The sequence below is a fragment of the Thermomicrobiales bacterium genome (assembly GCA_041390825.1).
GTDB lineage: Bacteria > Chloroflexota > Chloroflexia > Thermomicrobiales > UBA6265 > JAMLHN01.
Genome location: JAWKPF010000036.1, coordinates 1 through 42,615, shown reverse-complemented (window position 1 = coordinate 42,615; position 42,615 = coordinate 1). Strand labels below are relative to the sequence as shown.

General features: G+C 63.5%; 40 protein-coding genes. 20 read left to right on the top strand and 20 right to left on the bottom strand.

Annotated elements, in window-relative coordinates; genetic code table 11:
- Positions 1 to 32 precede the first annotated feature (32 nt).
- The gene (locus R2855_16785) at positions 33 to 563 is read right to left on the bottom strand and encodes a hypothetical protein (protein ID MEZ4532652.1); all 531 of its coding nucleotides are present in this window, start codon (positions 561 to 563) and stop codon (positions 33 to 35) included.
- Positions 564 to 743: 180 nt separating this feature from the next.
- Here R2855_16785 and R2855_16780 point away from each other — a divergent pair, with 180 nt between their 5' ends.
- Genes R2855_16780 through R2855_16770 form a run of 3 tightly spaced genes read left to right on the top strand, consistent with a single transcriptional unit; the run spans position 744 to position 2,025 of the window.
- Positions 744 to 1,205, top strand: a complete 462-nt coding sequence (locus tag R2855_16780) for an SRPBCC family protein (protein ID MEZ4532651.1) — start codon at positions 744 to 746, stop codon at positions 1,203 to 1,205.
- Positions 1,205 to 1,555, top strand: a complete 351-nt coding sequence (locus R2855_16775) for a metalloregulator ArsR/SmtB family transcription factor (GenBank protein MEZ4532650.1) — start codon at positions 1,205 to 1,207, stop codon at positions 1,553 to 1,555. Before R2855_16780 ends, R2855_16775 begins: the two co-directional genes overlap by 1 nt.
- An 11-nt stretch (positions 1,556 to 1,566) precedes the next feature.
- A complete protein-coding gene (locus R2855_16770) occupies positions 1,567 to 2,025 on the top strand; it encodes an SRPBCC domain-containing protein (protein ID MEZ4532649.1) in 459 nt (152 codons plus the stop codon).
- 81 nt (positions 2,026 to 2,106) lie between these two features.
- Here the strand turns inward: R2855_16770 and R2855_16765 are convergent, their stop codons facing one another.
- A complete protein-coding gene (locus tag R2855_16765; protein ID MEZ4532648.1) occupies positions 2,107 to 2,781 on the bottom strand; it encodes a C40 family peptidase in 675 nt (224 codons plus the stop codon).
- Between the two features lie 437 nt (positions 2,782 to 3,218).
- Here R2855_16765 and R2855_16760 point away from each other — a divergent pair, with 437 nt between their 5' ends.
- The 10 genes from R2855_16760 (at position 3,219) to R2855_16715 (ending at position 15,283) form a co-directional block, all read left to right on the top strand.
- Positions 3,219 to 4,157, top strand: a complete 939-nt coding sequence (locus R2855_16760; protein MEZ4532647.1) for a VOC family protein — start codon at positions 3,219 to 3,221, stop codon at positions 4,155 to 4,157.
- The gene (locus tag R2855_16755; GenBank protein MEZ4532646.1) at positions 4,147 to 4,572 is read left to right on the top strand and encodes a hypothetical protein; all 426 of its coding nucleotides are present in this window, start codon (positions 4,147 to 4,149) and stop codon (positions 4,570 to 4,572) included. Before R2855_16760 ends, R2855_16755 begins: the two co-directional genes overlap by 11 nt.
- 582 nt (positions 4,573 to 5,154) lie before the next feature.
- Positions 5,155 to 7,014 carry an AAA family ATPase gene (locus R2855_16750; GenBank protein ID MEZ4532645.1) on the top strand — a complete coding sequence of 620 codons (1,860 nt, stop codon included), beginning with the start codon at positions 5,155 to 5,157 and terminating at the stop codon, positions 7,012 to 7,014.
- Positions 7,007 to 8,248, top strand: coding sequence for an acetate/propionate family kinase (locus tag R2855_16745; protein MEZ4532644.1), 1,242 nt, complete (start codon positions 7,007 to 7,009; stop codon positions 8,246 to 8,248). The genes R2855_16750 and R2855_16745 overlap by 8 nt, the downstream gene beginning before the upstream one ends.
- A complete protein-coding gene (locus R2855_16740; protein MEZ4532643.1) occupies positions 8,245 to 10,677 on the top strand; it encodes a phosphoketolase family protein in 2,433 nt (810 codons plus the stop codon). Before R2855_16745 ends, R2855_16740 begins: the two co-directional genes overlap by 4 nt.
- A gap of 264 nt (positions 10,678 to 10,941) precedes the next feature.
- Positions 10,942 to 11,466, top strand: coding sequence for a hypothetical protein (locus R2855_16735; GenBank protein ID MEZ4532642.1), 525 nt, complete (start codon positions 10,942 to 10,944; stop codon positions 11,464 to 11,466).
- Positions 11,463 to 12,146: a putative N-acetylmannosamine-6-phosphate 2-epimerase gene (locus R2855_16730; GenBank protein ID MEZ4532641.1), complete on the top strand. Its 684-nt coding sequence runs from the start codon at positions 11,463 to 11,465 to the stop codon at positions 12,144 to 12,146. The genes R2855_16735 and R2855_16730 overlap by 4 nt, the downstream gene beginning before the upstream one ends.
- Before the next feature lie 125 nt (positions 12,147 to 12,271).
- Positions 12,272 to 13,012, top strand: a complete 741-nt coding sequence (locus R2855_16725; protein ID MEZ4532640.1) for an SIS domain-containing protein — start codon at positions 12,272 to 12,274, stop codon at positions 13,010 to 13,012.
- Between the two features lie 4 nt (positions 13,013 to 13,016).
- Positions 13,017 to 14,018: a BadF/BadG/BcrA/BcrD ATPase family protein gene (locus tag R2855_16720; GenBank protein ID MEZ4532639.1), complete on the top strand. Its 1,002-nt coding sequence runs from the start codon at positions 13,017 to 13,019 to the stop codon at positions 14,016 to 14,018.
- A complete protein-coding gene (locus R2855_16715; protein ID MEZ4532638.1) occupies positions 14,015 to 15,283 on the top strand; it encodes a neutral/alkaline non-lysosomal ceramidase N-terminal domain-containing protein in 1,269 nt (422 codons plus the stop codon). The genes R2855_16720 and R2855_16715 overlap by 4 nt, the downstream gene beginning before the upstream one ends.
- A gap of 23 nt (positions 15,284 to 15,306) precedes the next feature.
- On the opposite strand, the gene R2855_16710 is transcribed toward R2855_16715, so the two are convergent.
- The 10 genes from R2855_16710 to R2855_16665 all read right to left on the bottom strand — a co-directional run bounded on the left by R2855_16710 (position 15,307) and on the right by R2855_16665 (position 24,816).
- The gene (locus tag R2855_16710) at positions 15,307 to 16,638 is read right to left on the bottom strand and encodes a DUF4397 domain-containing protein (GenBank protein ID MEZ4532637.1); all 1,332 of its coding nucleotides are present in this window, start codon (positions 16,636 to 16,638) and stop codon (positions 15,307 to 15,309) included.
- A 49-nt stretch (positions 16,639 to 16,687) separates the two neighbouring features.
- The gene (locus R2855_16705) at positions 16,688 to 17,002 is read right to left on the bottom strand and encodes a LapA family protein (protein MEZ4532636.1); all 315 of its coding nucleotides are present in this window, start codon (positions 17,000 to 17,002) and stop codon (positions 16,688 to 16,690) included.
- Positions 16,999 to 17,502: a monovalent cation/H(+) antiporter subunit G gene (gene mnhG / locus R2855_16700; GenBank protein ID MEZ4532635.1), complete on the bottom strand. Its 504-nt coding sequence runs from the start codon at positions 17,500 to 17,502 to the stop codon at positions 16,999 to 17,001. The genes R2855_16705 and mnhG overlap by 4 nt, the downstream gene beginning before the upstream one ends.
- Positions 17,502 to 17,768 carry a monovalent cation/H+ antiporter complex subunit F gene (locus R2855_16695; protein ID MEZ4532634.1) on the bottom strand — a complete coding sequence of 89 codons (267 nt, stop codon included), beginning with the start codon at positions 17,766 to 17,768 and terminating at the stop codon, positions 17,502 to 17,504. The genes mnhG and R2855_16695 overlap by 1 nt, the downstream gene beginning before the upstream one ends.
- Before the next feature lie 93 nt (positions 17,769 to 17,861).
- Positions 17,862 to 18,365 carry a Na+/H+ antiporter subunit E gene (locus tag R2855_16690; GenBank protein ID MEZ4532633.1) on the bottom strand — a complete coding sequence of 168 codons (504 nt, stop codon included), beginning with the start codon at positions 18,363 to 18,365 and terminating at the stop codon, positions 17,862 to 17,864.
- Positions 18,362 to 19,744, bottom strand: coding sequence for a proton-conducting transporter membrane subunit (locus R2855_16685; GenBank protein ID MEZ4532632.1), 1,383 nt, complete (start codon positions 19,742 to 19,744; stop codon positions 18,362 to 18,364). Before R2855_16685 ends, R2855_16690 begins: the two co-directional genes overlap by 4 nt.
- Positions 19,745 to 19,820: 76 nt before the next feature.
- Positions 19,821 to 20,282, bottom strand: coding sequence for a sodium:proton antiporter (locus R2855_16680; GenBank protein ID MEZ4532631.1), 462 nt, complete (start codon positions 20,280 to 20,282; stop codon positions 19,821 to 19,823).
- Positions 20,279 to 20,719, bottom strand: coding sequence for an MnhB domain-containing protein (locus R2855_16675; protein ID MEZ4532630.1), 441 nt, complete (start codon positions 20,717 to 20,719; stop codon positions 20,279 to 20,281). Before R2855_16675 ends, R2855_16680 begins: the two co-directional genes overlap by 4 nt.
- Positions 20,716 to 23,037, bottom strand: a complete 2,322-nt coding sequence (gene mbhE / locus R2855_16670; GenBank protein ID MEZ4532629.1) for a hydrogen gas-evolving membrane-bound hydrogenase subunit E — start codon at positions 23,035 to 23,037, stop codon at positions 20,716 to 20,718. Before mbhE ends, R2855_16675 begins: the two co-directional genes overlap by 4 nt.
- 339 nt (positions 23,038 to 23,376) lie before the next feature.
- Complete coding sequence (locus tag R2855_16665; protein MEZ4532628.1) at positions 23,377 to 24,816, bottom strand: PQQ-dependent sugar dehydrogenase; 1,440 nt, start codon at positions 24,814 to 24,816, stop codon at positions 23,377 to 23,379.
- A gap of 558 nt (positions 24,817 to 25,374) precedes the next feature.
- Here R2855_16665 and R2855_16660 point away from each other — a divergent pair.
- From R2855_16660 to R2855_16650, 3 genes are read left to right on the top strand one after another with little or no spacing between them, the layout of a single operon-like run.
- Positions 25,375 to 26,868, top strand: a complete 1,494-nt coding sequence (locus tag R2855_16660) for a glycosyltransferase family 39 protein (GenBank protein MEZ4532627.1) — start codon at positions 25,375 to 25,377, stop codon at positions 26,866 to 26,868.
- The gene (locus R2855_16655; protein ID MEZ4532626.1) at positions 26,865 to 28,436 is read left to right on the top strand and encodes a glycosyltransferase; all 1,572 of its coding nucleotides are present in this window, start codon (positions 26,865 to 26,867) and stop codon (positions 28,434 to 28,436) included. Before R2855_16660 ends, R2855_16655 begins: the two co-directional genes overlap by 4 nt.
- 11 nt (positions 28,437 to 28,447) lie before the next feature.
- Positions 28,448 to 30,466 carry a glycosyltransferase family 39 protein gene (locus R2855_16650; protein ID MEZ4532625.1) on the top strand — a complete coding sequence of 673 codons (2,019 nt, stop codon included), beginning with the start codon at positions 28,448 to 28,450 and terminating at the stop codon, positions 30,464 to 30,466.
- Between the two features lie 204 nt (positions 30,467 to 30,670).
- On the opposite strand, the gene R2855_16645 is transcribed toward R2855_16650, so the two are convergent.
- Complete coding sequence (locus R2855_16645) at positions 30,671 to 31,717, bottom strand: glycosyl hydrolase (protein ID MEZ4532624.1); 1,047 nt, start codon at positions 31,715 to 31,717, stop codon at positions 30,671 to 30,673.
- Between the two features lie 214 nt (positions 31,718 to 31,931).
- On the opposite strand from R2855_16645, the gene R2855_16640 reads away from it, so the two are divergent.
- Entirely contained in the window at positions 31,932 to 32,261 is a 330-nt protein-coding gene (locus tag R2855_16640) for a metal-sensitive transcriptional regulator (protein ID MEZ4532623.1), read from the top strand.
- A gap of 193 nt (positions 32,262 to 32,454) precedes the next feature.
- A complete protein-coding gene (locus R2855_16635; protein MEZ4532622.1) occupies positions 32,455 to 33,090 on the top strand; it encodes a hypothetical protein in 636 nt (211 codons plus the stop codon).
- Between the two features lie 23 nt (positions 33,091 to 33,113).
- Here the strand turns inward: R2855_16635 and R2855_16630 are convergent, their stop codons facing one another.
- On the bottom strand, positions 33,114 to 35,843 hold the full coding sequence (locus tag R2855_16630; protein MEZ4532621.1) for an adenylate/guanylate cyclase domain-containing protein: 2,730 nt from the start codon (positions 35,841 to 35,843) through the stop codon (positions 33,114 to 33,116).
- A gap of 136 nt (positions 35,844 to 35,979) precedes the next feature.
- Here R2855_16630 and R2855_16625 point away from each other — a divergent pair, with 136 nt between their 5' ends.
- Positions 35,980 to 37,554 carry a hypothetical protein gene (locus R2855_16625; GenBank protein ID MEZ4532620.1) on the top strand — a complete coding sequence of 525 codons (1,575 nt, stop codon included), beginning with the start codon at positions 35,980 to 35,982 and terminating at the stop codon, positions 37,552 to 37,554.
- Positions 37,555 to 37,574: 20 nt separating this feature from the next.
- On the top strand, positions 37,575 to 38,696 hold the full coding sequence (locus R2855_16620; protein MEZ4532619.1) for an aminotransferase class V-fold PLP-dependent enzyme: 1,122 nt from the start codon (positions 37,575 to 37,577) through the stop codon (positions 38,694 to 38,696).
- Here the strand turns inward: R2855_16620 and R2855_16615 are convergent.
- The 6 genes from R2855_16615 to R2855_16590 all read right to left on the bottom strand — a co-directional run.
- Entirely contained in the window at positions 38,693 to 39,088 is a 396-nt protein-coding gene (locus R2855_16615; GenBank protein ID MEZ4532618.1) for a type II toxin-antitoxin system death-on-curing family toxin, read from the bottom strand. The two genes, R2855_16620 and R2855_16615, sit on opposite strands and share 4 nt — an antisense overlap.
- A gap of 2 nt (positions 39,089 to 39,090) precedes the next feature.
- Positions 39,091 to 39,321 carry a hypothetical protein gene (locus R2855_16610; protein ID MEZ4532617.1) on the bottom strand — a complete coding sequence of 77 codons (231 nt, stop codon included), beginning with the start codon at positions 39,319 to 39,321 and terminating at the stop codon, positions 39,091 to 39,093.
- Between the two features lie 109 nt (positions 39,322 to 39,430).
- The gene (locus tag R2855_16605) at positions 39,431 to 40,213 is read right to left on the bottom strand and encodes a nucleoside phosphorylase (protein MEZ4532616.1); all 783 of its coding nucleotides are present in this window, start codon (positions 40,211 to 40,213) and stop codon (positions 39,431 to 39,433) included.
- Between the two features lie 42 nt (positions 40,214 to 40,255).
- Complete coding sequence (locus R2855_16600) at positions 40,256 to 40,720, bottom strand: hypothetical protein (protein MEZ4532615.1); 465 nt, start codon at positions 40,718 to 40,720, stop codon at positions 40,256 to 40,258.
- A 294-nt stretch (positions 40,721 to 41,014) separates the two neighbouring features.
- Positions 41,015 to 42,079: a membrane dipeptidase gene (locus R2855_16595; protein ID MEZ4532614.1), complete on the bottom strand. Its 1,065-nt coding sequence runs from the start codon at positions 42,077 to 42,079 to the stop codon at positions 41,015 to 41,017.
- 123 nt (positions 42,080 to 42,202) lie between these two features.
- On the bottom strand, positions 42,203 to 42,615 hold a 413-nt coding region (locus R2855_16590; GenBank protein ID MEZ4532613.1), incomplete at its 5' end, for a hypothetical protein.

Genomic DNA, 42,615 nt, shown 5'->3' with positions numbered 1-42,615 from the left:
AATGAGGATGTTGACGTCCAGGAGGTAGACAGTCAATCCAGGAAATCCTCGAGATCGAGCTCTTCCTGGAGTTGCTTAACGAACTCAAACGTGACCGGCTCAGAATGTGTCGGTGGAATTTGCGGGATACCGTGCCAAGACGGCCATTCTTTTCGGTACAGCAGTGATTGCTGCAGCAATCGCGCTGTGAGCAACCCGATGGGTATGTCGTGCTCACGCGCATACGCGATGATCTCTGCGCGAGTTGGTTCGTCGATCGCGAGCGGAGAGCCCAGGTTGTCATCGGCCTCGACAGCGTTCAGAAGTCCGGTAAGCGTTTCGAGCGTGACCTCAGTGCCAGACTCGAGATAGACCTGGGGCAATCCACTCGGAAGCCGTGCAGGACCCAGATCACCATGATTACGGTGGGAGTCATTTGAGTGAGCACTGGAAGCGGCCGAGGGTTTTCCGAGCCCCTCGCGAACGAACGCGGCAGCCAATTCATTTGTGGACGTTCCGACATCGCGCGCTCGCTCGATGAGCTCACGCATGAGATCTTCGTCAAAATGGATGATCGTTTGCATTCATACACTGTCCTGGCGCCGTTCATGGATACGCTGAACCGATCATACGCCGAGTGTCCACAGCATCTCTACACTCCGGAAGCGCAACCTAAAAGTTGCATATCTGAGAGGTCGCTGGTACGATGATACGCAACTCATGAGTTGCGTATTGTTCGTCGTTCACCACAAGGACCAGACACCATGACCGTGACCATTCAGGATGCTGTCGAGCGCCAGCTCGTCATACCCGTCGCGCGCCAGCGCGTCTGGGATGCGATTACCAATCCCGATCAGATCGCGCAATGGTTCTGCCAGGACGCCGCGCTGACGCTCGAACCGGGAGCGCCGATTCTGTTCACCTGGGAGCAGTATGGATCTACCCGCGGCAGGGTCGAGGTCGTCGAGCCCCCGGCGCGGTTCGCGTTTCGCTGGGTGCCCATCGCGGATCCCGATCCCTCGATTCCATTCGATCAGACGCCGAGCACGCTGGTCGAGTTCTTCCTGGAGGAGACACCAGAGGGTACGCGCCTGACCGTGCGTGAATCGGGCTTCTCCAACCTGCCGGAAGCCGACCGTGAGCGCGCGCTGCGTGACAACACCGAGGGGTGGATCGAAGAGACCACCCACCTGCTCGACTTTCTCGTGGCGGAGGAGGCTCGCTGATGATCGCGCCGGTTTCCGCACCGACCCGGGATCCGAGCCAGGTTTTTCTTGCGCTCGCCGATCCAACCCGCCGGAAGATGATCGAGCAGCTCTCTGTGCTGGGACCGGTCACGATCACCCAGCTCACCGAGGTCTTCCCGATCACGCGTCAGGCGGTGACCAAGCATCTCGACACCCTGCACGACGCGGGGCTGGTGGAAACCGAGCGTCGTGGCCGGGAGCGGATCGTGACCTTCCGCCCCGAGCCGCTGCGCGAGGCGACCGATTGGGTCGCCGCGGTCGAAGCCCGTTGGGATCGCCGGCTGGCTGCGTTGGCGCAGTTCCTGGCGTCCGAATCCGAAGCTTTATAAGGAGAAGCCACATGACTGTATCTGTTCAGGACACCATCGAGCGCAGCATCGTACTGCCGAATCCCCGCGCCCGCGTTTGGGAAGCGTTGACCACGCCGGAGCAGGTTTCGGCCTGGTTCCAGGGGATTTGGGAGTTCGAGCTGAAACCGGGCGCGCCGATCCACTTCGATTTTGGTCCCCCGTACGGCGTTCATCGTGGGCGGGTGGAAGTCGTGGAACCAATGGACCGGGTGGTCTATCTCTGGACCCATGAGGGGCGGGATTGGGACGGGGCGATCCCGATCGACGATGTGCCGACCACGTTGATCGAATTCACACTGGCCGACGAGGGTGATGGCACCCGGTTGACCGTGATCGAATCCGGTTTCGCCGCGCTCCCGCCGGAGATTCGCGAACGTTCCCTGCTCGACAACACCGAAGGATGGGAAGAGCAGATGGGCAATATCGAGCGATACCTGAAATCGGAATAGACCAACCCACCGGAATCTCAGGATGCAAGCAAGACGTCCGTGCTCCCGGGCTGGAGAGCACGGACGTCTCGTGTGGGCGAGCTACCCGATCCGGACGGCGCCCCAGTAGCGGGGGGCGTAGTAGGAGGAGTAGATGCTGTCGATCGTCACGCCGGATTCGTAGTTCTCGGCGTGGATGATCATGCCGTCGCCGATGTAGATCGCGGCGTGCGAGATGCCGGCGCGATACGTGTTCTGGAAGAAGATGATGTCGCCCGGCTGCCACGCGCCATAGTCGACGAAGTATCCCGCCGAATAGGGTTGCGCCTCGACCGCGTGCGAGATCCAGATGCCGGTCGCCAAACCGACGACGTACTGCGTGAATCCTGAGCAGTCGAACCCGCCCGGACCGGCGCCGGCTGCGACATAGGGATAGCCGAGATACGACATCGCGATGCTCACGATGGTGGGTCCGACGGCCGGAGCGGCCAGGATTTCACCATACGGAAGCGCGTCTGGGTCGACCGCGGCCGGGGCAAAACCAATGACGGTTCCGCCGTCTGCTCCTCCGACGGGAATCATGCGCGTGGGGACCAGATAGGACGGAGACTTGGTGGAGGCGTCCGAGGATGGACTTGGGGCGGTAATGACGGGGAGTTCACGGGCGAGCGCTGGAAGCGCGGAGGAGAGCAGCAGGGTCGATCCTGCTGCAACGGCAACGATTGCACGACGTGCATGCTGCAACATGCGACGCCGCGCCTCGGCGCGGTGAGCCATCTATTCGGTTCCTTCCCTCTTCGTAGGACAACGGGCCGGACGAAAATGCGGATCGTCCGGATGACCCCCGCGGGGCCCTACGACGGTCGACGCTGACTGCAATCGCCCCCCGGCAATTGCCAGCCTGTCAGCGTTTGTCGATACGTCTCATCATCGAAATCGCTGCGTAGATACGCCGAATGGACGACTGCAACGTCAATTCGCTACGTTCGACCCGACATGATGAGGTAAGCATCGTAGCATGCGACAACATCGGCGAACAAGGGCGATATCCAGATTCGTGAAATTCCTCACAGAATCGCCTCAGGTTTCTCCCGATGTTGCCGAATGACGAATCCGAGCCATTGGGATGGGTACGGTACAATCGGTGCCTGGCAGACAGCCGTGATGTGGCCGCTGATTTGGCGGTCTGGCAGTTACGAGGGAGACGAGTTCGGATGGCGTACCGGTTTACGCTGGAAACTCCGCTGGCATACTCATCCGAAGCGGAAATCGCCATCACCAAGGCTCCGGCCACGCAGATCGTGACCAACCGCACCTCCTTTGCCGGTGGGTGGGACGAGCCTCGCACTGCGCTCACCGTCTCTGCCCCCGATCTTCGGGTCATCGGCACGCTGTTCGACTGGCTGAATACCGTCGAGCCCAAGCCGGATCTGCGCTTCGTCTTCTATAGCGGCCGCCGGGTTCACCTGGCCGACTATGACGAGGGGTCGCTCATTGCCGCGATTCGGCACGATCAGCCGTGGGTCGATCATTCGATTCCCAAGATCGGCGATCACATTGCCCAGCCATGGATTGGCCCGGAAGCAAGCCGTGGCCAAGCAATCGTCAACGCCGCCATCGCGGGAGATAGGGAAGCATTCATGGAAGAGTCGATCGTCGTCGTCGAAGAACCACGCGTCGTCATCGAGTCGGTCAATTACATGGCCATCAATGTGACCGACCTCCCGAAAGCCGAGAAGTTTTACAACGACCTGCTGGGGCTCGAGGTCGTGGCGCGCACCAAGTCGGACGAGATGGGCGCCTACCGCTTGCTGCCGGCCGATTACGATCCGGTGACCGCGGTGATGAACGACGAAATGGCAGACGATGCCTTTCTGCGCAATGGCGCGTTGCTGATCGCGTTGCACCGGGTGGGTCGCGGGGCGCGGGTCGAGCGCACGCTGGTGGACCGGGTTTCGATCCGCGTCGACGGCGAGACGTTCAACCGGTTGCGCGGCCAGGCGCTGATGCGGAACTACGAGAGCCTGGGTGGCGGGCAGACCTATTTTGCCTTCCGCGATCCCTATGGTGTGCCCTGGGAGGTCACCATGGCCGGCGCGCTGCCGGAGGTGATCTACACCTCGCTCAGCGAAGTGCTCTCCGATGCTCGATGACTATCAGGATCTGATCGACGAGCTGCTGGGCACGCCGGCGCTGGTCCGCACCCTCTTCCTCAATACCGAGAGCGGGCCGTCTGAAAAGGCGGTGATCGCCGTGTCGGCGTTGCACGAGCGGGACAAGACCGTGCTCGAACGGTTGCAGCGGTTGCAGCGCGAATCGTCGCCTCCCTGGTTCAAGACCCTGCCGGGCCTGGACGACGCGCTGAAGAGCGCCCCGGTTCCTGACGATCTGGATGCCTTTCTGAATGAGTTCGACACCGCCCGCGGCGATCTGGTCTCCCTCCTGATGAACCTCACCCTCAAGGACTGGGAACGCATTGCGACCGACGACGTCGAGGGCGAAATCTCCCTGGCCGAAGAGGTCGAGCGGCACGTCGAGTTCGACGAAGCGATCCGGGCGCGGATATAGGGGCTGGAGGCCGAAGGCCGGAGTCCGGAGTCCGGAGCCCGGAGTCCAGGGTCCAGAGCCCTGAGACGATTGGGGAATCGTTGCGGTTGCGCTCCTGCGCGGTGGTCGGCTGTGCCTTGCGTCCGCTTTGCCGTCGAGTTCGGATCGGTTCCTGCTATTTCCATGAATGCCCAGCTGCGGGAGTGGCTGACACGAAATTGACACACCGTGCGCGCACTCCGTGATTCGAATGCGATGGCATGCGGCGCACACTCGAGTCGAACATCCTTGGGGGAGCGGAGGCATTGGCCTGGATGCAGCCGTTCCTCATTTCGACAGCGGGCATTCAGGCGGCGTGGACTGTCTGGTTGTTCCGGCATTCAAGTGGGGCGTGCATGACCGGGTTTACCCGGGCACGAGGCGGTCGGAACGGCGGTGGGCGCGATGCGCTCGCCGCCGTTCCACTATTGCCATGTTTTCGCAACTCCGCGCTTCTCGGTGCGACGGTCTGTGCAGTCCGAATCGCTAGACTAGAAGCGACGGCGCGGTCGGCAGCGCGGCTTTTTCTCGAGCTGACGAATGGAAGGACGACATCCGGCGGCTATGACGGCTTCTCAGTTCGATCCAAAGATGCTGCTCGATCCCGGTATGTATCCGTGGCCGGTGGATGAGGCGCGCCTGATCGAGACGCATATCTCCTGGGTCTATCTGGCCGGGGAGCGAGTGGTCAAACTGAAGCGGCCGGTCGAGCTTGGGTTCGTCGATTTTCGCGATCCGGCCAAACGCAAGCAGGCGTGCGAGGACGAGGTTCGGCTCAATCGCCGTCTCACGACCGATGTCTATCTGGGTGTCGTGCCGGTGACGGAGGCCGGGGTCGATGCGCCGGGCGAGCCGATCGAGTGGGCGGTGGTGATGCGGCGCCTGGACGCCGAGCGGATGTTGGACGCTCTCTTGCGGGAGGGGAAGGCGCCGGACGATCTGGCCGATCGGTTGGCGGATCGGTTGATTCCGTTTCATGCCTCACTCTCGTCATCCCGAGGGGTGCCCTGCCCTGAAGGACAGGGCTACAAGAAGCCAAGGCTCTCCGAGCCTGAGCCGAATGCCTCAAGCGACCATCCTGCGTGTCCCCAGGATTCCCAAACCTATCTGGCCGTCCTGACCGATAACCTCGATCAGGTGGCCAGCGTCGCATCTGACATTTTGGGAGCTGCCCAACTCGGACTGGTCGAACGGTCGATGCGCGGGTTCATGACCGAGCAACGGGAGTTGTTGCATGCGCGCTTCGACACCTGGCTGTGCGAGGGCCACGGCGATCTGCGATGCGAGCATATTTGCCTCGAACCAGACGCCATGCAGATCTACGACTGTGTCGAATTCGAGATTGCCATTCGGTGCGCCGATGTGGCCAGCGATCTTGCGTTTCTGGTCATGGATCTGCGGCGGCTGAGTGCGGGCGAGGTGGGCGACGACCTGTTGGCGCGCTATCAGGAGGCCGGAGTCGAGCTGCCGGGGCCGGTGGTCGATCTCTATGCGGCGCACCGTGCGCTGGTTCGGGCGAAAGTCGCGGCGCTGGAGCGCTCGGGACGCGATGCGGACACCGACCGCGCACGTGCCTTCGAAGCGGCGAGCTATCTCGATATCGCTACCTCGTTCGCCTGTCCTATCCAGCCGATGCTGGTGCTCGTCTCGGGCTTGAGCGGCAGCGGAAAATCGACCGTGGCGGCGGCGATCGCGCGGGCGACCAACGGCATCGTGCTCAGTTCGGATGAAGCGCGCAAGGAGTTGGCCGGGTTGCAGCTGACCGATTCGGCCACGAGCGAGTGGCATCAGGGAATCTACACGCGTGAATGGACCGCGCGGACGTACGACCGATTGCTGGAACGCGCGGTCGAGACGATCGAACGTGGGCGGACAGCGGTTGTGGATGCGACCTTTCTGGACAATGCGCAACGGGAGCGGTTTGCCGAGGCGGTTTCGGTTCGGGGGACGGGTGTTCGGGGAGCACTCGCTGCGGCGAGGAGATCCCTCGGCTTCGCTCGGGATGACGATGCGGGACTCGCTGCGGCGAGGAGATCCCTCGACGTCGCTCGGGATGACGAGGGGGGGCTCGCTGCGGCGAGGGGATCCCTCGACGTCGCTCGGGATGACGAAGGGGGGAGAGATGACGGACGTGGGGGATGTCCCGTCGTCGTCGTCGTCTGGACCGAATTGGATGACGCCACTGCCCGAACGCGCATCGAGCGGCGGGCGCGCGAGCGGCAGACAGCCTCCGATGCGACGTTCGAGATTCGTGAACGACAGATCGCCGAACTTGCCGAACGTCCGGTGCGGGTTCCCGACGGCGCAATTGGGGTAACGATCGACACGGGCGGGGACGGGCCACCGTCGCTCGATCCGTTCTTTGCGGCCTTGGAGACCGCGGGGCTGATCGGGATGTTGCCCGGGGAGATGCGCCATGCCTGAGCGTACGGTGCTGACGGTCAATACCGGTTCGTCCAGCCTGAAAGCCGCGGTTTTCGACGCGGACGAGCTGGCCGACCGGCACATGACGGCGCTGGTGGAGCACATCGGGCACGCATCCGCATTGCGTGTGACCAGCGGAGCGGGGGATACGCTGGCGAACGAACCGGTGACAGCCAGGGATCATGGCGAGGCGCTCGCCGCGTTGCTCGATTGGATGAGGCGCAACGGCGAGATCGATCCGCTGGTCGCCATTGGGCATCGCCTGGTGCATGGCGGTCCCAACTATTCCGCGCCGCAGTTGATCGATGACGCAATGGTGGCCGCCATCGAGCAGTTGATCCCGTTCGCGCCGAATCATCTCCCGCAAGCGCTCGCGGCCATCGCCACCACCCGGAACACCTTCCCCGATCTGCCGCAGGCGGCCTGTTTCGACACCGCCTTTCACCGCACCATGCCGCCCGTCGCGCAGCGCTATCCCTTGCCGCCCGAGTTCGAGCGGGATGGCGTCATCCGCTACGGGTTTCATGGCTTGAGTTACGCCTCGATCGTGGAGCAGCTTGGCGACGACCTGCCGCCGCGTGCCATCGTGGCGCATCTGGGCAATGGCGCCAGCATGGCCGCGCTGCGGAAGGGGAAGAGCGTCGACACCACCATGGGATTCACCCCGCTCGGCGGTTTGATGATGGGTACGCGCGCGGGCGATCTCGACCCTGGGCTGATGCTCTATCTTCTGCAACAAACCGGCCGGAGCATTGACGAGGTGGCCGATCTGGTGACCAATCAGGCCGGGTTGCGCGGAGTGTCGCAACGCTCCGCCGACATGAAAACCCTGCTCGATCACGAAGCCGACGATGCCCAGACCGCCATTGCGCTCGAACTCTATGTCTACCTGGCGCGCAAGCAGCTGGGAGCGTTGCTGGCGGTGCTGGGGGGAATCGATCTGCTGGTCTTTACCGGCGGCATCGGCGAGCACGCGGCCGAGATTCGGGAGCGGATCTGCCGCGATTTCGCCTATGCCGGGATCACAATCGATCCGGAGAAGAACAAATCGAACTCGGAACGGTCAAGAGATCCCTCGGCGTCGCTCGGGATGACGAGCTTTACTGTGAGGAAAATAGGTACGGAAATTTCGTATGACGATGCTCCTGTGCGCGTCATGGTGCTCCCGTCCGACGAGGAGCGCATGATCGCGCGGGATACGATAACGCTCATTCAACGGGAGGGAACAGCATGAACTACGTCTTCGATCCCGATCTTTCCTCGGTCGTCGCCACCGAGGAAGCGCCGCCACCCGCTCCCGAAGCGGACGGTCCGCTGTCGCCCGAGCTGCTGGACAAGATGCTGCGCTACTGGCAGGCGTCCAACTATCTGACCGTGGGGCAGATCTATCTGCAAGCGAACCCGTTGCTGCGCGAGCCGCTGGCAATCGAGCAGATCAAACCGCGCCTGCTGGGCCACTGGGGCACCTCGCCGGGGTTGAATCTTGTCTACGTGCAGCTCAACCGTCTGATCAAGGAACGCGATGTCGACGCCATCTACCTGGCTGGTCCCGGACACGGGGGTCCGGCCATTGTGGCGCAGGTCTACCTGGAAGGGACCTATTCCGAGATCTATCCCGCGGTCTCCGAAGACGAGGCCGGGATGCGCCAGCTCTTCCGCCAGTTCTCGACACCGGGTGGAATTCCCAGTCATGTCAGCGTGCCAACCCCCGGATCGATTCATGAGGGCGGCGAGCTCGGCTATGTGCTGAGTCACGCCTTCGGGGCGGCGTTCGACAATCCCGATCTGCTGGTGGCGGCGGTGATCGGCGATGGCGAGGCGGAAACCGCTCCGCTGACCGGTGGATGGCAAGGCGTCTCTTTCCTGAACCCGGCGCGCGACGGCGCGGTGCTCCCGATCCTCCATCTCAACGGGTACAAGATCGCCAATCCCACCGTCATGAGCCGCATGGCCGACGAAGACATCCGCGCTCTGATCGGCGGGCATGGCTACGAGGTGCGGTTCGTTTGCGGTGACGATCCTGCCGCGGTTTTCCAACAGTTCGCGGCCACGCTCGATTGGGCGCACGACACGATTCGCGCGATCCAGACGGAAGCGCGCACGCACGGCTTCCAGGGGCAACCCCGCTGGCCGGCCATCGTCTTGCGCACACCCAAAGGGTGGACCGGTCCCGATGTGGTCGATGGCATCCCCGTTTCGGGCACCTTCCGCTCGCATCAGGTGCCGCTTTCGGGCGTGAAGCAGGATCCGGCGCATTTGCAGATTCTGGAAAAGTGGCTCCGCAGCTACAACCCGGACGAGCTCTTCGATCGCGCTGGCAAACTCGTGCCGGAGCTGGCCGAGCTGGCTCCCACGGGTGACCGGCGCATGGGCGCGAATCCCCATGCCAACGGCGGCAAGCTGCTGGTCGATCTGAAGCTGCCCGATCCGCACCTGTTCGAGCTGCCGATCGCAGCTCCCGGTGGAAGCTGGCACGAAAACACGCGCCCCTTCGGGACATTCCTGCGCGATGTCTTCACGCTGAACGCGGACGAGAAGAACTTCCGCATCTTCTCACCGGATGAGCTGACCTCGAACCGCCTGGGCGATGTGCTCCAGGTGGAGAATCGCTGCTGGGTGGGCGAGCGGATCGATATCGACGATCACCTCAGCCCCGACGGCCGTGTGATGGAAATCCTGAGCGAGCACAACTGCGAAGGGTGGCTGGAGGCCTACACCCTCACCGGGCGGCATGGGCTCTTCCCCACCTACGAATCGTTCGCGATGGTGGCGGCGTCGATGATCGTGCAGCATTCGAAATGGCTGCAGGAAGCCGCCGAGCTTCCCTGGCGCGAGCCGATCTCCTCGCTCAACATCTTGCTCACCTCGACCGCCTGGCGCAACGACCACAACGGCTTTAGTCACCAGGGACCGGGGTTGATCGATGTCATGCTCTCCAAGAAGGGCGCGGTGTCACGCATCTACCTGCCGCCCGACGCCAACACGCTCCTCTCGGTCGGCGAGCATTGCCTGCAATCGCGCAACTACGTGAATCTGATCGTGATCGACAAGCAGCCGCACCTGCAGTACCTGACATTGGACGAAGCGGAGCAGCATTGCATCGATGGCGCGTCGATCTGGCATTGGGCCGGCAACGAAGGGGATCTCGAGCCCGATGTGGTGCTGGCAGCGGCGGGCGACGTGCCAACCCAGGAGATTCTGGCGGCCGCGGAATGGTTGCGGCACAAGGTTCCGGAACTCACGGTGCGCGTGGTCAATGTGGTCGACCTGATGTGTCTCTTCATTCCGCAGAGCCATCCGCATGGCATGGACCAGACGCGTTTCGTCGATCTGTTCACCGCCGATAAACCGGTGGTCTTCGCGTTCCATGGGTATCAGCGCGCCATCCACGAGATCGTTCATGGCCGGGTGAACCCGCAGCGGTTCCATGTGCGCGGGTTCAACGAGGAAGGCACCACCACCACCCCATTCGACATGGTGGTGCTGAACTCCATGAGCCGGTACCACCTGGCCGCGCTCGCTCTGAAACGGGTGCCGCGCTTCCGCCAGCGGGCCGACGCGCTCATTGCCGAACTCGAGCATGAGATCAAGAAAGCCGTGGCGTATTCGCGCGAGCATTTCGAGGATCCGCCGGAAATCGCGAACTGGACATGGACCGGGTAGCGGCGGGGCCCCTACCCCCGCGGTCGTCGTTGCAGGCCTTGTATCCGTCTCCGTAGTGGCGGGACCCGTGCCCGCCAGCGGCCGCAGGCCGCCATTGCGTTGCAAATCGACAACGTTTCGGACCGGCAAATCGGTTGTTTGGCGACCCCGTTATCGCGCTGGGGCGCGATTGGCGGCCACGGGCGCCGCCACTTCGACTCCTCGACCAAGTACTCTCATCACGACACGACCGGTCGCGATCATACCGAACGAGGAGCGCATGACATGGCATTCAATGTGAAAAAGCGGGGCAAGCTGACCTACTACTACGACGGCGATCGTCCGGTGCTCTCGGCGCTGGTCACCGAGGAGCAACCGGACGGCGACCTGAAGCTCTATTTCGCCGGACTCACGGGCGGCTATTCGGCCAAGAACGTGCTCGGTCTCGACGAACTGGTCACCATGGATCCGCACAAGGAGATCCCGCTCGTCTTCCAATGCTGGGAGAAATGGCTGCGCGAGGCCGGGATCGCCGATTCGCTGAAGCAGATCGACTTCATCGAGGTGCACGCGTTCGGCTGCCAGCCGAAGAGTCCGAACCCGCTGGTCGACCCGGTCGGGTTCGCCGCCGAGCAAGACCGCCTGCGCAAGGAATATGCCGAAGCCTATTCCGCCTTCTTCGCCGACAACCTGCCAGACAACGGAGTTCCCTGCCGGTTCACCGTGCACCTCACCGACGTGCCCGACAAGGCGGCGTCGTACGAGTTTTATTCGGTTGGTCTTTACCAAAAGGCATTGCAGGGTAGATGAGCGAAATGACGGCGATGGAGCGGCTGGCCGGGGGGCTGGTGGTCTCGTGTCAGGCGCGGGAAGGCAATCCGCTCGCTGGGCCGGTCTTCATGGCGGCGATGGCCGCGGCCGCGGTGGCGGGCGGGGCGGCCGGGATTCGCGCCGACGGGGTCGCCGATATCAGCGCCATTCGTGCTGCAGTTGGCCCGGAGATCCCCATCATGGGGATCTCCAAGCTGAAGCTGCCAGACGGCGGGCTTTTCATCACGCCAACGGGCGAAAGCGCGCGCGCGATCATCGCGGCCGGGGCCAATCTGGTCGCGTTGGAATCGACCACGCGCGAGCGCCCGGGCGGAGAAACCCTTGCGCAGGTCGTCGAGGCCATCCATGACGCAGGCGCGTTTGCCATGGCCGATTGCGGCACGATCGCGGACGCGCGTGCCGCGGTCGCAGCCGGGGTCGATGCCGTTGGCACCACCATGAGCGGTTACGTTGGCGGCCCGAAACAGGAGGGGCCCGATTTCGCGCTCATCGAACAGATGGTCGCCGAGCTTTCCGTTCCGATTTTCGCCGAAGGCCGTTACTGGACGCGGGAAGACGCGCGTCGAGCGCTCGATTGCGGGGCTTCGTTTGTCGTCGTCGGCACGGCCATCACGAATCCGCAAGCGATTACGGAACGCTTCGTCGCGGCATTGCGATAGGAGAGGGGTCCAGCGTCCAGTGTCCAGTGTCCAGTGCACGGATTCAAACCGCTGGACCCTGGACTCTGGACTCTGGACCAATGTCGAACCACGCGCATCAGCGCAGGCAAGGGGGAACACCAGGCGTGAGCAAAGCCTACGAACGGTATTTCGAACGACTTCGCGGCTTGATCGATGAGGTCGAACAGCAAGGCCCGCAGATCGAAGCGGCCGCCGCGCTGATGGCGGACTCGATCGCCAACGGCGGCATCGTGCATGTCTTCGGCAGCGGGCATTCGCACATGATGGCGGAAGAGGTCTTCTACCGCGCCGGTGGGCTTTGGGCGTTCAACGCCATGCTCGATATCAATCTGACCAGCTTCGGCACCCTGCGGGCGGGGATGGTCGAGCGCACCGAGGGGTACGCCAAGGTGGTGCTCGATTCGTTCGATGTGCGTGCTGGCGAGGTGGTGGTGATCGTCAGCAACTCCGGGATCAATCCGGTGCCGATCGAGCTGGCGATGGAAGCCAGGGAGCGTGGAGCGGCAACGATTGCCCTGACTTCGGCTGAACATTACGGCAATGCCGTATCGCGCCATTCCTCCGGCAAGAAGCTGATCGATGTGGTCGATCTCGTGGTCGATAGCCGCGTGCCCGTGGGTGACGGCATTCTCATGCTGGACGGCATGGATACCGCCGTCGCGGCGTCCTCCACCGTGCTCGGGGCGGCACTGATGAATGCCATCGTGGCGCAGGTAGCCGAAACGATGCTGGCCGCCGGGAACACGCCACCGGTGATCGTGAGCATGAATGTCCCGGGCGGCGACGAGCGCAACCGCGCGTTCCAGGACGAGTACGGTCCGCGCCTGACACTGTTCAAGGGCTGACCCGGTGGAACCCGACGCCTTGCTGCTCGCTATCGATGGTGGTCAAACCGCCACCAAGTCGCTGCTCGCGCGCGCCGATGGGACCGTGCTGGCCAGTGGCATCGGTGGTCCGTCCGACCATTTTCACATCGAGGGCGGGGTGGAAAAGAACCGGCGCGCAATCCTGGGGGCCGCGAACGATGTGCTGGAGAAGACCGGTATCGATCCGGCGCGTATCGTCGCGGTCGGCGTCGGTCACACGGGATTGCCCACTGGCAGCCGCGCGCCGGAGGTGGCGGTGCGTATCGTGCGCGAACGGCTGTCTCCACGCGAGGTTTCGGTCTTTCCCGACTACGTCACCAATCTCGCGGGCGCATCGGGTGGGCAACCCGGGGTGGTGCTCATCGCGGGAGGCGGCGCCATCGGCTACGGGGTGACGGTCGATGGAAAGGAAGCCATCTCGGGTGGGTTCGGGTATCTCCTGGGCGATGAAGGCAGCGCGTTCGATATCGGCTTGCGCGCCATCGCCGCCGCCTGTCGTGGAGCCGACCTGCGCGATCAGCCGACGGCGCTGACCGAGATCGTTCTCCGGTATTTCGACGTTGCGCAAACGCGGGACTTGCCTCCGATTGTGTATGCGGCCGGGTTCTCACGCGAGCGAATCTCGTTGCTGTCACCGAAGGTCGTGGACGCGGCGAACGCCGGTGATGCCGCCGCCGTCGAAATCATTCGATCCTCCGGCAGGGAACTGGCGCGGTTGGCGCTGGGGGTAATGCGGCAGCTCTATGCGCCAGGGACGCCCGCGCCGGTCTATCAGACCGGGGGTGTCTTCTCGGCGGGCCCGATCTTGATGGATCCGTTTCGGGACTTTCTCAGGCAGGCATGGCCCACTGCCGAGCCGCGCGAGCCACGGTTCCCACCAGCGGCCGGAGCTTTGTTCCTGGCTGCGCAATCGGTGGGGATCGAGGTCGATGACGCCTGGTTGGCCAATGTGGCCGCCAGCCTTGCCGCGATCCGATCGGCATGAGCCGCGGGTGGGTGTGCGGGGCGGCCCAGGTTCCGTTTCCAGTGCCAGCCGGCACGCCAATGGAGGGGTATGCGGCCCGGCCCGGTCCCGCGCTCGGCACACTCGATGAGCTGACCATCGGCGCATTGTCGTTGGAAGCAGGTGATGGCCGGTTGGTGCTGGTCGCGGCCGATTTGGCCGCGGTCGACAGCGCCTTGGTCGATGAAGTTGCCGCGGCTGCCGGGGTGCATCGGTCCGAACTGGTGCTGTGCGCGTCGCACACACACAGCGGACCGGCCGGGGTCATTTCCCGGTTGCACCCGAGCGAACCCGATAGCCTGAACCCGGCGTTGCGGGGCGCATTCATTCGCGCGGCCGTTACGGCTATTGCCAGCGCGCGATCGCGTGCCGAGCCGGTCGAGCTGCTGTTCGGTCGAGCGGAGACGAGCGGGCTTGCGGCCAATCGCAACCGCGCCGACGGCCCGTGCGACCCACATGTTTCGATCCTCGCGACCCGCAACCGCGCGGGGCGTCTCACTTCGCTGCTGGCCCATTTCGCCTGCCATCCCACGATCCTCAGCGCGGAAAACCGGCTCGTCTCCGCGGACTTTCCAGGGGCGTTCCGCCGTGCGCTGGAGCCAGTGCTGTCCGAGGATGCCTTGGCTCCGGTCGTTCTCTTCGTGAACGGCGCGGCGGGGGACGTGAGCACGCGGTTCACGCGGCTATCCCAGGATAGCGATGAGGTGGAGCGCGTTGGCGCCGGATTGGCCAACGCCGCCAGGTCGGCGCTCGAAATCGCCCGTCCGCTCGATCCCGTTCTCGCGTTCGCCCAGAAGGCAGCAGCGTTGCGACCGCGCGGACTGGAGCATCTACCCGCGGCGCCTTCGGGCGTCGTTGCCCACGGTCAGGACTGCGCGGCAACACGGCGCATCGCGGAAACCCGGGCGCAAGGCGCGATGCTGCTCGAACGGCTCGCGCAGGCTGGGCCGGACGCCATTCAGCGCACATGCGCCATTCCGGCGTGGCGGCTGGGCGATCTGCGGATCGTGGCCATTCCCGGCGAACTGTTTGCATCTCTTGGGGAGCGGATCGTTCGATCCTCGCCCGATCCCGTGCTCGTGTTTGGCTATGCCAACGGATATGTCGGCTATCTGGTGGACGAAGCCGCCGACGCTGCCGGAACCTACGAAGCGCTCGCCAGTCCCTTCGCTCCTGGCGCCGGCGACGAACTGGCGGGAGTGGCGCTTGCCGCCCTGAACGCGCTCGCTTCCGAAGCAGAATTGTGACGCTGCCTACGCCCGAACTGCCGTTACTCGGCGACAGGCGTGCCCGATTCGACGACCTCGAGGGAAGTCGAGACACCGCCAGCCAGTGACACCGAGACGTTGATTTTGTCGTTCAGGATGCCGGTATCTTCTGTGAACGTGGCGGTGCCCGAGACGCCCGAATCGCCGACCGGTTCCAGACCGATGATCAACCGGTCGTGTTGCCAGAAGTGGTCGGCTTTTTCCACCACGCCGCCAACAGCGCCACAAGCCACCACGCCACCGGTGGCGGCATCGTGCACCACCACCGAAACGGTGCGGCCGCCCAGGAGACCGCCCAGGTTCATGTCGTCCAGCACGCCTTCGCCATACAACGCCGGTGTGACGCCGAGCGCGCCGCTTGGCTCTTCGCCGCCACCCCAGGGGGCCAGCGTGCCCGGACCCGTTCCCGCATAGCCGGAACCGCTCAGCTCGAACGCCTGTTGGCCGCTGAGCTGCGCGCAATCACCCTGATAGATGGAAAAGTTGCTGACTTCGACGATCTCGGACACGAGCGCCGGCGGCACAGAACGTCGTGTCGCGCTGCCATCGTGCAGGTCGACCGCCACCGGCAACAGGCGCAGCTCGCCATTGGCCGCGCTGCCGATCAGATAGAGACTGTAGACCGTGTCGCCGACAAACGTGATTTCTTCCAGGTGCAATGTGGTGAAATCGCCCTCGCTGGTGGAGAGTTGCACCCGATAGGTTCCGGCGACCTGTTGCAGATAGTCGGAGACATCCTGGAAGGCCAGACGCGCGCCCACCCGTTCGGCAATATCGCCGCCGATGAGGACAGCATCGATCGAGGGCGCATCCGCCACCCCATTGACGGCGCGGATACGCGTGTTGCCGACGGGCACGTCCGTATTGGGAGCGAGCGGCGCGAGATCGACAGGGGAGACGAGGAGTTGGGGATCGGCGGCGGTTCCGACTGCGGCGAACTCATAGGCGATGCCCGCCTCGATCTGTTCGTCGGTGAGCGTGAACAGACTGGATGCGAACGCTTGCTCAGCCGGAACGAGATCGAAGGTGTAGTCGCCGGCTGGCAACGAGAAATAGCCGCTGACATCCCCGAAGGTCAGATCGTCGACCGCTTTGAGCCCATCGATATAGAGATCGAGCGCGATGTCGCCGTCGAGCGCGTTGATGAAGATCACGCAACCATCGTCTGGCGAACCGACGCCGAGCAATGTGCCGCAATCGCTGGGAGCCGCCGGCGACGCCTCGGGCGATCCGCTCGCGATCGGTGTGGCGTTCTGCGCCAGCGTTCCGGTGATCGTGACAAGCGCGAGCGCCAGCGCCGCTACAACTCCAGGGAAACGCGCGCGAATCGTCATAGGGGTCCTTCCCGTCTTTCGTCGAGCGGAATACGAAACCGGTCGAGTGCTAGTACGATCGCCGGCGTTGCGCGCGGCTGGAAAACCAGTGGATCAGCCAGCCAATCGCCAACCCGATCAGCAGGAACGCGACCATGATGAGCGACAGCGGAACCGACGAGGTGCGAAACACCCAGTCGATCTCGACCCGCTCGAAATTGCGGATGATGAAGACGGTGGCGGTCACCACCAACACGATCAGCACGATCCAGCGAACCACTCGGTAGCCGGTGCCCACCGTCTGCTTGGCGCGTTGCGAGACAGGCGGTTTCGGGGGCATTTGCCCACCGGGCACGGCCGGAGAGTTGTTCGATTGATCGCTCACTGGGAACCGTCCTGTTTCTCGTCGTTGGCCGGATGCGGATGCACATGCGGATGGCGCGGTTGCCAGCCGATCTCGTTCTTGTGCTTGCGGTCGCGAATCACCGCGCGGACGGATTCTCCCCGTTCGATCGGGAGATATGCAAGCTCGTCCCGCAACACGAGATCGTAGATCGATTCGTCCACCGCGCCCGGCGAGCGCATCAACTCGTGCTCGATCGCGGCCGCCCGGGCGATCACCTGGGAAGCCACGGGAGTCGTGATCATGAGCATACCAGCGATCAGGATCACCCGGGCGATGATCTCCCAATCGTTGGTCACGATCGACGCCATCGTGAATCCGATGGTGCCGAGAAAGACTGCTTTGCTGGCGGCGTGCAGCTTGGTGTACACGTCCGGCATGCGAATGATGCCGATAACCCCCAGCGTCATGATGACCACGCCCATGACCACGAGCGTGTCGGCCAGGTATGGACCCAGATTGCCCAACCGGTCAGAGAGCATCAGAAAATCTCCCCCTCACTGTGATAGCGGGCTGCGGCAATTGTCGCCAGGAAAGAGAGGAGCGAAAGCACCAGCGCGGCATCGAGGTAGTACCCCACCCGGCGCGAATCGGAGTAGAGGATCAACAGGGCGATCAGCAACAACGTCACCATGTCCAGCGCCAGCACCCGCGTCAGTGACGAGCGGGCCCGCACCACGGTCAGCAGACAGACGCAGATCAGCACCGCCATCCACAGCGCCGCTCCGCGAAAAACGAGCTCATGCATACGCGCCTCCAGGTTTGACAGTCGGCAGTTGCCAGTCGTCGGCTGCTGGCGACTGCCGACTGGCGCCCGATGACTGACTGCCGATGCCTCGCATCATGGGAAGACCTTTCGTTGATAGCGGTCATAGAGTTCCTGCATGTCGGCGCGGATCTGGTCGGGGTCGCTCGCGTCCATCACATGCACCAGCATCAAATTCCGGCCCCAGTCGATATCGAGCAGGATGGAGCCTGGCGCCAGGGAGGTGGTGATTCCGGTCACGATGACGCCGAGCTTGCTCCGTTCGCCGATCGGCACGGCCACGATACCTGGATGCTCCAGTTTGCGGATCCCGATCACGATGGCCGCCACACGCACCGATCCGATCAGGATCTCCCAGATGGTGATGCCGGCAAAGGGAATGAAGTGGATCATCCGGCTGGGAAGCGAGGGGAGCTCGCGGCCTGACTTGCCAGGTATGCCAGGCACCGCATCATGGAAAAGCGCCAGCACGATCGAACCGAGAATCGCGCCGATCAGCATGTCCCAGGGATCGTAGCTGGCGAGCGTCAGGCAAAAGACGGCCGCCAGCAGGATGACGATGAACGCCGCGCGGATCATGGCGACGTCACCGCAAACTGGCCCGCCTGATCGCTCACCCAGAGAACCGGCTCAGGCCAAATGCCGATCAGCAAGGTAATCACCGCCAGCACCACCACCACCGCGCGCACCGAGGTCGGACTCGCCACTGCGTGGGCCGAGTCCCCGGCATCTGGCGTCCAGAAGCGGCGTTGGTAGATCTGGAACATGTAGACGAACGAGAGCACGCTACCAGCGACCACCAGCGCGATGACGACCCAGTTGTCCTCCTCCGCTGCGACCCGGAAGAGTCCGGCCTTCCCCAGGAAACCACCGGCCGGGGGCACCCCGGCCACACTGAACGCACCCACCGCGAAGGCAAACCCGGTCAACCAGCCGCGCAGATTCTCGGTCAGGAAGAGCAATGTCTTGTTGACCGCGTTGACGATAGCGAAGAGGACCGCCGCGCTGAAACCGAGCGGCCCGCCGATGGCAAGCGCGACCAGGATGAAGCCAACCTGGCCGATCGACGAATAGGCCACCACTTCCGCCACCGACCGGCGCGAGAGCGCCTGCAACGATCCGTAGAGAATCGAGATGACCCCCAGCGCGAAGAACATCGGGGCGGCCGTCTCCAATTCGTCTGGCAACATGCCGCCGCCCCAGCGCAACAGGCCGTAGGTGCCGATGTTTGCCACAGCCCCGCTCAGGATGGCGGCCACCGCCGGTCGGGTGCCGGTATAGACCGCGGGCAGCCAGAAGTGGAAGGGGAAGATGCCAAGCTTGATGCCGAAGGCCGTGAAGATGAGCACCGCGCTGAGAATGACCGACTCGGGAGCGAGCACCGCAACCCGCTGGGCGATACCCGCCATGTCGAGCCGGCCCGTTTGGTGATAGAGCGCGGCAATGCCCATCAGGAAAAAGGCCGAGCCGAGCAGATTCACAATTGCGAAGATCGTGGCCGAGCGGAGCTGGCGTCCCTCGTCGCCGTAGCCGGTAAGGACATAGGACGAGATCATGGCGATCTCGAAAAAGACATAGAAGTTGAATGCGTCCGCGGTCAGGAAAACCCCGGTGAGCCCGGCGCCCAGCAGCAAGACAAGGGCCGGGAACGACTGCGAGCGCACCCCATTGCAGACTTCGAAGATCAGGGCGGCCAGCAGCACGCCCAGCGAGAGCAACGCGAAGGTGACGCCCAGCATATCGGCCCGCAGACCGATGCCGACACCGGCGTTCCAATCGCCCGCGATCATCTGTTGCGGCCCCTCGTCGCGCACCTGATCGGCGAGCGCCACCAGCGCCGCGATGGCCGCGATCAGCGCCGCCACGGCCAGCCAGCCGACTCGCTTGCGCCGCCCGTCCAGAATCGCGACGCAGACCCCCGCGATCCAGAGTATCCCCAGCCCCAGCACGATCAACATGGAACGGCTCCGGTGTTGTCAGCAGGCAGCAGGCGGCACGCGGCATGCAGCATGACGGCGCCGCGGATCGGCGCGTTCACTCGCCACCTCCGTACTGCGTGCTGCCTGCCGCCTGCCGCGTGCGTTCGTCGTCCACCTCTCGGTCCTGGAGGACCTCGATGCCGGGTTCGGGCGGAACTTGTTCTTCTTCGAGCTGGACCAGGCGTTCCTCGAAGTCGGAAATGTGCTCGATGTCGACCGAGCGATGCGCCACATACACGCGGTAGATGAGGCTGATGAGGAGCGCCGAAACCCCAAAGCTGATGACGATGGCGGTGAGCACCATGGCTTGCACCACCGGATCGCTGATTGCTTCCCCAGGAATCAGGGGATAGATCGGCTCGGTGCCTCGGCTGAGCCCGGAAGACATGATGAAGAGGTTCACCGAGTGGGAGATCAGGATCGTGCCGCCCACGACCTTGATGAAGTCATGCTGCAGCAGCAGATAGCTGCCAGCCGCGAAGAGCAACCCGATGGCGAGCGAGACGATCAGCGTCATGAGCGCCGCTCCCGGCGGGTGGCATGCGCCAGCAGATCGAAGATACCGACGCACACGCCCATCACCAGCAGGAACACGCCGATATCGAAGAGGAACGGTGTGGTCAGCTCCAGCGCGCCGATGTGCATCGCATCCCTGTCGGGGCCAGGGTAGTGGGTCATAATCGGCTCCCCGCGCAGGACGGGAAAGAACGCCGTGGCGAGCGCCAGCAGCAAACCGATCATGGCAGTTTGGCGCGCATAGCGCACCGGGCGCATCGTTTCCGCGGTTTCGGTGCCGTAGGTGACATACACCATGATCACGCCCAGCGCGGCAATCACCCCCGCGCTGAAACCATCGCCGGAATCGGAGTAGCCCTTGATCAGGATAGCGAAGGCAACCATCCAGGTCGGTACGAGCAACAGGCGAGCGGCCTGCTTGGCCATGCCGTTGTTCATCGCAACCGCCTCCGCCGAATGAAGGTGGCGATGCCGAGGAAGGCAATGCCGATCACGGTGATCTCTCCCATGGTGTCGAGTCCGCGGAAGTCGGCCAGGATGACCGTCACGATGGCGTCGCCATGAGCTTCCGGGGTGAGATCGACGTATTCCTCCAGGATGCTGTCGACCGGGGCCGGACGGGAGAGCACGCCCCACGCCACCAGGAATGCCAACAACCCGCCGAAGGCCGCCAACACCGAATCGCGCACCCGGTGAGTATGCGCCGCTTCCTGTGGCTCATCCGAGGGGACGACATCGGCATGCTCCACGTTGCGTGGGAGCAGAGCCAGAAAGGCGAAGAAGAGGAGGCCGAAGAGGGTCTCCACCAGCACCGCCACCAATGCCACATCGGGCGCCCGCAACAGGGCGAACACCACCGAGATCGCGAACCCAACCCCGGAAAGCGCGAGCGCCATGGAGAAGTGATCACGCGGGAATGCCGCCGCCACGCCGGCAATGCTCGCTACCGCCACCATCATGATCAGCGGCCAATCGTCCCGATGCACATTGCCCATGCGAAACGAGTTGTCGGCATTGGTGAAGATGAGCGTGATCACCACCATCAGCGCCGCCGGGGCAAGCACCGTGGCTACGCGGCTGCGCAGGTCGCGCACTTCGATCCAGTGAATCCGGTCGGACAGATTGTTGAGATTCAGCACACCGGCGCGGTAGACCCGTTCCGGACCAAAGCGCGCGCCAAAGAGCTCGGCCACCTCGACTGTGTCGAACCAGATGCGGCGTGTCAGGAAAAGCACCAACCCGATGCCAATGGCGGCAATCGCCATACCGTTCTCGATGGTCCAGTGCAGGTGATAGGCAGGATGGAGCGCATCGTCGCTTTGCAGGGCGACTTGTCCGGCTCTGGATGCAACCCTGGCGAACGGTTCGGGCCAGATGCCGCCGATGAGTGAGAGCGCGCCGAGCGCGGCAATGGGCGCCACCAGCGTGAAGGAGACCGGCCGCGGCGCTCCGATCTCCGGTCCGCAGAAGATTCCCCACCAGAACCGCGCCAGATAGCAGAAGGTCATGGACGCGGCCACGACCGCGATGATCTGCATGGCGCGGCCATGGTGCGCGGCGGCTTCGAAGAAATATTCGTCCTTGAAGAACCCCATGGTCAGCGGGATCGCCGCCAGCGACGCGGCGGAGATGCCGCTGGCAACCGCCAGGAGCGGCATGGTGCGGCGCAGGCCGCCTGTTTGGCTGAGCTCACGCGCGCCGGTCGCTTCGGTGACTGTTCCGGCAGTCAGGAAGAGGGCGCTCTTGCCCAGCCCGTGCGCAATGATGGCGAACATCGCCCCAAAGACACCGGCTTTCCCCCCAAGCCCGAACATGGTTACGATATAACCGTATTGCGCGATCGTGGAATAGGCGAGCAATTGCTTCATGTTGTCACGTGTGAGCGCGAGGATGCCCCCGGTCAACATCGAGGCCACGCCGACCACGATCAGCAGGTCGAGCATCCACTCCCGCAGCGCGATGAGCGGATAGAACCGCCCGATCAGGAAGACGCCGGCCGCCACCATGGCCGCCGAATGGAGATAGGCGGAAACGGGCGTGGGCGCGGCCATGGCGCGCGGCAACCAGAAGTGCAGGGGAACCTGGGCGCTTTTTGCCAGCGCGGCAATGAGGATCAGCACCAGGGCAATGTCGGATTCATCGTTGGGCACGATGTCGCGGATCAGGACCGGAAGCTGAAACGAGCCGAATTCGGCATCGAGCATCAACGCGCCGATCAGGAAACCGACCGCGCTGATGCCGGTCACGATGAGCGCTGTGAAGGCTGAGATGCGCGCTTCGCGCTTTTGCGTATCGAAGCCGATCAGGTAGTACGAAGCGATGGCCGTCAAATCCCAGAAGAGGAAGATCAGCATCAAGTCCTGCGCCATGACCAGGCCAGTCATGGCGCCCATAAAGAGGAGGATGAACGCGAAGAAGCGCGTTTGGTCGGCGTCTGGCCGGTGCTCGTGATGGAGATGGAGCGGGATATAGCCGCTGGCGTAGACGACCACGAGCAGCCCGATCCCGGTAGCCAGCAGGGCGAACAGCACCGCGAGGCCATCGGCTTCGAAGTGGAGCCGCATCCCCCAGGCGGGGGCCCACTCCTTGTCGATGGCCGGGCCGGGGCGAGCAGCATTGTAGAGCGCGGCCAGGAACGCGATGGCCGTGGTGACGATGGCGACCGGTCGGGTGAGTGACGGGCGCGCGGTCCCGAACGCCGCGGTCAACGGGGCGGCAATGAGAGCAGCCAGCAGCAGGGCAAGCGTGGCGTTCATTTGGTACGCAAGAAACGCCGGTTCACCCGGGACTCCTCTGCCGGTGGACCTTCCTGACGGTTGACCAGTCTATCAGTTGCCAGTAGGCAGTCGTCGGTTGTCAGAAGGCAGTTGTCAGTCGCAAGTGGTCAGTGGTCGGTTGCACGAAGGCGGTCGACTGGAGGCCTTGTTGCTGTCAGCACGCTCCTCAAAGCCTCCCCGGCCTCCGGACCCAGGGCCCCGGACGCGAGAGGGCGGAGACGTCCTTCACTACGACCGGTGCGGTTGTCGCAGGGCTCCGGCCTCCGGACACCGCACCCTCGTCTCTGGACCCTGGACCCTGGACTCAGGACCCCCGAACTACCCGTTCGGCGCGACCTCGACTCCTTCCGGAATGTTGGCCGTGCTCACGACCTTCCAAACCGTGCCGGGATTGTTCTCTGCTTTGCCTGGGCCGAGCCCGCAATCGCAGGAGAGCACATAGGCTTCCCCATCTTCGCTCACACCTCCGCCAAGCAAGAGCAGGTAGAGGTCGGCCAGCTCCTGGAACTGCCACTTGCCCACGGAATCGTGCGAGAGGCTCAGAATCTTGCCGGTGCAATAGTCGACCGCCAGGAAGAAGCCCTCGAGGAAGGGAATGTCGTCGCCACGATAGACGCCCACCCCTGCCACCGCGCATCCGTACCCCACATGTGGATACTCCGCGACCGGCAACGTGCCCATCTCCGGGCACGAGCCGGTGCTCAGATAGTTGACGCAGTGGGCCCCTTCCCACATCGGCCAACCGAAATTCTGGCCGCCATTGCTGGATGCGGGAATGAAGTTGATCTCTTCCCAGGACATCTCACCGACATCGGTGATGTACATATCCCCGGTTTCATAGTCGAACTGCCACGACCAGGGATTGCGCAATCCCATCGCAAAGGTAACGGGCGCGGCGGGGTAGGTGTAGCTGGCGTTGTACGGATTGTCGGGCGGAATCGTGTAGTACGTGCCGTTTTCGTCGTTCACGATATTGATGCGCAGAATCTTGCCGAGGCTCTGGTCCATCTCCTGCGCCGTGAAAAGGTCGTGCACGCCGAAGAACGCGCCGTTGCCGCTGCCGATATAGAGATAGCCGTCGTTCGGGCCGAAATGAATCGTGCCGCCGTTCAGGATCGGCGTCGGATGCGGGATCTTGATGATATCGACGGCATAGTCCGGGTCGGCCTTGTTCGGATCATCCGCCGATACGCGGTATTGCGAGACCACGAGACCGCCGTTCACGTTGTAGTCGGTATAGGCCAGGTAGAAGAGCCCGTTGGTTTCGTAGTCGGGATGGAATGCGATGCCGAGCAACCCCTGGTCCTGGTGCACGGAAACCACGATCGGGCCGATGTCGATAAACGGCTCCGGCAACAGCTCACCCTCGGCCGTCAGGATCCGCACGGTGCCATAGCGCTCGCCAATGAAGAGCCGGCCCGTGCCATCGAACGCCGGAGTAATCACGCGCGGGCTTTCCAACCCGTCTGCCACCTTGACCAGGGTGACCGATCCCTGACCTGGGTAGAGCCCGGTCGTGATATGCGCTGGAAGCGGCGTGCCTTCAGGCGGACCGTCCGGGATCTGAGTTGGCGTTGGCTCGACCGCAACCGGTGACGCGGCCGGGCTTGCGATTGGGCTTGCAATGGGACTCGCAACCGGGCTTGCGGCCGGTGATCCGGAAGTCGGTGTGCTGTCCTGAGCGACCGCAATTGGGACGATCAAGAGCGACAAGAGCACCAGCGTGCCGAAAAGTGTCATCCGTCGGTGTGCGTTCATGGCTACCAATCTTCCTGACATCGACGGAGCAAGACACCGGTTGGGACCGGTCGATTCAGGTGGAGCGCGCCAACCCGAATCAGCGCCGTGCGCATTGTTTCCTGTCTGCCAGAAGGTACCACACGCGCCACGCCTCGACGCAAAACGCGCACACGGCCATGCCGGTCATTCCGGATTTATTGGCATGGTTGGCTCGATCCGTATCGTTCGGTCCCCGCGGGAGGCACGAACGTTCCATTTCACGGTGTACGGACGGCCTTTTAGCAATTTCTCAGCTTCGCTACACTAGTGGGGGACCCAAAATTCAAGATGCTTTCTGCTGCCGAGGCCTGCGCGTATGAAGTGATCCGGGCAGGCGTACCGGACGGTATCTGATCCAGCAGGCCACAGCAGTACAGAGAGCATCGGAGGCGGGTCAGGGTTGCGCCGGCACATGCGCTCTCGAACCGATCGCCGGCGGCGATCGGCTCCCCAGCGAGGCTACAGGAACTCGCTGAACATCCAGCACTTTTCGATCACCGCCAATGTGCGTGGCAAGGTGATCTGACGAGTTGGAAGATGGCGTCCTCAGCCGCAGCAGTGCGCGCTCGGTCGCACGCGCTTGGGAAACAGGAAAGAGACTTCACGATTGCCGGGATTGCAATCGTGCTGCTTTTCGTCGTCCTCCAGGCCGTCCACATCGCCCGTCAGTTCAATTCGCTTTCGGCCATCGAGTCCCGCGCGGCGCTCGCCGGATTGCGCACGCTCGATGGGTATGGCTGGAGCGATGGATATCTGCGCACCCTGCCCGGGTCGCTGCTCTGGCCAGTGCTCAGCGGGAGCGCATACGAGTTCTGGGGAGCCGCTGGTGCGCGTTTGATCGCGCTTGCATTGGTGGCAGTGGGGTTTCTCGCGTTGCGCTCTGCCACAGACTGGTTGTTTGGAGCGCGGGCTGCCTGCTTCGCGGCGGGCGCGCTTGCGCTCAGCGCCCCATTCTGGGTGGCTGGGCATCTGAGCTCGATGGAAGCGCCGGCGCTGGCAGCCACATGCATTGCGGTCTGGGCCATCGTGCAGCTTGCGCGCTTCGATCATCGTGGATGGCTCTTGCTGGCGACGGCGATGTTGACCGTGGCGATGCTGGCGCACTATCGCGCTGTGCTGATGCTGATTCCGGCCACCATGCTGATCGCCGCGTTGCGTCGCCGGCGCGCCCCAATCGATATCGGCCTGATGTGGCTGCTGGCGGGGCTTGCCCTGGTCGTGTACTTCGATATTTTTGCCACCCAAATCGTCGATGTCTTGTCACCGGGAAGAGTTTTCGGGCTCTCCGATGGGATCGGCGCCTACGACTCGGCAAATGCGGTCCGGGCGGTCATCGTGCTGTGGGGCGTCCTGCCCTTGCTGGCTGGTTTCGCTGCCTGGTATCGGAACCGAGGTTTGCGTCCGGTCATTGCTGCGTTCCTGATGGGCCCCGCGCTCTGGCTGGGGACGTGGCTCCTTAGCGCGCGTGACGGAGCTACCCTGGTCCATCTCGATCTCGCGCTCGGAACCGTGTTGCTCTATCCCGCGGTTGGGCTGGCGCTGGCGGAGGTCTCCTGGGATCGCGCCCGGCTGATCGTGCTTGGCGTCGCTGTGCTTGGGCTTGGGTTGCTTGCCGCTCAGCAAACGCGGGCGTTCGACCGCGGGTGGCCCGATTCGTCCGAACCAGTTGCCGCGTTGGTCAGCGCCATGAAGCCAGGCGATCAGGTGCTCGCGAACGAGCGCTGGCCCTATGCGCTCGCGCTCTATGAGGCCGACCGGATCGAAGCGCCGAACGATGTGCTCGACGAATCGTTGCTTTTCGAGCGCGATGTCGTTTTCGACTTCTGCAGCTTCTCCTGGTTTGTCGATTCGCAGGCGATCGATCCCTGGAGCGCGCTGGTCATGACCGGTATCGGCTCCTGTGGAACCTTTGAGCCCGTGGTTACCGCCAGTTCGAGCGTCTCCTCGGTGAGCGACGGATTGCGGGATCGCGAGCATCTCGTTCAGACGGTCGTGCGTCACAACACGAAGCCGTTCCAGGAGGACGTATGAACCCCTGGAAGATCCGGCTGGCGGGTATCCTGGCGATGGCCAGTATGTTGTGGTGTGGACCCTGGCTCCTGATGCACCTCAACTACGAAGACTTCTGGCTCTCGGTCCCCTTCGCGTTTGCCCTGAGCCTGACCATGGCGTTGACCGCGGTGACGTGCATCAACGAGTGGCTGCGCGCCGTTCCGGAAACGCACCCCGTGCCAAAGGGGGAAGAACCGATTGTGGGGGTATTGGTGCCAACCCTCGGCGAACCGTTGTCGATGGTGCTGCGCACGGTCGAATCGATCTTCGCCCAGGATTGGCCGGCCAATCGGTTGGTGGTCATCGTCAGTGACGATCTGGGGTCTCCAGAACTGGAGCACGAGGTCGAGCGGCTGCAGAACCACTATCCGCGTGGCCGCATCGTCTACCACCGTCCCCCGGGTCGCGAGTCGTCGCTACGACGGGGCGATGCCAAGGCCGGTAATCTCAACTCCGCCTACGACCGGCTGATCGAGATCGAGCCGAACGTCGGCTACATCGAAACGCGCGATTGCGACGACGAAGTCGTCGAGCCGTTTTTCTTGCGGCAGGTCGTGGGGCTCTTGCTGCACGACGACGCGCTGGCCTTTGTTCAGACCCGCAAGACCGCCGAGGTATCCGAAGGGGACCCGTTCAACAATCTCGAACCGATCTTCTATGAAGGGATGCTCCTCGCGCGCCACGCGACCAACGCGGTTTTCCCGTGCGGATCGGGGCTGGTCTGGCGGCGCAACGCGCTCGAATCGATCGGTCTTTTCCCCACCTGGAGTCTGGTCGAAGACCTGATGTCCGGGATCGAAGCGCTCCGGCTCGGCTGGAAGAGCGCCTATCTCCCCATCGTCGGCGCTCAGGCGCAACACGCCCCGGAAGACATCCCCAATGTCTACAAGCAACGGGGCACCTGGGCGCTCGACACCATGCGCATCATGTTCTGGCTCGATTTCAAGGGGCTGGGCGTTCGGCAGCGGCTGCAATTCATGCAGATGGCCATCTTCTATCTGCACAGCTTCGCGACCATTCTCTTCATGCTCTGCATCTCGGTGACGCTGTTCACCAATATCTATCCCTTCCGGCTCGAGGGATACGAAGCGGCCATTCGCTTCTGGCCGCTGGTGGTTGCCACCGAGCTCTTCCTGGTCTCGCTCAAAGGGAACCGCCCGTTCGAATCGGTCTGGCGGTTGCGCGAGATGGCCGTCGGTCTGGCGCCGATCTATGCCATGGCATCGTTGCGGGCGCTGTTTGGCGGCCCAGATTGCGCATACCGCTATCGGGTAACGCGCAAGACCGACAAGCATCAGTGGTATTGGAAAGAGACGTTGCTGCAAACCACGCTGGTACTGGTGCTGGTCGCCGGATTGATCTATCGGATCGCGAACACATCGGACTGGAGCGCGTTCGACGCCGGGTTGCTCTATCTCGGTCTCCTGCAGGTCATCCCGATGGCTGGATTCGTGCGCAAGAGCTGGTTCGGGCTCGATCCGGCGCGCGAGCTGTTTGGGCGGCGGAGAACGATGCTCGATCCCTCGCATGCGAATCCCGGCGATTGAGCATGCGGGAGATGGCCAACCAACGACTCCTCGTTACCGATCCGCCCATTGGCGTCACCCGGGCGCCGCTGCCGAACTGGGTGACCTGGTTGGCGTTGGGCGGGATCGTGCTGCTTGGAATGGCAGTCCGGTTGCTGCGGCTCGACGATCTCAGTCTCTGGTTGGATGAGATCTATGTCGTCGACTACATTCGCCGTCCCTGGACGACGGTGCTTGGGTTCGAAGGCGCCTACGACAATCACCCACCCCTCTATTTCGGCATCGTGAAAGCGGTTTCACTCCTCACCGGAGAAGCGCAAGCCGCCCGTCTGGTGAGCGCGGTTGCCGGCAGCGCCACCATTGTCGCGGTCTTCTTCCTCACCCGGCGGCTGGTCGGAACCTACGCCGGGCTGCTGGCGAGCACGATTCTGGCGCTGGCGCCGTTGCATATCTGGTACTCGCGTGAGGGCCGCATGTACGCCCCCGCGGCCCTGTTCGTGGTGCTCTCCTGGTATGCGCTCATCCGGTTTCTGCCGGAGCGCGATCGCCGGTGGGGTGTGGTCTATGGGGCGATGCTGGCGCTGGCGGCGTATACCGACTACAGTGCGTTCTATGCGCTTGCGCCGCAGGTGCTGACGGTTGCCTGGCTGGCGCGGGAATCTCCCTGGCGCACCGTCCGGGCGTGGTTGATTGCGGTTGGTGGCGCGGCGTTGTTGTTCGTTCCATGGGCGGCGCAAGTGCTGCGCAGCATCAAATTCGTCGGGGACGACCGCGTTTTTCTGTATGTCACCTGGCAGAAGGTGTTCGATTCGTTCTACTCCATCGTCGGTTTGCCAGGCGAGCGTGCCTACTACTGGGGGGTCGTGCGCACGCCGTGGGTGACCTGGCCCGAAATCCGGCCAGTGGCGGCAGCGCTCGTGGCGCTGATATTGCTCCTCGCGGCCGCCACCTTGAGCGGCCGTTATCGCACGATGCTCGTACTGGGAATGTCGCTTTGTTTCGGAACGATCGGTGTGACCGCGCTTGCCAGCTATCTGGTGAGCCCGGGGTATGCCGACCGCACCGTTTCCTACGCGGTGTTGGGTTGGGCAATGCTGGCCGGAGCTGCGCCGTTTGGGCGGGTGCCGAACGGCGTGCGCCCGCTCGCATTGGGAGCGGTGGGACTCTTGCTGGCGAGTTCGCTACTGGCGTTGCATGGCGTAGCCCAGGACGCCGACAAAGAACACTATCGCCAGCTCGCGGTGGCGGCTGGCGAACTCGATGAGCTCGGCTATCCGCTGGTGGCCGTGGAACGTCCCGAGCATCAGCTCATTGCCGATTCGACCGGACTGGTGCGCACGGCCATTTCCATCTACGAGCCCGACATCCAGGTGGGCGATATTGGCCAGGCACAGCTTCCACCGGTCTTCTGGGATATCGCAACCAACTACCCATGGGAAGCCGCGGGGATGGCGGAACTGCGGGCGGAACTCGCATCGCGAGGATTCGTGCTGGTGCAATCGGAACCGTTTCAGCCGGTGATGTCGCTCGATCTCTGGGTGAGCGCCGATCTGGTTGGCGACCAGCGAAGCTCGATCTCCACCTGGGCCAGCCAAACCGCGCCGGTGGAAGACGCGCCCGGGTGGTGGCTCGAGGATGGCAGCGCGTTCGCGGAGGTTGGCCCGACCGGCGCCCCCCAACTGTTGATCTACGCGCTCGAGAACGGCGATGCCGCGGCCGAGTATCGCAAGATCGTCTCAGATGCTGCGCTCTATCTGGTCCGATTCGACTATCAGGTTGCGTTGCCGGTCGGAGCGGGAGAGGTGCAGCTTTCCTGTCTCGATCTGCGCGGGGTGGTGTTGTCGGAATCGACGGCGGAGCTACCGCCGCCGGAAGAACTCGATGAAACGTGGCATCGCGGCCTTGCCGGCGTCGCCTGTCCCGATGGCGCCGCCGAGCTGGTGGTCACGCTCGTCAACAGCGGATTTGGCGATCTTCGCCTGCGGAACCTTTCGCTCGGAGTCCTATCGCCCACGCAACCTGGGTTCATCCTCGAGCCGTATTGGCGATAACGCGCCATCAGCACGAGTTGACGGGATGGGGCGCTTCCAGACGCCAGCCCGGTTGCCCAGATCGTGTAGCCGCAACCTTCCGTGGTTGCCCAGATCGCTCGATTGCAGCCACAGAGGGCTGCGGCTACGGGACATGGGGAGGGCAGCCACGAAGGGTTGCAGTTACGGAGAGCGGAGAGCGAAGCGCTTCGTGACCAAGCCGGACTAGCCGAACACGAGCGTGCCTTGCATCTGCGGACTGTTCGCGGCGGTGACGAACGCCCGCAACGATTCGACCGAGCTATCGATGCGCCAGTCGGTCTCCTTGAGCACGTTGAACCAGACCACTGCCTCGATGGCCGGAAACCGTTCGGGAATCTCGCTCAGGTATGCGCTCGTTATCCAATCCGCCTTGCTGCCGCCCAATTCAGCCGAGGCGGTCTCAGCAATGATGACGGGCCGCGTCGAAAGCTCTTGCAGCTCGGCATAGATGCCCTCGAAGATGTCGGAAAAGGTATCCCAGCCGGCGACACCCCAAGGCTGCGGCGTGTCACCCCAGTTGAATCCCGAGGCCCCCACATAATCGACATAATCGTCACCGGGGAAGACATCGTCCAACGGGACGATTTCGCCCTGCTCGGCGTCGCCGGCGCTCGCGAATGGCGACCAGACCCAGAAAACATTCTCCGCGCCTGCGGCGGCAAACCGGTCGTGAAGGTAGATCCATGCCTCGATGAACTGTTCTGGCGTGTTGCCATTCGCGCCGGCAGACCAGGGATACCAGTCGCCATTCATCTCATGCCCAAACCGGAGCAGAACCGGCTTGCCCCATGCGGCCAGACCGGTCGCCCAACTGTCGATGTAGGTGTCGAATGCGCCGGAGACGATATTCGCCAGCGAGAATGTCGGTTGATCGGCAACACCGACGCCACCGGCGTAGATCGGCACCCAGGCTTCCCAGGTAATGAACGGAATCCCTCCACGCTCATCGACATACTGAAGCAGAGAGGGGTCGAAAATCCCCGAGTTGGTGCCCCAATGCGTGTGGAACATCACCAGCTCCAGTGGACGGCCAATCTGCTGGATCGTGGCGTCCAGCCGGGTGCGGTCCTCGACCACCTCGACCATCATGCCAAGCGAAACCGCGGATGTATCTGTGCGCGGATTCGATTCCTGCGCACGGGTGTGGCGCGCATGCGGGAGAGTTCCCAGCGCGAGCAGGGTAGGGAGCGTGCGGACGACGGTCCGTCGAGAAATCGATGTTTCGATCATTGAGATTCCATCCTTGTCCTGCGAGTGTGCCGTGTGTGTTCGTGGGCCAGGACGGGGCGATTCTGACGTCGAGCGCAAAGGGGACGCGCCCAAGAGACACGCTTGATTCTCTGTTTGGCACAATTGTAGCAATTGGCTCCGTCGAACGAGGACCATATGGGCCGCTCTGGTGAGGAAGCCATCTCCCCAATACGTGTCAGGAAACGACAGCATCATGCAGACCGAAACAAATGGATCCCACGCGCAGCACGAAGGGCATCAGCACGCGCCTTCCTATGAAATGGACAAGGCCCGGATCCTGGCCCGGCTGAAACGGCTGGAGGGACAGGTGCGCGGCGTGCAGAAGATGGTGGAAGAGGACAAGTACTGCGTCGATGTCCTCACCCAGATCTCGGCCATCGTCGCCGGGTTGCGCGCCACCGGCTTGCTCGTGCTGGAAGACCATATACGCGGCTGCGTCATCGGCAGCGATCCCTCCCAACAGGAAGAAACCCTCGACGAGCTGATGTCCGCCATCGAGCGCTTCAACCGCAGCGTGAGCTAGCCCGCGATCGGGAAGCCGCCCGGGGAGTGGTTCGACTTCTACGGGCAAGGCATTCTGGTGGCGGCACGAAAAACGGCCGGTTGACACGATGTTGTGCCGGGTGTGTACTGGGAACACTGGGCCCAAACAGGTGCGACGGGACCAACTCGTTTCGATCTGTCTGATGATGTCGCACTGGCAAGCGGAGGTATCGATGACCCGGCGGTTGGTTCGATCGATTGCGTTGACTCTCGTAGCACTCATCATTGTGGGACTCAGCGTCCAGGCATTCGCGATCGCGCCTCGTGCGATCGCTCAGGAGGCCGCGGGGTGTGGTCCGTGGATTCCGTTCGATGAGATGGAAGGGACGCCCGAGGCAAAGCCTGGGGAACAGGACGACTATCAGGTCATCAGCAGTTTCGAGTCGATCACCGAGCTCCCGCCGGACTACTTGATCGATGTGGTCCTGACTCAGGTAACACTCTTCGACGGCGGAACGCTTGCAGTGCTTTCCCGACAGCCGTCGATCATCCGTGTCGATAGCGGTCTCGTCCAGATCACCATCTGCGAGGGATCGCAAATCGAGATCCAGCAAGCCGATGCCACCATTCCGACGCGGTTCGGGGCCGGAACCTTTGACGTTCCCGCCGGTGGCGCCCTGTTTATCGATGCCGACGATCAGTACTATCTGACCGGTGCGTCCAGCGGAACTGCTACCGCCGAGGACGCCGGCACACCCACCGCCGCGACACCGGTTTCAGACGAAGCACGGGCCGGTTCCACGCTCACCGTCGTGACCTGGGACGGGATACGGTTGGCGTACGGGATATGCGGGGGCGCAGGATGTTGAACCCGGCACGGGACGTCTGAAACTCACGGCACGGGTCTGGGGAGTTCGATCGCATCGAACTGCTCGATGAGCGCGCGGGGCGAGCGATCCCGGCCACGGGCGAGCCCGGCTGCGAACTCGCCAGGACCGAGCTTGACCAGAAGCCGGTCGATCGCGCGGTCGAGCGCGGCGCGCTCCCGGCCGTTGCTGGCAATGCCCGATTGCTCGCGCAGTTGTTGCGCGGCGCCGATGCATTCGGCCGCGGCGTCCCAGGTTTCCTCGAATACGAGCAGGCGTGCGGCTCCTTCCAGCAGGGAGAGCACGGTGTAGGTATCGAAACAGGTCACGAGCGCGGAAAATGCGCGCTCGAAGCGTGGACGTGCCTGTTCCGGCGCGGTGTCCAGCAGGAGCAATCCCTGTTCCAGAAAGCAAAGACCAACGGCCTCGGCATCGCCCGTTTGCGAGAAGCGTGCAAGCGCATGGTCATAAGCAGACTCCGCCGATGGCCGATCTCCCAACCGGCGGTGTGACCGCCCTTCGATCAGCCATCCCCAGGCGTCGCCAGTGGCATCGTTGGAGCGTTCGGCATGGGCGCGCCATTCCCGGCAGGCATCGATGGCTGCTTGCTCATCGCCAGATTCGCAGGCCGTGTAGGCGAGTCTGGCGTAGCCGAGCGCGACGATCTGGGGATCGTCTTTCGCTCTCCCGGCTGCCAGCACATCGTTTGCCATGGCGCGGGCGGTTGCATAGTTTCCACTCAGCGCGGCAACCGTGCTGAGCGCGGCCACCGATCGCACCCGCAGAGCCGGATTCCCGCTTTCGTCGGCAATGGCGATTGCCCGGCGGTAGAACGTGGCGGCTACTGCCGGATCGCTGAACCAGGTATTGCCCAGATAGAAGAGCGCTTCGGCCTCGAGCTCGGGAGGATAGGATCCTTCTGGCCGGTAGGCGCGTTCGAGCCATGACCGCGCCTGGAGCACCGTCCTCCGCTGATCGAGAAAGCCTGCCAGATCGATCACCAGCCGCAGACCGGCCGGAGTCGCGGCCTGCTCGTCGACCGCGGCCTGCAGGTTCTCGAATTCCCGATCGAGCCGGTCGAGCCAGCGCGCCGAATCGGCAGTGCGGTGGTGCGGGCGCGCTTCTCTGGCCAGATCTGAGAAGAAGGCCGCATGCGCCAGGGCAGCATCGTCCCATTCCCCGATTTCCCGCAACGTGTCGATCGCAAACTCCTGGATGGTTTGCAGCATCAGGAACCGCGGCTCGCCGGTGGCATCGGGCGAGACCTGCAGGAGATTGGCCTGCACCAGCGCGTCTAGCCGGTTCAAGGCCCAAAGGGGATCGGAAATGCCCTCGTTCCAGATGACGGCCGCGGCCGCATCGACCGCAATGCCTCCATGAAAGACCGCCAGACGGCGAAACGCGCGTTGGTCTTCGGGTTCCAGCAGGTCGTAGCTCCAGGCGATGGTGTTGGCCAGGGTTCGCTGGCGATCCGGGAGATCGCGCGGACCGTCGCGCAGGAGCGCGCGGCTCTCCTGCAACCGGTGTTGCAGGGCCTCGGGTGAAAGCATGCGCACCCAGGCTGCCGCCAACTCGATGGCCAGTGGCAGTCCGTCGACCGAGCGGCAAATCTCGGCGATCGCCTCGGCGTTGTCATGCTCGAGCGCGAACGATGCGCGCACGTCGCGCGCGCGTTGGGCGAACAGCGCCACCGCCGGGCTGGTCTGCGGATCGTCTGGCAACGAGAGCGGTTCCAGCGCGATCCGGCGCTCGCCCCGGATGCGTACCGGCGCCCGGCTGGTGGCGAGAATGGTCACATCTGGCGCGGATTGCACAATGGCGCTGCAGATCTCGGCCACGCCCTCGATCACTTGCTCGCAGTTGTCGAGCACCAGCAGCAACTGCCGTCCGTGCAACCAGTCGAGCAGCGCATTGCGCGGCGAGACGAGCGGATCGGCCGCGCCGGCAACCTGCACGATCGCGTCGAGCACCTGCTCATTCGCCCGGAGCGGCGAGAGATCGACAAAGCGGATCCCGTCCTGGAACTCGTCCAGGAGTTGCGCCGCAACCTCGGTGGCGAGGCGGGTCTTGCCCACCCCTCCGGTTCCCAGCACCGATATCATCCGATGCTCGCGCGACCGGAGCAGCGCGCGCAGGCGAGCGGCGTCGGCTTCTCTCCCGACCATGGACGTTGGCCAGCGTGGAAGGTTGTGCGTGCGGAGGTCGAGCGTGGCAAGCGGCGGGAACTGCTCGGGCAGCTCACGGGCGACGATCTGAAAAATTCGGCCGCTGCCTACCACATCCCGCAGGGCGCGCTCGCCCAGATCGCGCCGCTCGATACCCTCCGGCCAGGCGTCCCCACAGGCCAGGACGGTCTCGTGCGTGCAGAGAATCTGCCCTCCGTGCCCGGCGGCGAGCGTGCGGCTCAGCCGGTTGAGTGTGGGGCCGAAGTAGTCGCCATCGTGGGTGTCCGCCTCCCCGGTATGGATCGCCACCCTGACCAGCAGGTCGTCACCGTCGACCATACCCGGCCAATGCTGCGACAGCAGAAGACGTTGCCCGGCAACCGCTGCGCGGATGCTGCTGGGCGCGTCGGCAAAAACGGCATAGACCCCATCGCCCACGGTCTTGAAGACCGTTCCGCCATGCCGTTCGACCGCGTCGCGCAGAAGCGCTTCCTGCCGCGGCACCGCATCCGCCATGGTCTCTGGATATCGGTTCCAGAGCCGAGAGCTGCCTTCGATGTCTGTGAAGAGGAAGGTGATTGGCGACGACATCGCTGTCCTGCCCAAGACAGTGCGGTGGACGGGGGTTCGTGTCGCGTAGTGTACCCAGCGCGCACCGCGTGTTCCGAGCCGTGCTCCTCCCTGTCATACTCCCTTCCAGCGTTGACTCGTCTCTGAGGCGCCACCGATGTCCGATTCGATCGAACAGCTGATCGCCGCGGCCGAAGCCAATCCGGTGCATCCCGAGCCGTGGGGCGCGCTCGCCCAGGCGCTCTTTGCCTCCGGCGATTTCCCGGGAACCGTGCAGGCCGCGCTCCACGCCGCCGAGCTTGGCTATGGCGAGTTTGGCGAGATGATGGTGCTTGCGTCCCGGGCTGCGATCCGCGATGGCCAGATCGACAGCGCGTCCGAACTGATGCAGCTGGCGCTCGATCTGCGTTATCGGGATATCGGCGGTATCCGCGCGGATCCGGATTTTGCCCCTCTTATGTCGCTGCCCAACATTTCCTATCGGTTCGGGCTGCCCGCCCCGGATTCCACCCGGGATCAGGGATGGCAGGGGGACATCGAGTTCTTCGAGCAAGAGCTGCTGCGCCGTTCGGCGAATCCGTTCGCGCTTGTTTCCGCGGAAGAGATGGACAGCGCGATCGCTTGGGTCTTCGAGCATGTTGCCGAACTGAGCGATGCCGAGATTTTGCTGAACCTCGGCCGCCTGCTGGTGGCGCTGCAGGACGGGCATGCCTATGTCTGTCCCGCGCTGGAACGAGCCGACCTGTTGGCCGCGCTACCGGTGGGGTTCTACCGGTTCGAGGAAGGCGTTTTCATCACGCATGCCGCTTCGGCCTATGCCCATCTGGTTGGGTTGCAGGTGGCCGAGATCGAAGGGCGATCGATGGCCGAAGTGGCGCAGGAGATCGTACCCACGATCTGCACTGACAATCCGCATTGGCCGAGCGAAATCGTGCCCTTCCGCCTGCGGGAGACGGCCTTTCTGCATGCCCTTGGTCTGACCGCGCATCCGGATCGGGTCACGCTGCGGCTGATGGACGATGCCGGGAATCTCGCCGATCACACCGTGATGGCCGACAACGAGTTTCCCACCGCGCCGCTCGGCCGCAACTTTCCGTTTCCGGATCACTGGGTCACGGCGTTGGATCGATTCCCAGCAAAACCGCTCTCTATACGGGATCTTCGTACCCCATTCTGGTTCGAGCCGATACACGAGCTGGACGCCATCTATCTGCAAATCAACAACATGCGCGATGGCGATGACGAAACCTTCGCTGCCTTCACCGATCGGTTCTTCGCCATGCTGCACGAGACCAATCCCGATCGGCTCATCATCGACATCCGCATGAACAAGGGGGGCAACACCACGCTGGAGTGGCCGTTTCTCCACACGCTGATCGCCAGCCCCTGGAACCAACCCGGCAAGCTCTTTGTCATCATCGGGCGGCGCACCTGGTCGGCGGCGCAGAATTTCGCCACCTATCTCGATCTGCATTCGCATGCAATCTTCGCGGGAGAACCAACCGGATCGTCGCCGAGTTTCACCGGTGAGAGCATCGAGTTCGTGCTTCCCTGGTCTGGCACGCGGGTCAACATCTCCGATCTGCAGTGGCAGAGCGGCTGGCCGTGGGACCGGCGTCCGTGGATCCCGCCCGATCTCTTTGCCCAGCCGACCTGGGAGGCCTATCGCGCGGGCCGGGACGTTGCGTTGGAAGCGATCGCACGAGAGATCGCTCAGCCAACCTTGTCGTGAGCGAAAAGCGGAGAGATTCGATGACGAGCGAGTCGATCTACCAGCGTATTGGGGCCAGACCGATCATCAACGGGCGCGGACCCACCACGTTGGCCGGCGGGTCGTTGATGGAACCCGAGGTATTGGCCGCGATGGCCGAAGCCTCCACGCGCTTCGTCGATATCGAGGAACTCAACCGCGCGGTTGGCCAGCGGATTGCCGAAGTGACCGGCGCGGAGGCGGGGCTGGTCACCTGCGGATCGGCAGCCGGTATGGTGCTGGCCGCAGCGGCCTGCGTGGCCGGGAGCAATCCCGAGCGCATCGCCGCCCTGCCGGACAGCGACGGCTTCCCGAACGAAATCGTCTTCCACCGCGCGCACCGCATCATGTACGACCGCATGTACCGGGTTGGGGGCGGGCGGTTGACGCTCATCGGAACCTGGGAGCGCACCGATCCCGCCGAACTGGAGCAAGCGATCACCGACCGCACCGCCGCGGTGGCGTTCCATCAGTCGCAATACAACGGACCCGGCGCGCTCCCCTTCGAGCAGGTGGTCGAAATCGCGCATGCGCGCAATGTGCCGGTGTTCGTCGATGCCGCGTCCACCCTCCCGCCCGTGAGTCACTTGCGCATCTGGATCGAGCGCGGGGCCGATCTGGTCATCTACAGCGGAGGAAAGGGCATCCGCGGTCCAGCGGAATCGGGCTTGCTGGCCGGCCGCGCCGACCTGATCGAAGCGGCCCGCTTGAATGGCAGTCCCAATGCTTCCGTCGGGCGCGGCATGAAGGTCGGCAAGGAAACGATGGTCGGGCTCTGGGTTGCGCTGGAGCGCTTCCTGGCCCACGACCACGAAGCCGACTACCGCCGCCACATGGCGCAGGCCGACCGGTTGATGGCCGCGCTTGGAACCCGGTCAGACGTGCGGCTCACCCGCAACGACGATCAGGCGATTTGGCCCTTCCCGGTCATTGGTGTCTACCCCGTGGATGACCGCTGGAACCACCGCGCGGTGGTCCAGGCGCTCATCGCCGGTGACCCGTCCATTCATCTCGACGCGCTGCGCGACCGGCTGCAGATCAATACCCACTGGCTGGAAGACGACCAGATCGACGTCATACTCCGCCGCCTCACCGCCGAACTCGACGCGCGGCGCGGCGCCTAGCGAGGTTCAACCCTCGCTCGCAACCAGCGCGCGAAATCGAGGGTTGCTTCGGCGCGGTGTTCCCGGTCCTTGGCGATCTGTTCGATGCGTACTGCCAGCTCCAGGGAATCTCCCCGGAACTCCAGGCCGTTGACGCGCAGGAAGACATCAAGCGTTACAAATGCTGCCCGCTTGTTGCCGTCGACGAAGGGCTGGTTCTGAGAGATGCCAACGGCCATCAGCACCGCCTGCGTGGTGAGATCCGCGTCTTCGTAGTAGGCCGCCGTTTGCGCGCGCATCAACGCCGATTCGAGCAGCCCTTCATCGCGCAGCGGTTCCAGCCGCTCGCCCATGCGACCCAGGATCGCGCGATGCAGCTCGATGACCTCGGCCACCGTTAGGTAGCGGATCATGGCTATTTCGCGAGATAGCGATAGGCAGCTTCGTGATCCCGCCAGCTCGCATCGAGCGCGTCACGCAGCTCGCGGCTCAAGACCGGTCGTTCTTCCAAAGGTGTGAGCTGGACCGCAAATCGGTCACCTACGGACCACCCGTTGCGCTCGACTTCCTCTTTCGGAATGGTGATGACGTAGCTGTTTCCCGCCTTGCGCAGTTGTTGCTGGATCATGTCTGATATGCTCTTCATCCTACGTAAACTTCGTGCATACGGTGAATACAGTATATACCGCGTGCCGGAGACGCACTCCTGCGTCTTCTGTTCCCGTTCGGTCGCGCGAGTTGGCAAAGCGCGTTGGTTATGAGGAGGCTGGTTGGTACGCCAGGCAGCTTTCGGCGGCGAGCCAGAAGAGGCGTTCACGGATCGTGTGCTTGTCCCAGTCGCGCGGGTCCCAATCGCCCAACCCGCTGACATCGTCTCCCCCGTAAAGAATCTGCCCAACCGGCACACCACGAAATGCCCCAACCGCAAAGAGCGCCGAGGCTTCCATCTCCACCATGGCGCACCCTTCGGCCTGCCGCCGCGCGACCCTGGCCCGGGTCTCCCGGTAGATGGCGTCGGTGGTCCAGGTCTTGCCCAATCGATAGCCGACGCCGTGCCGTTCCAGTGTTGTCGCAATCGTGCTCACCATTCCCGCATCCTGCGCGATCTCGCGGGCGGCTGGGACATAGTGGAACGAGGTTCCCTCGTCACGCACAGCGCTGGTGGGGATCATCAACTGTCCGACATCGATCCCCCGATCGAGCACCCCAGCCCCGCCACACGCGACCACCGTGCGCGCGCCCAACGCGATGAGCTCTTCCAGCACAAAGGCGGCCATTGGCGCGCCGATGCCGGGTTGAATCGCGACAATCGGTGTTCCATCGATCTCCACTCGCAGCATCGGATTGGGACCGGCTTCGCTGGTCAGAAACCCGATGACCTCCGTCGTCTCCCGGGCGCGCAAGTCGCCCAGCACATCGTGAAAAAAGCAGATCACCGCGTGCTTCGGGAAATCCTCCCGTTCCACGAGCACGTGATGCGGCTCGATGATGGCGGTGCGGTCTTCGTCGAATTCGAAGAGTGGAAACGAATCGATCATGTGGTGAGCATACAGGACGGCCGCGGCATGCAAAGAGTCGATCTACCGTGTCGCGGCAACCGCCTTGGCGGCTTCTTCTGCTTCGCCCTTGCCGCGCGTTCGATACGCGGCGAGCGCCGCGATGACGGCTTCCGGGTTCTGCTCGATCACCCGCAGATAGCTCGCCGCTGCCTGATTGCGAGCGGAAAGGAAGGAGCGCTTCTGCTCCCAATCCCGGAGCGTGCCCAGCGGAATCTCGAAGGTCTCGGAAAACTGCACTTGCGTCATGCCGAGCGCCTTGCGTACGCGCACCGCGTCCACGACGCGCCGCATCTGTGACAACTCTTCGTCGGTCATCGGCGGGTTGTCCGGATCGGAGAGCGCGGCGGCCTCGATCTCCTCATCCGTCAAGGCGTTGAATCGATTCCAGTCCATGGGAATGGGCGAGACGTAAGGCTCACCGGTGGAGAGATCGATAACCGTGCCATCTTCATACAACCGCACGCGAACGGTATTCTCTTCGCTCATGTCGACTAGCCTTTCGGGCGGAGATGATGCGGATTCGATCTTCACGCCATGTGTAGATCACGGTAACGAGTGCGCCTTCCACCTGACCTACGGTCCTATACCGCAGCTCATCTTGCCGCTGGTGCGGTGGATCTTGCTGAATACGATCGGCATCCTCAAAGAGCTGGATGGCAACTTCGAAGATGATGTCGTGCTTTGCTTCATTACTCCGAGCTTTGTCGGGGTCCCATTCGAATCCGTTGGCGAACAGTGCCCCGACTCGATAGTACTGGTTACCAGTAGTCACTGCAACCTCTACGCCTCGGAGGTCCACACCCGTTCGAGCATGCGCAGCCAGTTGCCGTGCATGATCTTTTCGATGTCGTCCTCGGCGTACCCGCGGGCGCGCAGCCGGCCCGGGATGCTCTGCAACTCATAAATCGTGTCGAGGTCGCGCGGGGTTTGCTCGGTGCCGTAACCGCCGTCCAGGTCGGTTCCAATGGCGGCGTGATTGGCATTGCCGGCCAGCTGGCAGATATGGTCGATGTGATCGACGTAGTCTTCCATGCTGCAGATTTCGGGGGTGCTTTCGCCCCGAATCCAGTTCGGCACCACCATCCAGGCGTCGAGCGCGCAGCCGATGACCCCGTCCCGCTCGATGATGTGCTGGAGCATCTGGTCGGTGAGCTGGCGGTCGCCGGGCACCAACGCGCGGCAGTTGGAATGCGAGGCCCAGATCGGCCCCGTGAAGATCTCCACCGCCTCCCAGAACGATTGGTCGTTGAGGTGGGTGATATCCAGCACCAGGCTGGTCTCGTTCATCTCTTCCAGCAGCGCCTTGCCCCGTTCGGTCAACCCACCCAGGCTTTCGGTACCGTGCGCATACTCGCTCGGACCGTAGTGCGCCAGGCTCAACGCCCGCAGTCCGTCCTTCCACCAAAGCCCGAGCTGGTCGAGATCGACAATCGGGTCGGCCCCTTCCATCGTCAGGATCATCCCGAGGGGCGTGTTTTCCGGATCGGCGTTCCATTCCTTCATATGGGCGTCGAGCTGGGGCCAGTCGGAGATCATGCGAATATCGCCTTGCCGCTCCATCTCCCGATAGAACGCAAGCTCACCCTGCGCCCGCGCGTATGCGATCTCCTGGGTGCGCACGTCGATCATGTCGTGTCGACCCGATTTCGTGCGCGCGATCATCGTGCAGAAGCAGAGCGCCATCTCGGTGCGCCGCATTTCCGGGAAAGAAAGGGTGTTGTTGCCGCGCCCCTTCTCGGTCATGTGCGCTTCGTCCTCCCGAATCCCGGCCACGCTCTTGCGCAGGTCACGGTCGAGATAGAACGCGTTCATGGCAATGTCGAGATGACTGTCGATGACGATCACGATCGTGTGCTCCTGCTGCATGGAAAAACCGGCCCACTGCCTGCGCGGCAGTCTACCGGGATTCGCGGTCCAGATTACGAGGTGTGAGACCAGCCGCGATGCGCCTCCACGGCCGAATCTCGGTCACTGCTCGGCGTGACCTGTAAGCGTCGTTACCGTGGGTTCATTCCAGGAGATATTGGGATCGATCTCGACCGAAAGCGCTGCGTCCGCAAATCGGAACCGCAAGATCGGGCAGACCTCGCCTCCCGTGTAGCAGACGCGGAGCTCGAATGTGTCGTCGCTCGTCCACGCTCCACTTGCGCTTGTGCGTTCCAGGCCGACCCCACCCGATCCGGGGTTCATTGGACTGAGGATTCGGCCCTCCGATTCTCCTGCTAGCCACTCGCCAAGTCCGCTAACGACCCGATGGTCGCCACTGGTGTCGGTAATGGTGATGGTGGTGGCGTCGAAGGAATCGAACTCACAGACGATTCGCTCGATTCCCAAGCTATTCGCCTCGAGCGCATAAGCTCGACCGGATATGGTCTCGAGGA

What these genes read in the sequence shown, in the direction of transcription:
- R2855_16785 (MEZ4532652.1), bottom strand. Translation starts at nt 563, where the DNA reads ATGCAAACGATCATCCATTTTGACGAAGATCTCATGCGTGAGCTCATC.
- R2855_16780 (MEZ4532651.1), top strand. Translation starts at nt 744, where the DNA reads ATGACCGTGACCATTCAGGATGCTGTCGAGCGCCAGCTCGTCATACCC.
- R2855_16775 (MEZ4532650.1), top strand. Translation starts at nt 1,205, where the DNA reads ATGATCGCGCCGGTTTCCGCACCGACCCGGGATCCGAGCCAGGTTTTT.
- R2855_16770 (MEZ4532649.1), top strand. Translation starts at nt 1,567, where the DNA reads ATGACTGTATCTGTTCAGGACACCATCGAGCGCAGCATCGTACTGCCG.
- R2855_16765 (MEZ4532648.1), bottom strand. Translation starts at nt 2,781, where the DNA reads ATGGCTCACCGCGCCGAGGCGCGGCGTCGCATGTTGCAGCATGCACGT.
- R2855_16760 (MEZ4532647.1), top strand. Translation starts at nt 3,219, where the DNA reads ATGGCGTACCGGTTTACGCTGGAAACTCCGCTGGCATACTCATCCGAA.
- R2855_16755 (MEZ4532646.1), top strand. Translation starts at nt 4,147, where the DNA reads ATGCTCGATGACTATCAGGATCTGATCGACGAGCTGCTGGGCACGCCG.
- R2855_16750 (MEZ4532645.1), top strand. Translation starts at nt 5,155, where the DNA reads ATGACGGCTTCTCAGTTCGATCCAAAGATGCTGCTCGATCCCGGTATG.
- R2855_16745 (MEZ4532644.1), top strand. Translation starts at nt 7,007, where the DNA reads ATGCCTGAGCGTACGGTGCTGACGGTCAATACCGGTTCGTCCAGCCTG.
- R2855_16740 (MEZ4532643.1), top strand. Translation starts at nt 8,245, where the DNA reads ATGAACTACGTCTTCGATCCCGATCTTTCCTCGGTCGTCGCCACCGAG.
- R2855_16735 (MEZ4532642.1), top strand. Translation starts at nt 10,942, where the DNA reads ATGGCATTCAATGTGAAAAAGCGGGGCAAGCTGACCTACTACTACGAC.
- R2855_16730 (MEZ4532641.1), top strand. Translation starts at nt 11,463, where the DNA reads ATGAGCGAAATGACGGCGATGGAGCGGCTGGCCGGGGGGCTGGTGGTC.
- R2855_16715 (MEZ4532638.1), top strand. Translation starts at nt 14,015, where the DNA reads ATGAGCCGCGGGTGGGTGTGCGGGGCGGCCCAGGTTCCGTTTCCAGTG.
- R2855_16710 (MEZ4532637.1), bottom strand. Translation starts at nt 16,638, where the DNA reads ATGACGATTCGCGCGCGTTTCCCTGGAGTTGTAGCGGCGCTGGCGCTC.
- mnhG (MEZ4532635.1), bottom strand. Translation starts at nt 17,502, where the DNA reads ATGCTCTCTGACCGGTTGGGCAATCTGGGTCCATACCTGGCCGACACG.
- R2855_16695 (MEZ4532634.1), bottom strand. Translation starts at nt 17,768, where the DNA reads ATGCATGAGCTCGTTTTTCGCGGAGCGGCGCTGTGGATGGCGGTGCTG.
- R2855_16690 (MEZ4532633.1), bottom strand. Translation starts at nt 18,365, where the DNA reads ATGATCCGCGCGGCGTTCATCGTCATCCTGCTGGCGGCCGTCTTTTGC.
- R2855_16685 (MEZ4532632.1), bottom strand. Translation starts at nt 19,744, where the DNA reads ATGTTGATCGTGCTGGGGCTGGGGATACTCTGGATCGCGGGGGTCTGC.
- R2855_16680 (MEZ4532631.1), bottom strand. Translation starts at nt 20,282, where the DNA reads ATGACGCTGATCGTCTCGCTCGCCATCGGGTTGCTCTTCGCGGCTGGC.
- R2855_16675 (MEZ4532630.1), bottom strand. Translation starts at nt 20,719, where the DNA reads ATGAACAACGGCATGGCCAAGCAGGCCGCTCGCCTGTTGCTCGTACCG.
- mbhE (MEZ4532629.1), bottom strand. Translation starts at nt 23,037, where the DNA reads ATGAACGCCACGCTTGCCCTGCTGCTGGCTGCTCTCATTGCCGCCCCG.
- R2855_16665 (MEZ4532628.1), bottom strand. Translation starts at nt 24,816, where the DNA reads ATGAACGCACACCGACGGATGACACTTTTCGGCACGCTGGTGCTCTTG.
- R2855_16660 (MEZ4532627.1), top strand. Translation starts at nt 25,375, where the DNA reads ATGGCGTCCTCAGCCGCAGCAGTGCGCGCTCGGTCGCACGCGCTTGGG.
- R2855_16655 (MEZ4532626.1), top strand. Translation starts at nt 26,865, where the DNA reads ATGAACCCCTGGAAGATCCGGCTGGCGGGTATCCTGGCGATGGCCAGT.
- R2855_16650 (MEZ4532625.1), top strand. Translation starts at nt 28,448, where the DNA reads ATGGCCAACCAACGACTCCTCGTTACCGATCCGCCCATTGGCGTCACC.
- R2855_16645 (MEZ4532624.1), bottom strand. Translation starts at nt 31,717, where the DNA reads ATGATCGAAACATCGATTTCTCGACGGACCGTCGTCCGCACGCTCCCT.
- R2855_16640 (MEZ4532623.1), top strand. Translation starts at nt 31,932, where the DNA reads ATGCAGACCGAAACAAATGGATCCCACGCGCAGCACGAAGGGCATCAG.
- R2855_16635 (MEZ4532622.1), top strand. Translation starts at nt 32,455, where the DNA reads ATGACCCGGCGGTTGGTTCGATCGATTGCGTTGACTCTCGTAGCACTC.
- R2855_16630 (MEZ4532621.1), bottom strand. Translation starts at nt 35,843, where the DNA reads ATGTCGTCGCCAATCACCTTCCTCTTCACAGACATCGAAGGCAGCTCT.
- R2855_16625 (MEZ4532620.1), top strand. Translation starts at nt 35,980, where the DNA reads ATGTCCGATTCGATCGAACAGCTGATCGCCGCGGCCGAAGCCAATCCG.
- R2855_16620 (MEZ4532619.1), top strand. Translation starts at nt 37,575, where the DNA reads ATGACGAGCGAGTCGATCTACCAGCGTATTGGGGCCAGACCGATCATC.
- R2855_16615 (MEZ4532618.1), bottom strand. Translation starts at nt 39,088, where the DNA reads ATGATCCGCTACCTAACGGTGGCCGAGGTCATCGAGCTGCATCGCGCG.
- R2855_16610 (MEZ4532617.1), bottom strand. Translation starts at nt 39,321, where the DNA reads ATGAAGAGCATATCAGACATGATCCAGCAACAACTGCGCAAGGCGGGA.
- R2855_16605 (MEZ4532616.1), bottom strand. Translation starts at nt 40,213, where the DNA reads ATGATCGATTCGTTTCCACTCTTCGAATTCGACGAAGACCGCACCGCC.
- R2855_16600 (MEZ4532615.1), bottom strand. Translation starts at nt 40,720, where the DNA reads ATGAGCGAAGAGAATACCGTTCGCGTGCGGTTGTATGAAGATGGCACG.